We start from the raw sequence: 57671 nt of genomic DNA on the forward strand, positions 1-57671 counted from the left end.
AAAAGTAATAAGTGGAAAAAAGAACTATCAATAGCATTAGCAGAGAATTTTCATCTGTTTGAAAATTGACAAACTATATTTGTTTAGGTATATACTAAATTTAGTAATTTATCATACAGGTAATACTTAATTAGTACTATTTAATACTAATTTTAATACTTGCACTTTTTGCTTTGGGATTCGCCAAAAGTTGAATAAAAAATTGACAAAATTAAAAATTTTAAGCATTATAATAGTATTATTTATTTTCTTTTATAACATTATTATGAACAAAAAACATCATATTAATAAATACATAAAGTATCATCATACTTGCTATTATAAGCTCAAATATAGCTATACCGCTCCATATATAAGAATACCCGCCATTAATACTTTTTGAATAATTGGCATATTTAAGCAAAGCCTGAGCACCAACAGCCAAAGGGAAAGTATAAGCTGCAAATAGAGGTATAAACTTAATTCTAAAAGCCCTTATAAGAGATAAATAAACCTTAAATGTGGTAAATAATCCCAAAGCCAAAAGAAAATTAAGCAAAGCTGTATTGTAAGTTTGAAAAGCTGTTAAATAACCGCATAAACAAAGATTGGCAGGAGCACCCATTACAGCAAAAGCAGGAAATCTGTCATCAGGCAAAGGCTCATGAAAAATAATTCTATAAAATATAAAAGGAAATATTATAATATAAAGAGCAGTTCCTATATAAACTATTATCTGGGATACTTGAGGAACCCCCATATTAGCACCAGAAACTGTGGCAACAACTATACCAATAGGCGGAACAAACCAGCTAGGCAGCATATGCTGTAAATCTTTTAAGTTAATCCTATGTACTATAAATGTAAAAGCAAATATTATATGTACAGCGATTGCAATAACCCACATAGCTATACCAAGAGGTCTTACAAACTGTACGACAGAAGATGATATAACCATAACAGCCATATCAAGAGTAGGAATAGTACTCCCTGCAACTGGGTGTTCTAAATCATTAAGAAAAGCACCAAATGATGAAAATATTTTAGTTATGATTGTAAGTATTAAAATAGATGAGATTACAGCACCAATATAAGCAAAATATTTAATACCAGTAAATATAGTCCAAGCATTAAATATACCGCCTACACCTAGTGCCAAACCAGTAAGAGCCAAAGGCATTTTATTAATTTTGTTTATCATTTTTTATTACACTTTATTATTTGAAAATATTAGAAATTATAAAAAGAGGTTCTCATATTATAATGAAAACCTCTTTAATAAATTATTTATACAGTTATTTGCATAACCTCTTCTTCTTTATCGGTAGTTTCTACATTATCTTTTTTATCTAAATCGCCGCTATGTTTGTTATAAACATGCAATTTATTATATAATTTAACACCAGTACCTGCAGGTATCAAATGCCCTATAATAACATTTTCTTTAAGTCCAAGAAGTTTATCAACTTTTCCTTTAATAGCAGCATTAGTTAAAACTTTAGTAGTTTCTTGGAAAGAAGCAGAAGATATAAAGCTTTCAGTATTTAAAGCAGCCTTAGTTAATCCTAAAAGTACAGGCTTACCGCTTGCAGGAGAACCGCCTGCTTCTTCATAGCGTTTATTTTCTTCTTCAAACTCATATTTATCTACATACTGACCTACAATATATTTAGTGTCACCCGGATCAGTAATTTCAAGTCTTCTTAACATCTGTCTTATTATAAGAGCGAAGTGCTTATCATTAATACCTACACCCTGCTGCTTATATACTCCTTGAATCTCTTCAAGCAAATAAGTCTGTAAAGCCAAATCTCCCTGAGTTTCTAGTATGTCATGAGGATTTATTTTACCAGCACATAACTGAGTACCAGTTTTTACATAGTCTCCGTTTCTTACAAGAAGCATTTTACCATGAGGAACTAAATGCTTAGTTTCATCAAATTCATTTCTGATTTTAACTACTTTTTTACCCTTATGAGAACCGCCTATTTCAACCTCACCGTCAATACCAGCAATAATAGCAGTATCTTTAGGTTTCTGAGCTTCAAGTAATTCCTGTACTCTAGGAAGACCTCCAGTAATATCCCTACTTTTCTGCTGTATACGAGTAGTTTTAGCTATAACCTCACCTATTTCAACTTTTTGGTTATTTTCAACCATAAGCTGAGCACCATTAGGTATATCTGTTTCAAAAGGATCGCCCTCGCCTGTAATCAATATTTTAGGCTGCATACTGGCATCTTTAAACTCCTGAATGATATTAGTTACGTTTCCAGTCTGCTCATCTATAGATTCAACTAAAGTTCTTCCAGGGTTAATATCCTGCCATCTTACAATACCTGATTTTTCAGAGATGATAGGCTCGTTATAAGTATCAAAGCTGGCTATAACAGTATTAGGTTCTATAAATACATGTTCATCAACTTTATATTCACTTCCTACTTTAATAGCAATAGAGTGTTTAACACCTGTAATCATTACATATTTATCATCATCAGTAACTATCAAAGTACCATTATGAGTAGCTTTTATTTCACTTCCATCTTTAGTATTTGCAATAACGTCTCCTATAAGAACCTTAGCATTATTTTCAACCAATAATTCTTTTATAGTATTTTTCTCAAATTTTTCGAGTACACGTCTTATAATCAAATCACCCTTTCTAGCAGTAATTTTCACACCATTAGGCTGAACAACATAGTTTGAGAATTGTTCTATATATATAGGATAATTAACTTTAACTTCATTTTCTTCAACCATCTGAGTAGCAACACCGCCGATGTGGAAAGTTCTCATTGTAAGCTGAGTACCAGGCTGACCAATACTTTGAGCAGCAACAACACCAACAGCCTCCCCAATAGAAGCAAGATTATTAGTAGATAAACTTCTTCCATAACATTTCTGACAAACACCCATTCTGCTTTCACAAGTAAGAGGGTGTCTTATTCTTATTTTTTCTATACCAGCTTTTTCTATAATGTCCCCAATCTCTTCAGTAATTTCAGTATTAGCAGGACAAATAAGTTCTTTAGTAACTGGGTGATAAATATATTCATTACTGAAGAAACCAACTATACGGTTTTTAAGAGGATCAATAATTTCGTCCCCAGATTTTATAGCTTCTATTTCAATACCTTTAACAGTACCGCAGTCATGCTCAGAAACAACAACTCCTATAGCAACGTCTACTAACCTTCTAGTAAGATAACCAGCATTAGAAGTTTTTAATGCAGTATCAGCAAGACCTTTTCTAGCACCGTGAGTAGAAATAAAGTATTCTTGTACAGTAAGACCTTCTTTAAAGTTAGATATAATAGGAAGCTCAATAATTTCACCTGAAGGTTTAGCCATAAGTCCCCTCATACTAGCAAGCTGTCTTATCTGCTGCTTAGAACCTCTAGCTCCAGAGTCTGCCATTATATATACTGGATTAAATCCGTCTTGGTCTTGTCTTAAATTATCCATCATAGCTTCAGTTATTTTACCTTCAACAGTAGTCCAAAGGTCGATAACTTTCTGCTTTTTCTCATCTGTAGTAATAACACCATTCTGATACTGTGTTTCAATATTCTCTACCTGTTTTGTAGCTTCTTCTATTTCATGCTTTTTCATTGGCGGTATAAGTATATCCGCTATAGAAATAGTAGAACCAAATACAGTAGCACTCTTATATCCAAGTTCTTTAATATCATCAAGCATATTAACAGTCACAGCTGTACCATGTTTTAAATATACTTCATGAATAAATTTAGCTAAATCTTTACTGTTAAAATCTCTGTTTTGGAATCTAAAATCTTCTGGAATAACCTCATTAAATTTTAATCTTCCAACAGAAGTTTCAAGGAATTGTTCTTCACCGTCTTTATTTTTCATTAGTACTTTAATTCTAGCTTCAAGCTCAACCAAATTATTATCATAAGCAAGAAGAGCATCTTTAGGAGAAGAGAATATTTTTCCCTCACCTTTAATACCAGTTCTTAGTTTGGTTAAATAACTAATACCAAGTACTATATCCTGAGTAGGGTTAACAATAGGCTCTCCGTTTGCAGGGTTTAATATATTATGAGGGGCAAGCATCAAAGTCCAAGCCTCAATCTGAGCCTCAGCAGAAAGCGGAGTATGAACTGCCATCTGGTCGCCGTCAAAGTCAGCATTGTAAGCGTGACAAACTAATGGGTGAAGCTGAATAGCTTTTCCTTCAACAAGTACTGGTTCAAATGCCTGAATACCAAGTCTGTGAAGTGTAGGAGCTCTGTTTAATAAAACTGGGTGCTCTTTAGCTATTTCTTCTAATACGCCCCAAACTTCTTCTCTGCCCTCTTCTACAAATCTTTTTGCAGATTTTATATTATGAGCTGAATTAATTTCAACTAATTTTTTCATAATAAATGGTTTGAATAATTCAACAGCCATTTTTTTAGGAAGACCGCATTGATGCATTTTAAGTCTAGGACCAGCAACAATAACAGAACGGCCTGAATAGTCAACACGTTTACCCAAAAGGTTTTGTCTGAAACGACCCTGCTTACCTTTAAGCATGTCAGAAAGCGATTTTAAAGGTCTGTTACCCGGACCCTTAACTACTTTTTTACGTCTGCTGTTGTCAAATAAAGCATCAACAGCCTCCTGAAGCATTCTTTTTTCATTTCTTATAATGATGTCAGGAGCTCTTAAAACTAATAATCTTCTTAAACGTATGTTTCTATTAATAACTCTTCTGTAGAGATCATTCAAGTCTGAAGTAGCGAAACGTCCGCCGTCAAGCTGAACCATAGGTCTTAAATCTGGAGGAATTACAGGCACTACATCAAGTATCATCCAAGTAGGATCATTTCCGCTAGCCTTAAAGTCTTCAAAGATTTCAAGACGCTTTCTCAAACGTCTGTCGCTCTTCTCCCCTTTTTTAATCATCTCTTCTCTGAGTTTTCTAATCTCTTCGTCCATATCAAGGTCTTTAAGCATATCACGTATGCCCTCAGCACCTATACCTATCCTTATATTATCGCCATATCTGTCTAAAGCCTCATTATATTCATCTTCAGTTAAAAGATCGCCTTTTGAATAGGCACTGTCGCCTGCATCAATAACAACATATCTTTCAAAATAAAGTACACTTCTTAAATGAGCAATATTCATATTAAGAAGAAGTCCTATTCTTGAAGGAGTGTTTCTATAATACCAAATATGAGCAACAGGAGCAGCCAATTCTATATGCCCCATTCTCTCACGTCTTACCTTAAAATGAGTAACTTCAACACCGCATTTATCGCAAACTACGCCTTTATAACGAATACTTTTAAACTTACCGCAGTAACATTCATATTCTTTAGTAGTTCCGAATATCTTTTCACAAAAAAGTCCGTCTCTTTCAGGTCTTAAAGTTCTATAGTTGATAGTTTCAGGTTTTTTTACCTCACCATAACTCCATTCTCTCATAACCTGAGGACTTGCTATACTAATTTTTATTTGGTCAAAGTTTGAAAATTGCATATACTTAAACTTCTCCTAATTATTTAAAAATCTGTGTTTTCTTTTTAGTTTTTTGTCTAAGCTCTTTTTCAGTAGAAGGAAGCTGATTGCCCTCTTCATCATGAATAGTAATATTAAGACCCAAACCTCTAAGTTCCTGAACTAATACGTTAAAGCTTTCTGGTATACCCGGAGAAGATATAACATCGCCTTTAACAATAGATTCGTATATTCTAGCACGTCCTGTCATATCATCTGATTTAACAGTTAAGAACTCTTGAAGCATATTTGCAGCTCCGTAAGCCTCTAATGCCCAAACTTCCATCTCTCCTAAACGCTGACCTCCGAACTGAGATTTACCTCCCAAAGGCTGCTGAGTAACAAGTGAGTAAGGTCCTGTACTTCTGGCATGTACTTTATCTTCAACTAAGTGATTAAGTTTAAGCATGTACATGTATCCTACAGCTACTTCATTTTTGAAAGGCTCGCCTGTTCTTCCGTCATAAAGTCGAACCTTTCCATTAGGATTCATACCGCTTGTAACAAATGCTTCTCTCAAAGCCTCTTCTTTTGGTCCTTCAAATACAGGACAAGCATATTTAAGTCCCATTTTATGACCAGACCAGCCGAGCAGCATCTCAATTACCTGACCTATATTCATACGTGAAGGTACACCTAATGGGTTAAGACATATATCTACTGGAGTACCATCTTCCAAGAAAGGCATATCTTCTATTGGCATAATTCTAGCAACAACCCCTTTGTTACCGTGACGACCTGCCATTTTATCGCCTTCCTGTATTATACGTTTTTTAGCTAAGAATACTTTTACTACTTCCTCAACTCCCGGCTTCAATTCATCTCCGTTTTCTCTGCTGTATACTCTTACATCTATAACAGTACCCTCTTTACCATGAGGCACTCTTAAAGAAGTATCTTTTACATCTCTTGCCTTTTCACCGAATATTGAGTGAAGAAGTCTGTATTCCGGAGTTATTTCAGTTTCTCCTTTTGGAGTTACTTTACCTACTAATATATCGCCTGCTTTTACTTTAGCACCTATTCTTACAATACCTCTTTCATCTAAGTTTTTGAAAGCAGAATCTGATACATTAGGTATATCTCTAGTAATATTTTCTTTATCTAATTTTGTTTCACGAGCTTCTACAGAAAACTCTTCTATGTGGATAGAAGTAAATACATCTTCCTGAACTAATCTTCTGCTTAAAAGTATAGCGTCCTCAAAGTTGTATCCTTCAAAAATCATGAAAGCAGCTAAAACATTTCTTCCAAGTGCTAACTCACCATGATCAGTTGCAGGTCCGTCGGCTAAAAGACCTCCAGCCTTAACTACATCGCCTACATTTACTACAGGTCTTTGGTGATAATTAGTGTCTTGGTTAGTTCTTTGATATTTTACTAATTCATAAACATCAAAATCATCATCACTGTTTTGTTTTGTAGGTTTAATTATGATTTCATCATGTACAACTTTTATAACCTTTCCAGCTCTTTTTGCATGTACTGCTATTCCAGTACCAGGCTGACAGATTTTTGCCTCTACACCTGTTCCCACTATAGGAGCTTCCGGATAAAGCAAAGGAACACTTTGACGCTGCATGTTTGAACCCATCAAAGCTCTGTTAGCATCGTCATGCTCTAAGAATGGTATTAATGAGCTTGAAAGAGAAACTATCTGCTGAGGTGAAACGTCCATATACTGAACCTGATCTGGTGAAGAATATGGGAATTCACTTCTGTATCTTGTTGATATAAGATTTTCTTTAAATGTTCCGTCTTCATTTAAAGGAGCATTAGCATCAGCAATATGGTATCTCTCCTCATCATGTGCTGTTAAGTATTCTATTTCATCTGTTACTTTTCCGTCAATTACTTTTCTGTATGGAGTTTCTAAGAATCCATGTTTATTAATTTTAGCATAAGTAGCAAGTGAAACTATAAGTCCGATATTTGGTCCTTCAGGAGTTTCAATAGGACATATTTTACCATAGTGAGTATGGTGTACGTCTCTTACTTCAAAACCAGCTCTGTCTCTAGTAAGACCTCCCGGACCTAAAGCATTTAATCTTCTTTTATGTGTAATCTCTGATAATGGATTGTTCTGATCCATAAACTGAGATAATTGGCTTGTGCCGTAAAACTCTTTTATTACAGCCTGTATAAGTTTAATGCTTACAAGTGACTGAGGAGTTACTGCTTCCATATCCTGCATTTGCATTCTTTCTTTGGCTATACGCTCCATTCTAGTAAACCCAGCTTTTATTTGTATAGCAAGCAATTCTCCTACGCTTCTTACACGTCTGTTTCCTAAGTGATCTATATCATCTAACTGTTCTTCATTAATAAATACTTTTATTAAAAAACGAATAGTTTCTATTATATCTTTATGTCTTAAAACTTTATCCTGTTCGCTTTCAGGGAAGTTTAATCTTTTATTGATTTTATAACGTCCTACATCTCCTAAAGCATATAATTTAGGATCAAATACCAAGTCATTACATGTTCTTACAACGTTTTCTATTAAGGCAGGTTCCCCTGGTCTTATAACATTATATATTTTTGTACATGCTTCTTCTTGATTTTTAGTAGTATCTTTATCTAAAGTATTAATTATAGTAACATTATCTTTTATTGCTTCCATATTTAATACTGATATTTCTTTAATTCCGCTCATTAAAAGTCTTTCAGCAAGGTTTGTATTGATAAGCTCACCTGGGTTTAATATAATTTCATCTGGGTTTTCTGTATCAAATACTGTAGAATAAGAACGTCTTCCTATTAGGGCTTCTTTCTTTTCATCATCTGAAAGTTTTTCTAATGATATATTATCTACTTCATAAAATAATTTCAAAATTTCTTCATTAGTTGTGATACCAATAGCTCTTAAAAATACTGTAACAGGAAGTTTTTTCTTTCTGTCTATTCTAACATACATAATGTCTTTTTTGGTATCAAGCTCAAATTCAAGCCAAGTACCTCTGTCTGGAATGATTTTAGCTACAAACATAGCATCTCTGTCACTTCTATTGAAAACAACACCAGGAGATCTGTGAATTTGAGAAACTACAACACGTTCAGCACCATTAATGATAAATGTGCCTCTGTCGGTCATAGCAGGTATATCGCCTACAAAAATTTCTTGTTCTATAATTCTTTCTGGGTCTCTTACAGTTAATTGAACTTTTATTTTAAAAGGATAAGCGTAAGTTTTATCTCTCCTTCTGGCTTCTTTTTCTGTAATTTTAGGCTCACCTATAGAGTATGATATAAACTCTATCTGCATTTTTTCATTGGAAGCCACTATAGGAAATATAGAGGTTAATACTTCCTGCAATCCTTCATTTTTTCTTTTATTTTCAGGTACATCCTTTTGAAGGAAGCTCTCGTATGACTCTTTCTGTATAGCGAGGAGATCAGGAGGTTCTATTACGGAAGCCGAACGTGAAAAGTTTACACGTCCATTTTCTATCCTATATTTCTTTGCGAACTCTACCCCTCGTTCTGGATATACTTTATTATCTATCGGAATGTTATTGGCCATATTAAAAGATCTCCACAATTAAACGCTTTTTATAATTGAATTGACAAAAACAGTAATAAGAAGGGTACAAGCGTATCATACCCTTCTTAATATTTAAATCATTAAATGTTAATGATATATTTACAAAAATAATTATTTAACTTCAACTTTACCGCCTGCAGCTTCTAATTGTTTTTTGATTGCTGCTGCTTCATCTTTAGAAACGCCTGATTTGATAGTTTCTCCGCCTTTTTCTACTGCATCTTTAGCTTCTTTTAAGCCTAAGCCGCTAACTGCTCTAACTTCTTTAATAAGAGCGATTTTTTTATCAGCTTCAAAACCTGTAAGAATGATATCAAATTCATTTTTTTCTTCTTCTGCTGGAGCTGCTGCACCGCCTGCTGGAGCTGCTGCTACTGCTGCAACTGGCATAGCTGCTGTTACATTAAATTTTTCTTTAATAGCTTCTACTAATTCATGAAGCTCGATAACTTTCATTTCTTCTATTGCTTGTAATATTTCTTCTTTACTTAAAGCCATTGTTTATCTCCTTAAAAATTGTTTAATAATTTTCTTTAGTTTTTAATAATTTTTCAGCATATTAAGCTGATTTTTTCTTTTCTTCTTCAACACTGTCAAGCACATAAGCAAGCTCTGATATAATGCTTTGCAAGCTGTTTGCAAAACTTGATATAGGAGACTCGAGTGCTGTAACAAGATGAGAAAGCAAAACTTCTCTTGGCGGAATATTTGCTACAACTTGTACTTGTGCTGGGTCAAGTAAATCTTCACCCATATAGCCGCCTTTGATTTTTATTTTGTCATTTTTCTTAGATGCTTCGCTTATTACTTTAGCTGCACCTGGTACATCTTCCTTAGCAAATACTACTGCTGTAGGATTGACAAACATTTCATCTTTTACTTCTCTGCCTAACTCTTTTAAAGCAATATCAACCAAAGAGTTTTTACATATTTTCATTGAAGAAGAAGTCTTAGCTAATTCACGTCTTAAATCTGTAAGCTGAGATACTGTTACTCCTCTGTAATCGAAGAATACCAATCCTGCACAGCCGCCTATACTTTCTTTAAGAAATGATACTGTTTCAATGTTTTTCTTATTAGGCATACTACCACCTCTATTATATTAAACCATTTCGCCGTAACTATTCATATAATGGGATCACAAAATATGACTTCGCTAAAAACAAAACAGGTTTATCGCTAAATTAATTACATTTTGATTTTTTTATGATCTATTTTTATACCTACACCCATTGTAGATGTTACGCCTACTGCTTTAATGTATTCGCCTTTCAAATCTGTAGGTTTTTTTCTTAAAATTTCATCATAGAATGCTTTGAAATTTTCATTTAATTGAGAAGCATTCATAGAAGCCTTACCGATACCCATTCTTACTATACCATTTTTATCAGCTCTGTATTCCATTCTTCCAGCTTTGAAACTTTTTACAGCCTGAGCTATATCAAGTGTAACTGTTCCTGTTTTTGGGTTAGGCATAAGACCTTTTCTTCCGAGAATTTGTCCTAATTTACCTACTTCTTTCATCAAATCTGGTGTAGAAATAGCAACATCAAAGTCAGTATATCCGCCTTTAACTTTATCTATCAAATCTTCAAAACCAACTTCCATAGCTCCTGCTGCTTTTGCCTCATCAGCTTTCTCACCTTGAGCAAATACTACTACTCTTTTTTCTTTACCAAATGCATTTGGGAATGATAATGTATCTCTTATTGAGTGTTTCGGTAATATATTAAGGTTTATTGTTACCTCAATAGTTTCATCAAATTTACAGGTAGCGTTTTTCTTAGCTAAATCAATAGCCTCTTCTACTGAATAGAGTTTTAATCTCTCTACTTGCTTACGTATAGCGTCGTAACGTTTGCCACCTATTTTCTTTTCTTTTGCTGCCATAATTATTTTCTTCCTTTTCTTTCAAACGTCTACTTCCATTTATTCTAATCAATAAATGGTATGCCTCTTAAAATATTATTCTACTTTTATACCCATAGCACGAGCTGTACCCGCAACTATCTTTTTTGCTGCTTCTATATCATTAGCTGACATATAAGCCATTTTTTCCTGAGCTATTTCTTCAAGCTGCTTTTGATTAATTGTAGCAACTTTAGTTTTATTAGGCTCTCCAGAACCTTTCTCTATGCCCAATTTTTTCTTAATTAAAGTAGAAGTAGATGTACCTTTAGTAACAAAAGTATATGTTTTATCTTCATATACTGTTATATAGGTATTTAATATCTGCCCTTTCATTTTAGAAGTTTTTGCATTAAAATCCTTAACGAAAGCGGCTATTTGTATCTGCTTCTGACCTAATGCTGGTCCTAATGGCGGAGCAGGTGTTGCCTCTCCTCCCGGTATGCGAACCTTTACAATACCAACTACTCTTTTAGCCATTTTTACTACCTCTTGATTTATTTATTTTTATAATTTCTTTACCTTATTAAACTCTAATTCTGTAGGAGTACTTCTGCCGAATATTTCTATTTTTACAGTTACTTTTCCCTTATCAGAATTAATATTTTCTATAACTCCGTTCAAACCATTGAAAGGTCCGTCTATTACCTGAACCTTTTCACCTATATCAAATTCCATTCCTATAATTTCATTTATCTCTGTTTTAGATTTTTCATCTCTATTTTCAAATATACGGGCAACATCTGCTTCACTTAAAGGAGTAGGTATTATATTACCCTCTTCTTTAGTTGTAGCATGACTGCCTATAAATCCTGCAACACCAGGAGTACGTCTAACCATAGACTGTGTTGCATCATTCATTATCATTTTTACTAAAACATATCCTGGATAAAAAAATTCTTCTTTCGATACTTTCTTTCCATTCTTTGTAGAAGTTACAGTTTCAGAAGGTATATATATATCAACTATTAAATCAGTCATACCATTTTCTTTAGCTCTTTTTTCTATACGTTCACGAACTTTATTTTCATAACCATGCTGAGTATGAACTATATACCATTTATAATCTTTTATATCAGCCATTTCTTCAGACATATTTTTCACCTATTATATCTATTTTTTCTCATGTAGCGAATAGCAAAATATATTACAAACAAAACAACTACAGCCAATATCAATACCAATGTAATTTTTGAAGATATCAATCCGCCCAAAACAGAACCGTCTAACAAAGCTCTAACCACAAATGTAAAAACATAGTCAGCAGCACCCAAAAAAACAGAAGCCGCTATAAGTAAAATTATAACAACAACTGTTTGATTTATAACATCCTGACGAGTAGGCCATACACTTCTTTCAAAAAGCTCTTTTTTAATTTCCTGTATAGAATTCAAAAAACTATTTTTCTTTTTATCTGCCATAAAGCTTACCTTAAATTATTTTTTAATAATTAAGAATTATTCAGGTCAGACAGGAGTCGAACCTGCAACACCCGGTTTTGGAGACCGGTGCTCTACCAATTGAACTACTGACCCAAAATTTATAAATATATTCTTAAAAAAGAAGTATTTATCTTGATACTTTTAATTCCTTATGAATTGTATGTTTTTTATCATGAGGACAATATTTTTTTAGTTCCAATTTTTCTGGTACATTTTGTTTATTTTTAGTTGTTATATAATTTTTTCTTTTACATTCTGTACATTGAAGATGTATTTGTTCGGTTTTTACTTTAGCACCTGCCATTGTTAGCTCCTCAAATTTATATCACCTATAATTTACAAGGTATCCTATTATATACCCAAAAATAATTTATGTCAATAACTAAATACAAAAATAATATTTTTATATAAAAACTATAAAAACATTATTTTTAACAGTATTAAACTATTGAAAAACAGATAAGATATATATATAATTTATAGCAAATTTTTTTTAAACGGAAAATTAAATATGAAACTCATTAAACAATTTACAATCATTTTTTCTATATACTCTATTGCTGATATTTTAAGCAAAACATTAAAACTTCCAATACCAGGTAATGTAATAGGAATGATACTTCTCTTTATACTGCTTATGCTTGGAATAATAAAAGAAAATCATATAGACGAAGCAAGCGATATCTTAATAGCAAATATGTCAATGCTTTTTATACCAGGTACTTTGGCTATAATGGACGAATACAAATATGTAAAAGATGAAATTATACCTTTTGTAATCATATGTGTATTTATGGTAGTAGTTATTATGGCTGCTACTGGATTATCTGCACAAATATTTGAAAAATTATTATCAAAATTGAGAAAATAATACTAAATTAGTTAGGAGATTAATTATGAAAGAACTGTTTATACAAAATCCTATAATACCAATAGTAATAACTTTAATAGCATACATAATATCATATACTATATACATAAAAACTAAACTTCCTATACTTACCCCTCTAGTAACCAGCGTAATATTAGTAGGGTTTTCTCTATACTTTATGAAAGTACCATACAGTGTATATAATGAAAGCGGCGGTAAATTTATAAATGCTCTTGTAGGACCTGCAACTGTTGTACTTGCACTTCCTATATACAGAAACCTGCCTATACTTAAAGCAAATCTGGCTGTTATATTAATAAGTATAGCAATAGGAAGTTCTATAGGAATAACTGGCATATTCATATCAGCAAAATTACTTGGTATATCTGAAGAGTTATTCCCTTCTCTATTAACAAAATCAGTTACAACTGCAATTGCCGTAGATATTACTGCTAATATGGGAGGAATGAGATCTATTACTGTTTTATCTGTTATTATTTCTGGAGTGGTTGGTGCTATAATTGCCCCATTTGTATGCAAGTTATTTAGAATAAAATCGCCTCTAGCCATAGGTCTTGCAATAGGAACATCTTCGCATGCCGTGGGAACAAGTAAAGCTATAGAAATGGGAGAGACAGAAGGAGCTATGTCTGGTCTTGCTATAGGAGTTGCAGGAGCTTTAACTGTTGTACTTCTTCCTATTCTTTATAAACTGCTTTTAATGATATGGGCTTAAGTGATATACATGCTGCAATTTTATATTTATGTATAATGATATTATTATATAATAATTTAAATTAATGTTTATATAATTCTATAGTGATTACAAAAAAACTACTATTACTTGAGAGAATAATAAATGCCTATGGCAAAAGAATAAACGAGTACATATATCTATAAACACAGCATCTTTATAGGTTATTTATTAATATTATCCTATATAAAAATATAAAATTAAAGAAGATCTGCTATCTTATATTAGATTCCATAATATTTACTATATCATTATTTCTAAAATACACATTGAATGTGTTTTCATCATCGCCGCATTCTACTCTTGACTCTATGCTGCCGTCTTCATTTATTTTTATCAGTATTTTATATATATCTATGTTATTATACCAATCATCATCTACATCTTTAAACATAAAGTCCCCATAGGCATTTTTAAGTTCCTCTCTTGAGTCTGATAATATATTAATATGAGATTTCAAATTATTAATAATATCCTCAAGTTTCCAAACCTTATGTATACCTATATCAAATAATGTTTCCAAATGCTTGCCGAAAACTTTCATAGGCTTAAATACTTTATACAATTCCCAATCATCTTCTTTTATATTGGCATCTGCTACATCAACTAAATCTTCTATATTTATCATAACTTATCTCCAAAAAATATATTTTATCAGTCAATTTTTTTATTAACTATATAAAGTAAAGGCAAAGCAATGCCTGAAAATATTATTATGCTGTAAAAAATACCTTCTATATCCAAATAATATTTGTACCCAATAGAAGCTGATTCTTTTCTAAAAGGAGTGGGTTTACTGTCTCCGTCTGGTCCTTTGCATTCCTGCTCTGAAAATAACACTATGAACATAAATGATAATATAAATAAATATTTCTTCATAAAATAATCTCTTTTTTTATATATAAAATTTTAGTATATTAAAAAAAATTAATAAGTCAATACTTAATTTTTATCATTGTAAAATTTATTTAAATAAATATTTTTAATTACTATATATGGTGATTTTTTTATTTTTAGATTATAATACTTTCCAAAATAATTCTAAAAATTAAAAAAAGAAGAAATACATATTATGAATGAAAATACTATAGTTTCTAAATTAACAAAAATATATGAAGAGTACGGATATAAAAAAATAAAATTAAGCAAATTTGAAGATTATAACTTATATAATAATTATAAAGATTTTCTTCAAACTGAACATATATTAACATTTATGAATCTCAATGGAAATCTTCAGTCATTAAGACCAGATGTTACATTATCTATAGTGAAAAACGTTCTAAAAGATAATGATAAATACACAAAAAAATTATACTACATAGAAGATATTTATAAAATAGATGAAGTTTCAAATGAGTATGAAGAAATACAGCAGGTAGGAGTTGAAATAATAGGAACTTTAACTAAATATTCAAACTTAGAAATTATAAGTATGGCAATAGATAGTTTAAAGACAATAAATAAAGAATATATACTAGAAATATCAAGTATAGATTTCATGTCCGCTTTAATAGATGAACTTAACCTAGATGAAGATAAAAAATTAGAAACTCTTAAATTAATATACAGCAAAAATAAACATGATTTAGAAAAAACATTAATATCAAATAATATAGATGATAAATTAAAAAACTATATCATATCCTTAATAGACATATCTGGAAACTATAAAGAAGTATTAGAAAAAATAGAAAATATAATAATAAATAATAAAATGCAGCAGGCATATGATGAATTAAAAAGCCTATTAGGAGTATTTGAAAACTATAATAACTTTGAAAATATACTTTTAGATTTCTCCATAGAAAGCAAATTAGGATACTATAACGGAATAATTTTTAAAGGATATATAAAAGGTAATAATGATGCCGTACTTTCAGGCGGAAGATACGATAAATTATTAGAAAAATTCAATGCTCATACACAAAATAAAAAAAATAAAAAGAATGCTATAGGCTTTGCTGTTTATATGGATAAATTATACAAAAAGAATACAGAAAAAAATGAATATGACTTTGATATATTAATACTATACAAAAGCGGTGATGAAAAAGAATTATTAAATAAAGTACATAGTTTTATAAGAGAAGGAAAGAAAGTAAGAACAGACATATATACTGATGAATATAATACAGAATATAATTATAAACAAAAATATATATTTGATAATAACACTCTAGTATAATTGTTAATTAACTTTATTTTTATTATCAAACAATACTATTCTTGTAACTGTAGGATTAAGTTTTACTATTGTTCCATCATCAAGTTTATGTTCGGTTAACATATTATTAGTTTTTTTTAGATTTAATTTTTTTACTTTTTTAGGCATATAATCCCCCCCTTTATTTAAAAGTATATAAATAATAATACGATTGTCAAGAAAATATGAAAAAATATTATTTTATCAAGTTTTTTTAACACATTACCAAATATTATTAGAAAATAAAATCATATAATAGGATATTAATTAAAAATATCAATACTTTTCTTCACATTATATTTAATTATAAGTAAATTTACCTTACTCTTATAAAATTATACTTAATTTTTATATATAAACAACTCTTATATATAAAAAGTGAAATTTATAAACAATTAAAAATCGTACTTTTTGCAGAACTATTTTATTATTATTTATAGTTATTTAAAATATATTATTTCTATAACTGAGCTTTGCCTGCAAATGATAAGGGTTATATTTTAGTATAAATTTGATAATTTATTCTAAAATATGATTTGATACGATTTGATAATAATTTCAATACTTGCAATTTCAAGAAGCGTGCTGAAGAAATCCTCCTACAACCAAAGGAAGTACTGTTAGGTATGGTGTCGGCAGCAACTTTTGCAAAAGTTTAATAAAAAATTTATAAACTTAAAAATTTTTAGTATATACCTAAACAAATATGCTTTGTCAATTTTGAGTTATTAATAAATGTAATTATAAGTTATAAATAATATAAAGTATTATCAGTTATTAATAAAATAAGTTTTATAAGTTTAAAATGTAAAATAAAGAATTTATTTTTTATAATAATAGATAATCAGCCGCACGTATCGTTGACATTTGATAAGAATAAACAATACCGTGCGGTAAGGTGCACGCGAAGCGTCCCGAACGAAGATGAGGGAGAGCTCGCGGTTGATAAACTTAAAAATTTTCATTAGTTACAATATAAAGCTCTCCTTCTGGAGTTACTATATAAGCCTCTTTATATTTAAAAGATTCATTTGTAAAAAAGTTAGTACCCATCAAAAATGCTGTAGTAGATAATGCATCAGCCTCTTCAGCATTGGTATGTACTATTGTAGCAGATATACTGTTGTAGGTAGGATACCCTATTTCAGCATCTATTATATGATGATAATTAGTACCGTCCTGAGTAAAATATCTTTCATAATCGCCGCTTGTAACTATAGTACAATTTGTGGCTTCAAGTAATCCTAAATAACCATCAGCATCATTTCTAGGATTTCTTATCGCTATAACCCAAGGGTTGCCCTTACTATTTACTCCATTAGCATATGTATCTCCGCCATAATCTATTAAATAATTTTTTATATTATTTTTAGCAAATACATCTTTTAATTTTTCTATTATATATCCTTTTCCATATGATCCGAAATCAAATGTTAATGGCTTTGATAATTTTAACATTTTTTTACCATCATCATTTGTTATTATATTCAAAGCTGAATAATCTATATATGACAAAGCATTATCTATATCTTCCTTTAACGGAACAGTTTGATTTTCTTTAACTCCGAATCCCCAAAGCTCTATTAAAGGTCTTATACTTATATCAAATGAAGGACTTAATTTAGAATATCTTAAACCTGTTTCAAATATATGTGCAAGCTCATCAGATAATGCTATATTAGTTTCACCGATTAAACTTTCTTTATTGATTTTAGCTATTTCAGAATTGACATTATATGGATTTAATATATTATCTATTCTGTTAATCTCATTTGTAATATCTTCTGTTAATTTATTCATAGTTTTATCTGAAGTTTGTGCTGTTATATTGAGTATTGTATCGCTTATTATTACAGTTGTCCTTATGTATTTATCTCTGCTTCTGTAAAAAGAAATTGCTATTATTAATGCTAATGCTATTATTGGTATAGCAAAATAAATCTTATTTTTCATAAATAAATCCGTACGTTTTTTATTATTTAATAAAACATTTATTAAAAATGATTGTAAAAATGATATTTTTAACTTACTTTTTATAAAAAACACATAAAAAAGACCATCAAAGTAAAAAATATTTACTAGCATATATAAAAGTTTGATATATATATTTATACGATGTTTTATATGTAGTATAATATTATAAAAAAATAATTATTCTGTAAAAAAATTGTAAAAATAAAGTAAATTCTATTGACATTAATATATTTTCTGCTATACTTATAATTGTAAAGATAATTTACAGGGTATTAATAGAAATTAAGGAGATTAAATATGACTAAAAAATTATTTGCTTTATTAATAACATTAACAATATTTTCAACTTCAAGTCTTTTCGCTGATTGGGTAGTACCTGCTTCTGCTCTTCCTCAAAAAGCAAGAACTTTTATAAAAAGAGTTTATCCTCAGGCACAAATATGGAAAGTAGAGAGAGACGGCGGAAAATTTGAAGTTAAATTATCAAACGGAGCTTCTATAGACTTTTCAGCTAACGGAACTTGGCTTAATATAGACGGAGAATATAATGGAGTACCTATGAGCGTATTGCCTCAGGCAGTTGCTAATACAGTAAGAAGATCTTATCCTCAGGCTAGAATGATAGATGTAGAGAAAGAATGGGGTAATTATAAAATAAAACTTAATAATATGATGGAATTATTTGTATCAGCTAACGGACAATTAATGGGACAAAAATGGGACGATTAAAACAAGGTTTATGAAAGAATAGCGGTTTATGGAAAATACTAAAAAAGAGATGTTTTCTTAAGCATCTCTTTTTTGTATTTAACATTTAAAATTATTATAGTAAACTACTTAAGCAGTTTGTATTAATTTACAATACTAAAAAGTACATAAAAGGCATTTATCTTATCTGCATATATAAATATCGCAGCATTATCAAGTAAATACCTCATTATACCTAAATCTATATAACATATTTTCAAAAGAAATTAGCAAGAAGTTTTTTATAAATACATCAGAATAGTTATTAAAATAGTTTATAAACAACTCTATTACTATTTGAAAAAATATTTCTTATACATTATAATATTTTGTAAATAAATTTAATAATAAAGAATAAAATATGATTAATATAGCATTACCTAAAGGAAGATTAGTAAATAAAGTGTATACTCTGTTTGAAAAAATAGGATATGAAAACAAAGAACTATTGGAAGATAACAGAAAATTAGTATTTGAAAATAAGGATAAAAATGTACGATACCTTATAGTAAAGCCTTCGGATGTAGGAATATATGTTGAGAAAGGAGTTGCTGATATTGGTATTGTAGGAAAAGATATACTTCTTGAAAATAATCATGATGTATATGAGCTTCTTGATTTGAAATTCGGAAAATGTAAGGTTTGTATGGCTTCTGTTAATGGATATAAAGAAGATATTGAGAGAAGATTGAGAGTTGCTACAAAGTATGTCAATATATCAAAAAATTATTTTAATTCTATAAACAGAGATGTTGAGATAATAAAATTAAACGGTTCTATTGAATTAGCTCCTATTCTCAATTTATCTGATGTGATAGTTGATATAGTAGAGACTGGAAGCACTTTAAGAGAAAATAATCTTGTAGTGATAAAAGATATTATTGATTATATAAGTGCAAGATTAATAGTTAATAAAGTAAGTTATAAGTTTAAAAATGATTTAATAAAAAAAATAGTAAAAAATATAGAAGAAGTTTTATAAGGAATTAGTATTATGATAAAAGTAATTAATTATAAAGAATGCAAATCATTAGATGATATATTACTTAGAAGCCAATTCAGTTATGATGATGTTAATGAAAAGGTAAAAGCAATACTTGAAGATGTTAAACAAAACGGAGATAATGCATTAAAAAAATATGCAAAGATGTTTGATAATGCTGAAATAGATAATTTAAGAGTAACAGAAAAAGAAATAGAAGAAGCCTATAACAGAGTTGATGAAAAGTTTAAAGAAACATTAAAACTAGCCTATAACAATATAGAAAAATTCCATAAAAAACAATTAAGAAACAGTTTTATAACCAATGAAGAAGAAGGCATTGTTATGGGGCAGATTGTAAACCCTATAGAAAAAGTAGGAGTTTATATACCTGGCGGCACAGCAGTTTATCCTTCAACAGTGCTTATGAATGTTATACCTGCAAAAGTAGCTGGAGTAAGTGAAATAATACTAGTATCTCCTCCAAACAAAGAAGGAAAAATTAATGATAATATACTAGCAGCTGCAAAAATAGCTGGAGTAAATAAAGTATTTAAAACAGGAGGAGCTCAAGCAATAGCTGCTTTAAGTTACGGCACAGAGTCTATACCAAAAGTATATAAAATAGTAGGACCTGGTAATATATATGTTGCTATGGCTAAAAGACTTGTATATGGAGAGGTATCTATAGATATGGTGGCAGGACCGAGCGAAGTATTAATAATAGCAGATGATACTGCAAATCCAATACATATAGCCTCTGATATGCTTGCACAGGCGGAACATGATAAATTAGCTTCAAGCATATTAATTACAACAAGTAAAAATATAGCAGAAAAAGTAAAAGAGGAATTATATAAACAGTTAGAAAAATTAAGCCGTAAGGATATAGCAATGGAATCCATAGAAAATAACGGCAGAATAATAATAACTGAAACTATATATGAAGCAGTATATATAAGCAATGAAATAGCACCAGAGCATTTAGAGATAAGTATAAAAGAGCCTTTCTCTGTATTAAGCAAAATAAAAAATGCAGGTTCTATATTTTTAGGTGATTATACCCCTGAAGCATTGGGTGATTATTTATCTGGGGCTAATCATGTAATACCTACAAGCGGAACAGCGAAATTTGCTTCTCCTTTATCAGTAGACGACTTTATAAAAAAATCTTATATAACTTACTATACCAAAGATGCATTAGAAAAAGTAAAAGACAATATAATTAACTTTGCAGAGCATGAAAGTTTAGAAGCACATGCCAATTCTGTAAAAGTGAGGTTTTAATTATATGAACTTTAATATAATTAAAGGTGATTGTCTTGAAGTACTCGATACTATAGAAGAAAACTCTATAGATATGATATTTGCTGATCCACCTTATAATCTTTCAAATAATGGAATAACTTGTCATGCTGGAAAAATGGTTAGTGTAAATAAGGGTGAATGGGATAAAAGTTTAGGTTTTGAAGAAGATACAGCTTTTCATGAAGCTTGGATATCAAAATGCAGAAGAATTTTGAAAGATGAAGGCACCATATGGATAAGCGGTACTAATCATAGTATATATAAATGCGGATATATATTAGAAAAATTAGGCTTTTATATATTAAATGATATAGTTTGGTATAAGCCTAATGCCGCACCTAATTTAAGCTGTAAGGTATTTACTCATAGCCATGAAACTATTATTTGGGCTAAAAAAAATAAAAATGCAAAACATTATTATAATTATGATCTTATGAAAAATATGGATTTTGAAGATGATAAATTAAAATCAAAGGGTAAGCAAATGAGAAGCGTATGGTCAATATCTGCCCCGTCAAAAAGTGAAAAAACACATGGTAAACACCCTACTCAAAAACCATTGAAACTTTTAACTAGAATAATATTAGCATCAACAAAAGAAAATGACACTATTTTGGATCCTTTTAATGGATCTGGTACTACGGCAGCAGCATGTAAAATAATAGGAACCCGAAACTATATAGGAATAGAAATAGATGAAAATTATATAGAACTTACAAATAAAAGACTTAATGATATTGATAATAAGGAGAGTTTTTTATGAGCAGTAATTCTTGGAAAGCTATATTTGATAAATATAATATAAATAATCATAATTTTGATAAAGAACCATTTTATATTAATGCTAAAATGATAAAAGATGCTACTAAAGATTTTAAGACAACTTCAGAAAAAGAAGTAAGGATTTTATGCAAGCAAGATCATAGAGACAGCAGACCAGACATATTTATAGAAAAAAAATTATTTATACTTCCTATAAAAAATGGAGAATATGCTATAATAAAAGGAGAAGGATACATTGATATACCAGATATAACTTCTAAAGCTTTAAAATATGATTCAAAATTAGAATTCGATTTAGATACTGCCAAAATAGGAAATTCAGAAATGCAGCATTTAGATTTTGCCTATGCTTCGAGCATAATAAGAACTTTTACAGAAGATAATACTCTTGTACTTACAATAAGAGGAAGAAAATATACTCCTAAATTTTCTTTTTATATAGGAAAAACATTAATAGAAGCTGAGAGTGTTCAGACAGAAGTTGATGCAGGATACGAAGGTAAAAATAATGTTGTATTAATAGAAGCTAAAAACTCAGCAACTAAAGACACTATTATAAGACAATTATACTATCCATACAGACAATGGTCTGAATATACAAATAAAAATGTAAGAACATTATTTTTTGAAAAAAGAAATAAAGAATATTTAATTTGGGAGTTTAGATTTAAAGATATGAATAATTATAATAGTATTTATTTATATAAAGAAGCAAAATATATTATAAGTGATAATAATAAAAATTTTTAAGTTTTATAATTTATTATTGCTCTTTCTAGTTAATGTAAACTTTATCAAATATGCAAGAGTACAAATATATAAATATTAATAACTGGAGATAGTTTTTCCCAGTTATTAAATGATATTAAAAAATTATAGGAAACAGCCGTCTAATTTTGTACACCCTAGAAGATATTTTTCTATTGAAGCGGCTATTGATACAAATGACTCTTTCACTCCTATATTGATATTCTTTCTTAAATTTTTTCCATATGCCAATATAGGAATATACTCTCTTGTATGATCGCTTCCTTTGTATGTAGGATCGCATCCATGGTCTGCTGTTATAATAAATAAATCATCATCATTCAAATTATCAGTTATCTCTGGTATATATTTATCAAACTCTTCCAAAGCATTTTTATATCCTTTAGGATCTCTTCTATGACCATAAAGCATGTCAAAATCAACCAAATTTGTAAATATTAATCCTTCATCAATTTCCTTAATAGCTTTTATAGTTTTTTCTATGCCGTCAAGATTATTTTTATTTGTGAGTCTGTTTTCGGTAATGCCTACTCCTGCAAATATATCGCTTGTTTTTCCTATTCCCACAACTGGAAGATTATGATTTTTTAATCTGTCAAGCATAGTTTCTCCGCTTGGAGGCACTGAATAATCATGTCTTCTTTCTGTTCTTTTATAACTGCCTTTAGTTCCTATATAAGGACGGGCTATAACTCTTGCTACAGGTGAATATTCATTACATATTTCAAGAGCTTTTTTGCATATACTATATAATTCATCTATAGGTATTATATCTTCATGAGCTGCAATTTGAAGTACAGAATCGGCAGAAGTATATACTATCAAATCCCCGTCTTTTAATTGTTCATCTGCATAATCATCTATTACTTCAGTTCCAGAATAAGGTTTATTACATACTACCCTTCTTTTTGAAAACTCTTCTATCTTTTTTATAGTAACTTCTGGAAAACCATTAGGATATGTATTGAAAGGTTTTTCTGAAACAAGCCCTGCTATTTCCCAATGTCCGGTAGTAGTATCTTTTGCCTTAGAAGTTTCCATAGCCTTTCCATAATATCCTAAAGCATTATTATTTTTGGCAACTCCCTTTATATCTATAATATTGCCAAGCCCCATTTTCTCCATATTTGGGAGACTTATTCCGCCTTCAGCTTCGGCTAAATGAGCAAGTGTATTAACACCTTCATCACCAAATAGAGCTGCATCAGGCAATGCACCTACACCGCAGCTATCTACCACTATTAAAACAGCTTTCTTTTTCATATATGAAATCCTATATTTATTAAATTTATATCATTTTTAAATATAACCATTTTCAAAGAATAAAATAAAAAAAGGACAGCATTATAAGCTGCCCTAATTATAAGTATTATTTTTTTAATTATTTTTTATTAGCTTTTTTCTCTTGAAGTTCTGGTATAGCATCAGCCAATTCCTGATCTATAACAACAACTACATCATTATGAAGTTTTAAGAATGTAACGGGACATTTAGTAGTAATTTTATCATTAGTTAAAAGCTCTTTCATAGCGGAAGCCTTTCCTTTACCGATAGCAGCTATAACTATTTTCTTAGCTTTCAATATTCCGCCCATACCCATACTGAATGCTTCTCTAGGAACATCTTTTTCTGAGGCAAAGAATCTTGAATTAGCTTTTATAGTTTTTTCATTGAGTTTGACACACAAAGCATTTGCATGCAAAACTTCATCAGGCTCATTAAATGCTATATGACCATTAGGACCTACTCCTAATAATTGTATATCTCTAGGGAATTTTTCTATTTTTTTATTAAAATCATCTAATATTTTTTCTTTTTCACCTATACCGCTTGGAACAAAAGTATTTTTCTTATCAATATTTACATGGTCAAATAAATTTTTATTCATAAAATATCTGTAGCTTTGTTCATTTTTTGGGTCTAATCCTTTATACTCATCTAAGTTCACAGACTTAACATTTTTAAAATCTATCTCTTTTTTCTCATACGCCTTTATTAAGTACGGATATACGGCCTCAGCAGTACCTCCTGTAGCAAGACCTAAAACTGCATCTTTTTTTACCTTTAATAAGTTAATAATCTCTAAAGCTGTTTTTTTTCCTACTCCTTTAGCATCTTTTGCAATAATTAATTTTAAACCCATAGTAAAATACTCCTTTAAAATTGGATTATCATATTTTTCATAAAATAGCCTGTTAAAAAAATTATAACACATATGTAATTTATTATCAAACAATACAATTTTTTTATTAATTTTTTCTCTTGATTTTGATATAAATAAATATACAATTCTTGATAATAAAAATTCTTAAGGAAATTCTATGGATATTATAAAAATAAAAGGAGCTATATTTGATTTTGACGGCACTTTAGTTGACAGCGAAAGTTTATATACAAAAGCACTAATTCATACTGCATCCGAAATGAATGCTCTTAAAGATTTTGACTTCAAATCATTGGCTGGATATCAAACTAATGATATATATGATTTTCTAAAAAATAACGGATACTATGTACCTGATAATTTTTTCAAAGAAGCAGAAGTTTATTTTCACAAAATAATAGAAACAGATTTAGAAACATTTGACGGTGTTATTGAAACATTGGAAAAATTAAAAAATATTGATATTGTTATAGCTTCAAACAGTAATATAGATTATGTAAAAAGAATGGCTCAAAAAAAATCTATAGCAAAATATATAAAAGACTATTCCTGTCATAATGAAAAACTAAGAGCAAAACCTGAAGCAGATTTATTTCTTAATGCTTTTGAACTTTTAAAAAAATATAACAATAATATAAAAAAAGAAAATGTAATAATATTTGAAGACAGTATTGCAGGAGTAATAGGGGCTAAAAAAACTGGTATAAAAACAGCTGCAATTACAAATACTTACAGCAAAGAAGAGTTATTAAAAAACGGAGCTGATATTGCAGTAGATAGAATAGATAAGGTACTAGAATATATAGAAATTATATAAAAATTATGTAAAAAACATATAAATAAAAAATAAAGGGAGGATTAAAAAAATCACTCCCTTTTATTTACAATAATAAACCTACAATATATAAAAAATTACATCTCAGATATATATTTATACATTGGGAATTTTTTACATAAAGCAGCAACTTTTTTTGCTACAGAGTCTATCACTTTTTCATTATCGCTGCTGCTCAATACCTCATCAATATACTGAGTTAATTCCATAACATCTTTTTCTTTTAAACCTCTTGTAGTTATAGCAGGAGTACCAAGTCTTATACCGCTTGTAACCATTGGAGATTCTGTATCATAAGGTATGCCGTTTTTATTTGTAGTGATATGTGCTTTATCCAAAACTGTTTCAGCAATTTGTCCAGTTATGCCTTTGGATTTTTTTACATCAACTAATATTAAATGAGTATCAGTTCCGCCTGAAACTAATTCATATCCTTTTGATAAAAACATATTAGACATAGCTTCAGCATTTTTTAACACCTGTTCCTGATATTTAACAAATTTAGGGTCTAATGCCTCTTTAAAACATACAGCTTTAGCAGCTATAACATGCATTAAAGGTCCGCCTTGTATACCAGGAAATATTGTTTTATCAACTTTTTTAGCCAATTCTTCTTCAGTAGAAATAATATATCCGCCTCTAGGTCCTCTCAAAGTTTTATGAGTAGTTCCAGTAACAAAATGAGCATATTCAACAGGATTTGAGTGAAGTCCTGCTGCAACTAGTCCAGAAATATGCGCCATATCTACCATTAACATAGCTCCAACCTCATCAGCTATCTCTCTGAACTTTTTGAAATCAATTACTCTAGGATAAGCACTTCCGCCTGCTACTATTAATTTAGGATTAACTCTTTTGGCTATATCTCTTACTTCATCATAGTCAATCTGCATAGTATCTTTTCTAACACTGTAATGTTCAAAATTATATATCTTACCAGAAAAGTTTACATTTTTTCCATGTGTTAAATGTCCGCCTGCATCAAGAGATAAACCTAAACAAGTATCCCCCGGCTGAAGTATAGCCATATAAACTCCCATATTAGCCTGAGAGCCAGAATGAGGCTGCACATTTATAAATGGTGCTTTAAATAGTTTTTTTGCTCTTTCTCTAGCTAAGTTTTCAACAATATCAACTTCACTGCATCCGCCGTAATATCTTTTTGACGGATAGCCTTCAGCATATTTATTTGTAAATATTGACCCCTGAGCTTCCATAACAGCACGTGAAACTATATTCTCACTGGCTATTAATTCAAAACCATTAACTTCCCTTTTATACTCATTCTTCATTGCAGCAAATATCTCTCTATCAGCTGTTTTTAATGGAACTTCTGATACATAATATTTTGGAGCAGATACTTTTTTCTCTGCTGTTTTTACTGCTTTTTTACTAGCTGCAGTTTTTTTAGCTGCTGCAGTTTTCTTACTAGATTTTGACGAAGCTTTTTCTGCTGACTTTTTTTTAGATACAGCCATGTTTCCTCCAATGAATTTTTATTTACAGTAATGATATACTAATATAATTTTTTTTTCAATTATTATACGTATCGTATGTATATTTTTTTTTACTTTTTATTATTTTTCTGACAAACTTAATTTTAATATTTAAATACACTTTATATTAAAAAAATTAATGAAATTACATTTTATGTATTGATTTTTTTATTTTAAATGTTAGAATACACTAACAAATTAGATGATTATACTAACAATTCTAAAATAGGACTTTTTAATGAAAATAAAAGCATTAATATATTTAATCATAATAACTATTATAACAAATAAAGCATATCCTTACAATTCAAAAGAAATTAATAATTTTTATAATGATTATTACTCTTCAAGTTATGATATAAAAGAAATAGAAAATAATAATTCAAAAACATTTAATAATATATACGCTCTTGTAAAATCAAAAACAATAGCAAATGAAAAAGAAAAATATAATTACTTAAAAGAAATAATTGAAACAAATACAGATTATATAAAATCAGATGATATTGATTATTTAATAAGCGTATCAGAACTTATGAATTATATAGTTTATTACTGCAAAGTACCTGAAAAAATTTCTTTTGGCTCAAGCAGTAAAAAAATTTATAAGAAGATTTTAGATAAAGATAATTCAAACTTTTTTGCACTTCTTGGTACTGCTGTAGGATATATGCATGCTCCAGCCATAGCAGGAGGAAGTAATAAAAAGGCTTTTGAATATTTTAATAAGGCATTGGATAATGCGAAAGAAAAATACCAAAAATATTTATCGTATGTATGGCTTTCTCAATACTATTTCAAAGTAAAAGACTATGAAAACTATAATAAGTATATTGAAATGAGTAAAGGCATATATGAAAACGGAGAATTATTGAAGGAGGCAATAGAAAGAAACAATACTAAAAACAAACCATTATAACAGTAAAAAATAAAAACAGATTTAATAGTGATAGGGTTTTATAATAAAAAATATTGTGTTAATAAAATACAGAGTTGTTAAAAATTATAAACAAAATCAAGGATAATATTATGAAACGTTTATGTTTAATTTTAACAGCTTTAATAACAAATGCTTATAGTATATTCGGTTATACTATTTTAGAAGATTTTAATGATTTTTTAATTGATGAGAACCAGCTTACTATAAGACTTGACAGATTAGGAGTATTAGCAGGTACTGAGAATTTAAGATTTATGGTAGGTGTTGAAGGAGAAACAGCAGGAGTATTGCTTGATAATTTGGATAGTGATGAAGAAGGAGGAATAAATACTTTCAGACCTGCGGCTATAGCTGGATTCGGATACAAGACAGAAAGCTTTGGTATAGGGGCTGGATATCAATTTAAATATGTATCAGGATCTTGGCAGGCACATACTCCTATAATCACAGCTACTGCCTTGAATGATAATTTGAGAATCAATGTACCTGTTACAATAGGGGTAGGAAGCGGAAGCGTTAATGATGGTGATATAGCTGTTTCAACAGATATAAGAGTAGAATACTACACTGGAAATGATATTTTCAGCAGAATAAGGGTTAATCTTAAATATGGTATGTACAGATTAAAAGCCAATTCAAGCAGAAGCGGTACTTTAACAGGCGGCGGAAATTTACCTATGAATATGGGAACAGTTGGTGAAAATGGTCAATACGGATTTATAAAAGATACTGTAGGGCAATCCATAGGTATAGATGCCAGAGGATATTTTATAGCAGCAACTGACCCCATATTGATAGAGCCTCAGGTAAGAGTAGTATATCAAGGTTCAATAGCTGATTTTACTGGAACTTCATACAAAGTAACGCCTCCTGGAATGGATGCTAAAGAAGGCGGAGCTCAATTCGGACTTTATAATATAGACGCTTCAAATCCAATAGGTGCTTTTGAATTAGGAAGTTCTGGTACAATATCAGCTGCTCCATACTATGATTTTACAGCCCATAATATAATGCTTACAGGTGAAGGAGCTTCTATAGAAATAGGAGGAACAGAATATTATATTACAAAACCTCAGTTTATAGGTATATCTATGCCGGTGGGTTTTACTGCTGAAAGCGAGTTTATAAGTGTGTATTTAGAACCTGCTGTTTCATTTTCTATGCTTACTGGAGGAGTTAATACTTATGCAAGCAGTTCAAAACCTGTGAGAATACCGCCTTTGTTCTACTCTGTAGGATATTTGGTATACGGAGAATTGTATATACACCCTCATCCTAATTTGGAATGGTATTTTGAAGCTCAGGTTGGAGGAGCTACTACTGTTGATGGTATTGGAAATAGTGCAGACAGTTCTCTTGCATTTAATGGAAGTACGGGAATCACTTGGAAATTTTAATTTGCTAAATTATTGATTTTATAGATCTTTGGGAAAATATATTTGTTGGGTATCTTTATAAAAAAAGATGCCCAATATAAAAAATAAATTAAGGTTATAAAAAATGATTGTGAAAAAAGATTATTGCAGTTTTTTATGTTATAGCGATGAAGAATATAGGATATACAAAAAAAGAGAGAATGAGAAAAAAACTATGCTTTGTATGATAGCAATTTACTGCAGGAATAATCATAAAGAATATCATAAGTTTTATAATAAAACTTTCGGCGGTAAAAATATTTGCAAGGAATGTGAAAATATATATAATTATGCAAGTATAAGAACTGATAAATGCAAGTTTATTGATACAAAAACTTTTTGCAGTGCATGCAGTTCTCAATGCTATAATAAAGATATGAAAGAAAAGATAAAAAACATAATGCATTTTTCAGGCAAAAGAATGCTGTTTCATCACCCTATAATAGCATTGAAACATGTTATTGTTATGATAAAGCATAATTTTAATAAAAATAAAAAGATTAATTTTAAAGGTATAATATGAGAATATTATTTATAATTTTAGGTTTTATTTTTGTAGGTATTGGCGTCATTGGGATAGCTGTTCCAATTTTGCCTACTACTCCTTTTCTTTTGCTTGCTTCTTTCTTTTTTGCAAAAGGTTCTAAAAAGTTTCATGATTGGTTTATGTCAACAAAACTATATAAAAAACATTTAGAGAGTTTTGTTAAATCAAGGGCTATGACATTAAAATCTAAGTTAAGTATACTGCTTCCTGTAAGTGCAATGCTTATAATAACTTTCATTTTTGTTAATAATCTTCATGCAAGAATATTACTTGTGATACTTTTCATTGGAAAATATTTATACTTTTTTACCCGAATAAAAACTATAAAAGAAGATAAAAAAGAAGATAAATTAGATAAAAATACAAATGAAGCAGAATTAGATAATATAAAATAATTTTTAAATCTTAAACAAGATAAATAACATTCTTAAAAACAGTTATATTTTTATTAAAGGAAAGTCAATGAAAATATTAAAATATATTTTTATAATAAATATTATGCTTTTATCTTTATTCAGCATTCTTAATGCAGAAGATACTGATGAAGAAAAAGAAGAAACAAAAGGATTTCAGTCTGTATTGGATAACAGATTTTTTTCTATAGGACTATTCAGCAGTGCTGATTCTATAAAGACAACCGTCAATATAGAGTTTGGATTTAAGATAATGAAATATAATAATTTTCAAATAAAGAGCTACACGGCTGTAACAGGCTCTAAAATATATGATGACAGTCCTCAAATGTACCAATTAGGACTTATGCAGAAATTTACATTTGGTGGAGATGATGAGTACACAGGTAAAATAAGTATAGCAAGATACGGTTTTGCTTTTGCAAGTTTCGGATTTTTATCTTTTGATGCTGACAGAAGCGGGAAGTTTTTATTTGCCAAGCCATACTATTGGGAGGTAGGAGGAGGAGCTGGATTTAATATAAATGTAAGCAAACATGTAGGTATAGTTTTAGAGTTTGGAGGAGGTCTTCATATGGTGCATAATGGAAAGGAATTAGGATATCCAGAAAAAATAAATAAGGCTGGTTTTGGAAGAATAAGTGTAGGCGGAAGGTATTATTTTTAATGAAATATTAATATATACCTAAACAAATATGTTTTGTCAATTTTAAGTTATTGATAAATGTAATTATGATTTATAAATAGTATAAAGTATTATTAGTTGTTAATAACATAAGTTTTAAATATAAAATAAATAATTTATTTTTTATAATAATAGGTAATCAGCTGCACGTATCATTGACATTTGATAAGAATAAACAATACCGTGCGGGAAGGTGCAGCGGCTTGCTGTTGACAAACTTTAAAATTTTTATTATATGCTAGAATTTTTTATTTATAAAAAATTACTAATTAATTTCGTTTTTTATATTGACAAAAAATAATAATTAATTAAAATATATCTAAGTTTAAGATAAATGAAGGTTATAAAAGTCTGATTTTTATTGGACTTTTATTTTTGAATCAAAATGAACAATGTTCATTTTGAACTGTATGTGGGATTAATGAATAATATCGTAACTTCAAAAGAAGATATACTAAAAGCAAGCAGAGAACTAATAAAAAGAAAAGGACTGAATGCTATTAATATGCGTTCTGTTGCTGATGAGGCTAATATTGCTGTTGGATCTATTTATAATTATTTTAAGTCAAAAGAGGAGCTGACTATTGCTGTTATTGTAAGCGTATGGGCTGATATATTTCATTCTTCGAATATTTGTTTGGAATCTGATAGTTTTATTGACAGTATAGATTCTATTTTTAAAATTTTAGAAAAAGGAGAGAAAAAATACCCTAACTTTTTTGCTTTGCATTCTACTATAATGTTTGGAAAAAATAAGGATAAGGGGGTAAATGTTATGATGAATATGATAAAGCATATTAAAGATAATATGTACAAAACTATTATAAAAGATAAAAATATAAGAGAAGATGCATTTAATGATAATCTTAATGCTGAAAAATTTATAGATATAATATTTTCAGTTATAATGGATTCTATGATGAAAGGAAGTTATGATAGTTCTTCTATAAAAGAGATTATTAAAAGAACTATTTATTAATATATAAAAAAATAAAATAAAGGAAAAGTTTATGATTAATAAAAGGCTTATTGCTTTAATGGGAGATTCCAAAAGATATATAGCTTGGCATGTTATAATACAGCTTGTTAATCTTGCACTTAATATAACGGCCGTATTTTTTATGGCTGATATTATACAAAAGTCTTCTGATGGAAATATAACAAAAGAAGATATTATAAAATTATGCATAGCTATTTTTGTAATAATAGTATTAAGATTCAGATTTACTGTTTTAATGTCAAAAATGTCATACTATGCTTCGGGCAGAGTTAAGCAGACTTTAAGAGAGAAAATATATTCAAAACTGCTCACACTTGGAAGCAGATATAAAGAAAAATTTTCTACAAGCGAAATAGTGCAAATATCTATGGAGGGAGTTGATCAGTTAGAAACTTATTTCGGCAGATATTTGCCTCAATTTTTTTACAGTATGATAGCTCCTATAGTGCTTTTTGCAGTGCTTTCTACTATAAGCATAAAGTCAGCTGTTATACTTTTAATATGCGTTCCTCTAATACCTATATCAATAGTCGCCATAGTTAAAATTGCTAAAAGAATATTAAAAAAATATTGGGGAAGCTACAGCGATTTGGGAGAGATATTTTTAGAAGATGTACAGGGTCTTACAACTTTAAAAATATACAAAGCTGATGAAAAAAAGAATGAAGAGATGAATATAGAAGCTGAAAAGTTTAGAGTTGCTACTATGAATCTTTTATTTATGCAGCTTAATTCTACAACTATAATGGATATAATAGCATACGGCGGTGCTGCTTTGGGAGTTATAATTTCTGTGCTTGAATATATGAAAGGAAATATTAATATTGCTGGCACATTTACTATAATAATGCTTTCTGCTGAGTTTTTTATTCCATTAAGACTTTTAGGTTCATTCTTTCACATTGCTATGAATGGAATATCTGCAAGCGATAAGATGTTTGAAATACTTGATATGAAAGATGATGATAAAAGAGTAAATAAAATTAATAAAAATAATGAAGAGATTATTTTTAAAGATGTTAGTTTTTCATACAATGAAGATAAAACTATATTAAAAGATATTAATATGACTATAAAAGAAAAATCATTTGTTTCTATAGTAGGAGTTTCAGGTTCTGGAAAAAGCACTATTGCTGGTCTTATATCATTAAGAAATGAAAATTATAAAGGCTCTGTTAAAATTGGAGATATAGAAATTTCTACAATAGATAAAAACGATTTATATAAAAAAATAGTTGTAGTTGATCATAACAGTTATTTATTTGAAGGTAGTGTGTATGATAATTTAAAAATGGCTGGATATAATATAACAGAAAATCAGATGAATTTGGTATTAAAAAAAGTTGAGCTTTATGATTTTTTACAGTCTGAAAACGGACTTAATACAAAAATAATGGAGAAGGCTGCCAACTTATCGGGAGGACAGAAACAGAGATTAGCATTAGCAAGGGCTATACTTCTTAAAGGAGACATATATATATTTGATGAAGCTACTTCTAATGTTGATATCGAAAGCGAAGAGAGTATTATGAAAGTGATAAGAGATATTGCCAAAGAAAAAACTGTTATATTAATATCTCATAGGCTTTATAACTCTATGCTTTCAGATAAAATATACTTCTTAAAAGACGGTATTATAAAAGAAGAAGGCACACATAATGAGTTAATGAATATAAACGGAGAGTATGCTAAAGTTTTTAATGAGCAGACTAATTTAGAGAGCATAACAAAAGGAGAGAGTCTAAGAATAGCTATATAAAATAAATATATACTAAAAAATTTTTAAATTTGTCAATTTTTTTATTCAACTTTTTCCAGCCTTCGCTCTGGGGGCTTCGCCAAAAGTTGCAAAAAGTGCAAATTTAAAAATAATGCTAAATAGTACTAATTATGTTTTACATGTAGAATAAATTATTAAATTTAGCCTGAAATATAGCCTTTTTGCTTCTTTGTGGCAACAAAAGAAGTGGGGTGCGGCACGACTGTGTGCTTCGCAGCAAAGCCCTTCAATATTTTTAATTGAAAAAAATTAATTTTGATAAATTATCATTTTTAGGTATAAATAAAGGAGTTTATAATGAGAAGAAGCGGTATAAAAATTATGGCGGAATTAATTGGTTTAATAACTCCGCTTATACATGTTATGATACTTGCAATAACTACAGGAGTTTTAGGTTTTCTATGTGCAATATCAATAACTATATTCGGCGGATATGCTATATTAACATATTTAGGATTAAGTAATTTGTTTGCGATAAAAACTATATTTATAATAGTTTTGGTGCTTGCTGTTTTAAGAGGAGTACTTCACTATGTAGAACAGCTTAGCAATCACTTTATAGCTTTTAAACTACTTGCTTTAATAAGAGATAAAGTTTTTAAGGCTTTAAGAAAATTATCTCCTGCCAAACTTGAAGGAAGAGATAAAGGAAATTTAATAGCATTAATTACAAGCGATATTGAACTTCTTGAAGTGTTTTATGCACATACTATTTCACCTATAGCAATAGGTGTATTAACTTCAATTATTATGACGATTTTTATAGGAAGTTTTAATATTGTATTAGGAGTTATAGCATTGTTGGGATATATTACAATAGGCTTTATAATACCTTATTTTTCATCAAAGTTTGGTAAAAATGACGGAATGGTTTATAGAGATAATTTTGGTAAATTAAACAGTTATTTTCTTGACAGTTTATGGGGTATAAAAGAGATTCTTCAATTTGGATACGGAGAGAAAAGAGCCAAAAATATAGAAACAAAAACTGATAATTTAATGCATATCAATGAAAAGCTAAAAAATTATGAAGGCTTTATATCTGCTCTTACAACTTCTGCTGTAACATTATTTACATTTGCTGTACTTGCTGTAAGTATTATACTTTCAAAAGATGTAAAAAATAATTTTGCCAATATTATAATACCTACTATAGCAATGGCCAGTTCATTCGGACCTGTTATAGCACTTAGCAATTTATCAAATAATTTGTTTATGACTTTAGCAAGCGGTGAGAGAGTATTAAACTTGCTTAAAGAAAAACCTATTGTTGAAGAAGTTTATAATGGAGAGAAAGATTTAGAGTTTAAAGGATTAGAATGTAAAGATATATATTTTGACTATGAAGGAGAAGAGATATTAAATGATTATAATTTGCAGATAGAGCCTAATAAAATAATAGGTATAAGCGGAAAAAGCGGAAGCGGAAAATCTACGCTTTTAAAACTGTTTATGCGTTTTTGGGATATAAAAAAAGGAAGCCTTAAAATATCATCTAAAGATATAAAAGATATAAATACAGATTCTCTTCGTGATATGGAAAGCTATGTAACACAGGAGACTTCTATTTTTAAAGACACTATAGAAAATAATATAAAAATAGCAAATCAAAATGCATCAAGAGAAGATGTTATAGAAGCATGCAAAAAAGCCTCACTTCATGATTTTATTATGACTTTGCCTAAAGGATATGATACTAATGTTGGAGAGCTTGGAGATACTTTATCAGGCGGAGAAAAACAGCGTATAGGAATAGCCAGAAGTTTTTTACATAATGCTCCTTTTATACTTCTTGATGAGCCTACAAGTAATTTAGACAGTTTGAATGAGGCTGTTATATTAAAATCAATAAAAGAAAATAGTAATGACAGAACAGTTATTTTAGTTTCTCACAGGCTTTCTACGCTTAATATAGCAGATAAAGTTTATAAGATGAAAGCAGACAGGGTTAGTTAAAAAATTATAGTTAATAATAAAAAATACTAAACTTGTTTCAAAACTAAATTTATTTATAATTGTGGGGACTAGCCCTGCGAAGCACACAGTCGTGCCCGCTCTGCATACCTTCGGCAACCCCCACTTCTTTTGCCGTCCGCTCTGCGTGCCATAGGCAAGGCACCTACTCGGTGGTGACACATACGAAGTACGCCTGCGGCGATAAGCAGGCACAGCCCACAGACGCGAAAGACTGCATATTTATATACTAAAATGATAGTTTATACAACATGTAAAACATAATATTTATAGTTTTAAAATTAAATAATTTTTATAATTAATATTGTCAAGTACTTTTGAAACAAGTCTATTTTTTAATAAATCACATATTTAAATATTTTCTTTCTGTTTCATAAGCAAGTTTATACATTTTCTCTTCATCAATAGAAGTAAGTTTTCCTTTTTCTGAAACGACTTTTCCATTAACTATAGTATAATCAGCAGTATTTTTCCAGCCTATAGTACATAATATAGATTTAGGATCAAAATCAGCACCAACCATTTCCAAACGCCTCATATCTATCATAAATAAATCTCCAGCTTTTCCTACTTCCAAACTTCCTATATCATCGCGTCCTAAAACTTCGGCTCCTCCTTTTGTAGCCATTTTTAATATGTCATAAGCACTAGGAGCATTACTGCTTGAATTAAGCCTGTGAAGAAGATAGCATACTCTCATTTCCTCAAGCATATTTGATCCATCATTGCTTGCACTGCCGTCAACAGCCAAACCTACAGGTACGCCTAATTTCAACATCTCTGGTATATTGCATACTCCGGAACTTAATTTCATGTTGGATATAGGACAATGTGCTACTCCAGTTTTTGTATCTGCCAAAAAATTTAATTCTTTTTCATTAAAATGAATACCATGTGCATACCAAACATCATCACCCACCCAGCCTAAAGATTCCATATATTCTAAAGGACGCATATTAAATTTTTCTTTTACATATACTTCTTCATCTTTTGTTTCACATAAATGAGTATGAAGCCTAACTTTCAAATCTCTTGCTAAAATTGCAGATTGTTTTAATAATTCTTCGCTTACATTAAAAGGGGCACAAGGAGCTAATGCTACCATATTCATAGAGTATCTTGAATTGTCATGATACTTTTCAACTACTCTTTGGCAGTCTTTTAAAATAACATCTAATGGCTGTACTACAGAGTCTGGAGGAAGCCCGCCGTCTTTTTTACTCAAATCCATACTTCCTCTTGAAGCATACATTCTTATACCCAAATCTTTAGCCGCTCTAAACTGAGAATCTATTATTCCTTCAGCATTGTTATTTGGAAATAAGTAATGATGGTCAAAACAAGTTGTGCATCCTGTTTTTAAAAGCTCTCCCATAGCAGTAATAGAACTGTAATATACTACTTCACTATTTAAATTTTTCCAAATTTCATACAGATTGGTAAGCCATTCAAATAATTCCATATTCTGAACCTGAGGCAGATTTCTGCTGAATATTTGAAATAAATGATGATGAGTATTAATAAGCCCTGGATATACAAAATACCCAGAAGCATCAATTACCCTATCTGCATTTTTTTCTTCTATTACAGTTTCTTTTTCTCCTATTTCTCCTATATATGTTATAACTCCGTTTTCTATTAGTATATTAGCTGAGTTATAAACTTTATCATTTTCTGAACAGGTAACTATAGAAGAAGCATTTTTGATAAAAAGACCAGACATATATTAATACCTCCGTTAATTAAAAAATAAGGCAAAAAACTTATAGTCAATTATTGAGGTAATTGGTAGAAACGTTCAGCCTATTATGAACTTATATAAGTAAATAAATCGCCTAAATGGAATTATAAAGTATTTTCATTTTATGTCAATTTATTAGAAGATACCTAAACAATTACAATTTGTCAAAAAATTATTTTTTTAATTTTAAATATTTGCAGGGCTTTGCTGCGAAGCACACAGTCGTGCCGCACCCCACTTCTTTTGTGACGCTGTCCGCCTCGCTCTGCGTGCCTTCGGCAGCGAAAGGCTATATTTCAGTCTAAATTTAATAATTTATTTTACATATAAAACATAATTAGTACTATTTAGTATTATTTTTAGATTTGCACTTTTTGCAACTTTTTGCGAAGCCCGCAGAGCGAAGGCGGGAAAAAGTTGAATAAAAAAATTGACAAACTTAAGAATTTTTAGTAGATATTCTTTTTAGTTTAAAAAAGAATGTATCACTTATAATTTAAATTGGCGCAATAAACACAATTAATTTTATAAATAACAAAATCCAAGCATATATAAAAACATACTTGGATTTTTTATTATTATTTAATTTTCTCTTTTTTTCATTTTACGAAGTATTATTATAACAGCACAAAGCAATACTATAACACCCAAAGCCACAGGTATTACCCAGCCTTTATAAGCATTATCATTAGAAAGTATTTCATTCCATAAATCTTCCATTAATATATTTGTTTCATCAGGCAATGTTATATAAACTTCGCAGTTGTCTAAAGTTTCCTGATTTGGATATATTATTTTATTATTTTTAGTTTCACTGCTCATTATAGCGATAGCTCCGTCATTAGGAGATGCATAATTAATATATTCTATATTTGCCAAAGCTACCTGAGGTTCGCATAGAAAATTAATATACATTTCAGCCAACTCTGGAGAACCTGAATTAGAAGGTATGCATATAGAATCTACGAATAAATTAGCACCTTTTTTAGGTATAATAAAATTTAAATCATGATTGCTTGCCATCATAGAAAGAGAATCGCCTGCATAATAAACACCAAGAGCTGCCTCACCTGCTTCCATTTTATCGTATATTTCGTCCATTACATAAGACTGAACTAAAGGTTTTTGTTCTTTTAATAGTCTTGCACATTCTCTTAATTCTGTTTCATTAGTAGTATTTAATGAATAACCTAAATAAGCCTGAGCTATTGAGAAAGCATCTCTAGGGTTATAATACATAAGTATCTGACCTTTATATTTTTTATCAAAAAGTATATCCCAATCTATATCAGCTTCATTTTCAGTTACCATTTGTCTGTTATAAACTATTCCAGTTACTCCCCAAGTATAAGCTAAAGAATACTCACCTGTAGGATCAAAAGGAAGGTTTTTAAATCTATTAGCTATATTAGTATGAGCTGGTATATTATTATAATTTAATTTCTGAATTAATTTTTCATTAATAAGTCTTTCTATCATATAGTCTGAAGGTATAATAACATCATACTGAATACCTCCTACTTTTAATTTTACATACATCTCTTCATTAGAGGCAAAAGTGGAGTAGTTAACTTTTATTCCAGTAAGCTCTTCAAAAGTTTTATTAACATCAAGAGAGCCGTCAGAACCATCGGATATATACTCTCCCCAGTTATAAACATTAACCGATAGATTTTGTCCTTTATACTTATGATAATAATTAGTATCAAAGACGCTAAGGTCAACACTCTGAGCATTTACTGATAAAGCAATTAACATTAAAACAGCAAAAACTTTTTTTTTCATTTTTATTTTCTCCTTCAAAATATAATTTTTTATTATCTTTTTTATTTATTTCTTCTATTTATTTCTTTTTCTTTTTAACTGAATCAAATATTTTTCTTTTTTTATCTCTTTTAAATTCATTATGACCAAACTTACAAGCACAACTATAAATATAACAGTAGATATAGCATTAATCTCCGGACTTACACGTTTTCTAGTCATAGAATAAATAGTTATAGGCAAAGTCTGCGAAGTGATTCCAGAAGTAAAATAGCTTACAACAAAATCATCTAATGAATAAGTTAAAGCCATTAAAAAACCAGCAAGTATACCCGGAAGTATATCAGGCATCACCACTTTCCAAAATGCCTGAGAAGGAGTACAGCCTAAATCTAAAGCTGCCTCATACAAACTATTATCCTGCTGTCTTAATTTTGGAAGTACATTGAGTATAACGTAAGGAACATTAAAAGTTATATGAGCAAGTATCAAAGTTGTAAAACCAAATTTTAATTTCATTATAACAAATAAAAGCATTAAAGATATACCAGTTACTATTTCCGGATTTATTATGGATATATAAGTAATACCCATAACAGCACTTTTCATTTTTTTATTAAAACTGTTTATTCCAATAGCCGCCATAGTACCAAGTATAGTAGCTATAATAGAAGATACAGAAGCTACTATTAAAGTATTAACAAATGAACTTAATATCAAATTATTAGAAAAAAGTTCTTTATACCAATTCAAAGTAAATCCAGTAAATACCCCTCTTCCTCTAGCTTTATTAAATGAAAAGAAAATGAGTATAGCTATAGGAGCATATAAAAATAGAAATATAAAAGCGATATAGCATCTTGAGATAATTTTCTTTATCATAAAAGCATATCCTTATAAAAACATACCGTCATCATCTTCATCTATCTGCTGCATAAGAGCAATAGCACATAAAGATATTACTATTAATACCAAACTTATAGCCGAACCTAAATTAGGGTTATAAGACATACCCAAAAACTGCATCTCTATCAAATCGCCTATAAGTATATTAGAGCCTCCTCCAAGCATACGAGAAATTACAAATGTACTAACAGCTGCTACAAATACCATTGTAACGCCTGCTGCCATACCAGGAATACTTAAAGGAAAAATTATTTTAGTAAACACATTAAAAGAATTAGCTCCCAAATCCTGCGAAGCCTCTATCAAACTGCTATGTATCTTTGTCATAACAGAATAAAGAGGAAGTATCATAAAAGGAAGATAGTTATAAACCATACCTATTAAAACTGCTGCCTGAGTATTGATAAGTTTCACTGGAGAAAGCCCCATAAAAAGCAAAGCCCTATTTATAAGTCCGTTATTTTCAAGTATAGTCATCCAAGCATAAGTTCTAAGAAGAAAGTTCATCCACATAGGAAGCATTACAAGCATTATAAGTGCATGCTGAATAGTTTTCTCCTGCCTTGATATATAATATGATAAAGGATAGGCAAGTATTAAGCATATTAAAGTGGAAACAGCTGCAAGTATAACAGAACGCACTATAACTGGAGTAAAAGAAGCGGCACTAGCAAAATTATCTAATGTAAAATCGCCTTTCTGATTTGTAAAAGCAAAATATATAACTAGAAAAAGAGGAACTAATACAAAAACTAATGTCCAAATCAAATAAGGTACTGCAGGTATTTTTGTTTTCATATCATAACCTCTTCAACCGTTTTTTTCATTATATGTATATTTTCTTTTGCAACATCAATTCCTATTTCAGTACCAGCCTCCCATTTTTCTGTAGAATGTATTATCCATTTATAGCCATGTGCATCGAGTATCATTTCAAAATGCACACCCTTAAATATAGCAGATTCCACTAAACCAGATATATTAGCACTTTCAGGAGGTACTACTATTATATCTTCAGGGCGTATAACAACATCAACTTTTTCTAACTTTTCAAACCCCTTATCTACACAGTCAAATACATATCCTGCAAACTCTACAATATAGTCATCATGCATAATACCGTCTATAATATTACTCTCTCCTATAAAGTCCGCTATAAATGCATTTTTAGGCTCATTATATATATCTTCAGGAGTACCAATCTGAAGTATCTCTCCGTCTTTCATAACAGCCACTGTATCGCTCATAGTGAGAGCCTCTTCTTGATCATGAGTAACATATACAAAAGTAATCTCTAATGACTGCTGAATCTTTTTTAACTCTATCTGCATTTCTTTTCTGAGTTTCAAATCCAATGCCCCTAAAGGCTCATCAAGAAGTAAAACTCTAGGCTTATTAATTAATGCCCTTGCAATAGCCACTCTCTGCTGCTGACCGCCTGAAAGTCTATTTATATTTCTGTTCCCGTAATTTTCTAAGTTTACCATTTTAAGCATTTGATAAACTCTCTCTTTAATTTCTGATTTAGGTACTTTTTTAAGATTAAGTCCGAATGCTATATTTTCAAATACATTAAGATGCGGAAATAATGCATAACGCTGAAAAACAGTATTAACTTCTCTTTTATAAGGAGGCATATCATTAATAATTTTTCCGTCAAAAAGAACTTCTCCAGAATCGGGCTTTATAAAACCTGCTATAGTTCTTAATATGGTAGTTTTTCCGCAGCCTGAGGGACCTAAAAGAGTTAAAAATTCTTTGTCTTTTATATCAAGACTAAGATTTTCTAAAATGGAGTTTTCATCGTATGAAACATTGATATTTTTTAAAGACACGATAACATTATCGCTCATAAAATGACCCCCTATGCGTATATTTGCAACAGCCTCCGTAAAATTTACATGTATATAACATATCGCTTACCCGCATAGGGTTTTTTTCGTTCTAGCTATTTATTGTATAAACAGCCTTTCTTAGTCAACAGATACACTTACTTAAGAATATCCATTACTCGAGCCATTGCACAAATCATTTATTATTAAAAATCAATATAATACAAATATAAATAATGTCAATAGTATAAAAAATATTTTTAGTAATTTTTTAGATTTTTATATAATCATCATTTTAATGCAAACAAAAAGGTCAGACTTTTGAAATCTGACCCTTTATTAAAAATAAATTTATATTTATACAAATTCAGCACTCTCACCTCTGTTATCATCAGTAAGTAAGATCTTAGTAATAGCAGTACCACTATCAGTATATATCATAGTATATTGTAAAATAGTAGGATTAGCACCAATAAAACCTAAATCTTCTATATAAGATATTTTATATTGGTTATTACTTAATTGCTCCCTTTTAGAAAACTTATATACATCAGCTCCATGATAGCTAAAGTTTCCAGCCCTATTATTAATTAAATTTCTAATATCACCAATAGGAGTATTAATATCAAAATCATCACCCCGATATACGAATATCATTTCAGTAATATTATTACCTACAATTATTCCAATTGGAATATTTGAATTAGGGTCAGGGTTAGGACTAGTATTTACAAGAATAGCCATATTTTTCTCCTTTTTTTTATATTAATTTAATAATCATATTGTATTGAATTTTATAGATTAGTAAACAATATATAAATTACTTTCTTACACATTAGAAAAAAAATTGGATATAATGAATAAAATTTTTATAACTAATAATGTAAATAAAAAAGGAGCCCAAAAAAGCCCCTTTTATGCATAATTTTTATTTTATTGTGTTACTTTTTTGTAAGAACAATAGGCTTATCAGAAATACTAGGAGAAGTAATAGTTAATGAAAACCATAAGCAATAAATTCAAAAGTTTCACATTCACCGAATGAGAATTTATATTTTGTATCTGAATATCTATCGATCTCTTTTGACAAAATCTCACCCGTATAAGTTTGACCATTAGAATAATAATTAATAGTAGTGTTCGCCATCAGCTGTAACTTCATAAATGACCTGCATAGTACCATTTTTACCTTCAGCAGAATTATTTTCATAAGTACCTACATATTTGGTATCTATACCTGTTCCTATAGGTTTTTCTGTTTCAGGATTTGTACTGTCATTTACCAAACTTATAACTAAAAAACTTAAAATAATTTTTTGTCATCATTAAGCCTCTTTTAAAAATATATAAAATTATTTAACTTTAGTAAGTGCAGTAAATTGAATATCTGAACTTCTATGTGAAGCATCTTTATAACCTACAACTTTACCGTCTGTTATACTAGGATTAATTTTTGTTTGACTTCTATTAATAATAAAATTTAAACTTACGTCATCATTTAAAGACATTTTAGTACCTGAATAATGAAATCCCAATACTTGACAATTTTTACTTGCATCTACATAAAGAAAAAATGAACTTGGTATACTATGTATATTTGAAGTATTTCCTGAAGATGATGTTTTAACGAATGTATCATCAATAGTTACTGTTTCTTTTATACCTGCTGAAGTAGTACCTTCCCAAGTACCTTTATATCCATCAGGTATTTTTAATCCTGCTGGTAAATCTGCATACATTATACCTTCTATTTTACTGCCGTCACTTTTTACAATATTAACGCTTCCATAATAAGTTGTATCAGTAGGAAATATAATAGAGCCTTCATACTCACTATTATATATTAAATAAACTCTATATTTATCAGTAATAATATCTGTAACTGTATCGCCTTCTGCATTTATGCTGTATATATCTGATTTTGTAATATCAGCTTTTAATGTGTCCTGCTGTAATCCTGTTATTCCTCCGTTTTGAATGGATATTGTATAAGTATTTCCATCCATACTAAAGAATTTAAAACCATATGCAGCATATTTATCAGCTATTCCATTAGCTTTATATTCTGAGGCTGTAGGAGTAGTACCTGAACCATCATTAGTAAGATTTGTACTGTCATTTCCGCAGCTTATCATTAAAAAACTTGAAACCAAAAAAGTGAATAAAAATATTTTTTTGTCATAATCGCCTTTCTTAATTATTATATTTTTATATTGTCAGTTATTTTTGAAACCAAAACTACAATAAAAAAACATTATTTTTTAATATAATTTTATATTCTAAACTATAATATTTTTTAGTATGCAGGTACTACACATTAAATAGAAAATACTCCAACATACCTCTTCCCATCTTTTGAAAAATCAATATCAAGAGACTGTTCAGAAAATATAAAATTAAAAGATGCTCCTTCATAGCTTCCAGAATATACTCCATTTCCTTTGTCAAAAATATAGCCTTCTGGAATAATAAATGGAGAATTGCTTCCTATTTCAATTTCAACTGAACCCTTATCTGTCGTTCTTATAGTTGTATTATAATTAACACTGCCGTCACTGAGAACTCCTGTATATACTTTAAATCTGTACTACTGAGGAAGTCCTGTGCCAGTTGCTCCTGTTACATCATTATTGCTACAGCTTATAACTAAAAAACTTGAAACTAATAAACTAAGAAAAATTGTTAATGTCTTTTTTAACATAATAAACTTTTTCTATTTTTATAAATATAAAACAAATAAATCAAAAAACAATAAAACTTTTTTGATTTTTTTGAAAATTTTTTATAATTATTTTAGACTTATAGTGTAATTTCATAATTATATATTTGTTTTTTATAAAATTACATCAAATAATTACAGAGTAAATAAAAATATTTTTTTAATCGTAGTATTAATGCTCCTTTTTATATGACAATAAAAATAGTTAATAATAAATAAGAGGCTTTTTATAGCCCCTTATTTTTATAAAACTTTTATTATTGTTTTGTAATATTAAGCGAACTCATTGTATTTATATAAATATATTTTTCACTATGTCAATATAAAGTTTTCACATTTATTAAACTTTAAAAATTAGACTTTTATATTATCATTATTTTTATCAAACTTTCATTTATTATACAGATTATTGTTTTTCTAAAATAAATGAATTTATCAATTCTCCTTCTGTATAATTATTCATTGTAACTGCTGTATCTGTAAATATAAATTCAATATATACCGCTTGACCATTTTTAATAACTGTTTTATTTTTATAAATATTATCAGATACTTTTATCATCACATCATTTGTCATAGTTGCACTATATATTTGCTTTCCATTTACAATGCTACTCAGAGTTATACTTTGTTCATCTACTATTATTTTTATATCAGATTTTATTCCTTGATCATCTAATGACATAATATAAGTACCATACCATTTAAAATCTACAGGCGTACCATATGTGTATTCATTGCCGTAGCTTATAGATAATAAATTTAGTGCAATTAAAATAAATAAAATTTTAAAAAACTATTATTCATATATACCCCTATAGTATATGATTATATATATTTTTTTTACTATGTCAATATAATTTTTTTATAATTAAAATATTATGCTTAAAATTAATAAGAATATAGCTTTAATAGTTATATTCCAATGCTATTTCAAATGCATGCTCTAAAACTTCATCTTTATTAAAAGGTGTATAATAATTAAAAGTAAAACCAAAATTATTATAATTGATGAGCAGTTTTGCATTTAAATCCATTTTATAATTAGGAGAATGAGAAAAATAAGTTATTATATTAAATAAATTGTTAAGAAAAGATAAATAAAGTCCTATAGAATAAAATGAATGACTATCCTCATAAAAATATTCTACATAAGGACTAAGTATAAAATCATAATTATAAATAAAAGTATAATTAATACCTAAAAGGCTTTTTATATCATCAAGACTTTTTCCTATATTATCACTGCTTAAAATATTATAAGTAACATTTCCATAAAGTTTAAGACCTATATCAAATATATATGAAGCCTCAAAACCAAGCATTAAACTATTTTTAAGTGTTAAGTCATAAGTATATTTTGTAATAGCCATTAAACCCAAATGAGAAGAGGAATATTTTAAATAATACCAAGAAGTATAATACTGAGGCTCTTTTAATAAATCTATTGATTTAGTATCTGTAATAAAACCTATTGAATGAGTTATATTGTTCTGATAAAAATTAAGCTCGCTGTTATATAAAGCATCAAAATCATTATATAATACACTGTCTCCTACAAACATATACTGCCTATTAAAACCTTCTCCGAAATGGAATTTCCTTTTACCTATATAAAAACCTAAAATATCATTTATATATGTAAACTGAAGCTCATCAAAATTAAAAGAAGCATATGCTTTATTATCAGTTTGTTTTATAAAATTGCCGTTATCATAAATAATATCTCTATTATCTTTGGTGCATATTCTTAATGCAGGCTTAAATGAAAAATAAAAATTATTATTAAGATATTCAAAACCAAGATAAAAATAAGTATCATTGCTTAAAATAGAATTTGGTATAAATGCCGTTTCTTTCATATCTATATAACTAAAATTATTTTTTATTCCAAACTTAGGAGTTATATCAGCGAATGCTATAGATGATACAATAAAAAAAATAAGATATATTTTTATATTTTTCATTTCTTTAATTAATCTTTAAATAAACTAAAAAGCATTTTCATGTTTTCACTTCTAAAATATGAGCTTGAATAATTTGAAGGTACTGCACTTTCTATAGTGCATACTGTGCTTAAATTCGTATTAATAATCAAATTATAAAACTCCATATCATTAAAAGCATTATTACTAATTTTATATATTCCTCTTTTTAATGCCTTGCCGCTGTTATCAAAAAAATCTATACTATAGCCATTAGAAGTTTTTTTTAATATCGCCTTAGCATAAGGTACGCTTCTATTTTTCTTTACTAAATTCATCTCTTCTAAGCTTATCTCTTTTTCAATTTTATAATCATCAGTAAAGTTGATAGACATCAAATCATTCATATTGGCAGCTCCTGTTACAACATAGCTTCCAGATATTTTTAAAGGCGAAACCTGCTTCTCTCCCTGAACAAAAAAGCCTTGATTATTAGCTAAAAATAAAGTTTTATTATCTTTCAAATACATTAATTTATAATCTTTTCCAACTATCATATCAAAATTATTAATAGTTTTTTTTCCGTCTTTTATATCAGTAAATGTGCCTGATAATTTATAGCTTTTGCCGCCTCTATTATAAATATTAACAAAATCATCAAATATATTCTGACTGTACAAATTAAAAGATAAAATACTTATTATAAATAAAAATTTTAAAAATCTTCTAAACATATTTTATAACCTCTATTATAGGCATCTTTATAACCTTTATTATTGGATAAATACCTGCCAAAATTGATACAGATAATACCCATGCAAATATTAAAACAGTATCTTTAAATGTTAGTAATAAACTTAAAGAATATCCGTCAGTAGCCCCCGGAAATTTCATTATAAAGTTTGAAGCATTAAGTATTCCAGAAGCACTGTAAGAAATAATTATTGAAATAACTGAACTTAATACCGCCATTATGATAATTTCCAAAAATAAAAGCAAAGTTACATTTTTTATATTTATTCCTAATGCACGCATAGTACCAAACTCATTTAAACGCTCTAAAAAATTTGTAGTAAGCATCTGCATAACTGAAACAAATACTAATATGCTCAATACCCCCAAAGCTATTAAATAATTATTAGTATTCATGTCAATAACAGAAAGTAAAAATGCATTCAAATCCTTCCAATCTTTAGCCTCATAATTTAAATTGTTTTCATTAAAATATTTGTTAAGGTTATTTTTTATTTCTTCAGCCTTTTTATAATCTTTTAAATATATAAGTAAATTATGAGCATCACCATATTCAAGACCAAATATTTCATATACAGCATTAAGAGGACAGTAAATAGTAATAGCATCTGAAGCACTATTATTTAATGATATCAAACCAACAGCCATTAAAGAACCTAAACTTATACCCTCTCCAAAATCAGTCATCAAATTTAAATAATGCTCTTCATCATAATTGAGATTAAAAAACTCTCCCAAATCTTTACCTAGCACCATAGTATTAATATCATCATCAAATATAGGTGTACCAGACTTTAAAGAAACTGATGACATGATCTTTGAAGGTTTTTCATAAGCATATCCTGAAAAGAATTTACTTTTACTTTCATTGCCTATAAGTCCGCTTATATCTAGTTTTTTCTGATAATCATTAACTTCATTTATAGTTTCAAGTTTTTTATAAATTACTTCAAAATCATTATCTTTAAGCATATTTATTTTTTCGCTTTTTTTATCCCAATATGATTTATCAGCTATTACAATAGATCCTCCGCTTGTATTTATACTTGTAATAATGCCTTCTTTTGTGAAGTTATTATATCCGCTTATCATCATAAGAGATACAAAAGACACTATAATAAGTATCATATTTAAAATTGTTCTGGTTTTATTATACCAAAGATTATCAAACGCTAATTTTATTATATTCATTTATCTGTCCATTATAGTTATTAATAAAATTTTATTATTGTTCTTTTTCCCGCCGCAAAAAGAACCAAAAAGTGCAAGTGAAAAATACTTTTAAACAATATTCATTATATTTTAAAAGGTAAGATAAATTATGCATTTTATAATTAAAAACATAACCTTTTTGCTTCTCCCCGCATGCGGGCTGTGCCTGTGGCACACCGAAGTCGGGCATGCGTCACAAAAGAAGTGGGGATATAGCACGACTGTGTGCTTCGCATCAAAGCCGCCACAAAAAACTAAAAATTATTACTATATATTAAGTATTAGTCCTCCATCTCTCATAATGTATTTTGTATCAGCATAATTCTCTATCAATTCATCATGCGAAATAAAAAAGCCTATGCCGTTTCTTCTCTTTATAGTGTTTCTTATATATTCATAAATAAATTTGCTCGTATCAGTGTCCAAATTCGCACTTATCTCATCTCCAAATATATAAGGAGCTTCGCTTACCAATGCCCTTGCAATTGCCACTCTCTGTTTCTGTCCTCCTGAAAGCTGTTCTGGTTTTTTCTTTTTCAAATTATCTATTTTTAAGTTTTCTAATATTTCATTAACTTTTTTATTTATATTAGAAGAACTTTCGTTTAAAAATTTAAGAGGAAGTGCCACATTATCAAATACACTCTGAGTTTTTAATAGTTCAAGAGACTGTAAAATAAGCCCGATGTTTAAAAGTCTGAAACTGCTTCTTTCTCTATCACTCAATCTTGAAACCTCTTTATCATTCCAATAAACTGATCCCTCTGTAGGAATATCTATACTTGAGAGTATGTGAAGAAGCGTACTTTTACCAGCTCCGGAAACTCCAGCTACCCAAACAATTTCTCCGTCTTTTATATCCAAACTAATATTTTTATTTGCAGCTATATTATAATCTTTAGTCTTATATATTTTTGATATATTTTTGCATTTTATCATAATTAAAAGTCAGAACCCTCCGCACTTAAAAATCCGTCATTACCTTTATCGTAAGAGTTTTTTAATAAATACCCGTAAAAACCTTTAGGATACATTTTCAAAGCATTATCCAATTCTTCAAATGCCTTATCTGTTTCATTTACTTTCATATATGCCATAGACCTATAAATATAAGCTCTGTAAATCATATAGTCTGGTAAATTACTTGTATCATTTAATGATGTCATCACAGAATAGTATGCCGCATTATTATAAAAACTCAAAGTAGCTATCTGCCACATTCCATAAACCTGCTTTGCTCTTATATTATTTTTATTCTTTAATAGAGCCAAACGGGAATAAGTATACATATCAACAATCGCACTGTAAGGATATTTTTTATTAAAAAAAGCAAGAGAAGTAAAAGAATTAGCAAAATTAGCATAAGCTCCGTAAATATCAGAAGAGCCTTTTTTAAAAACTTTATCTTTTTTAAGATTTTTATATATATCCCCTAATATTTTATAATCCTCTTCAAAAGTTCCGCTTGCAATAGATACATTAGCCCATAGAGTATAGCATTCTATACTTAAATACATTTTCTCTTCTTCGCTTAAATTACTGTTTTTTATTCTATTTAAAATATCTTTAGCTTCGCTCGTTCTAACAAGTCTCCCCCCTGAATGATATTCATTATTTTTATTATCTATCTCTTTTAATATATTATTAGCTTCGCTTGAAACTTCAGCGTATAGTCCGCAGAAAAAACTAATAAAAATCAAAATAATCACTCTAAACATTTTAATATCCTTATTTATTACAGTAATTTTATATATACCTAAACAATTATAGTTTATCAAAATTAGTTTTTATGTTTTTATTATTTTCGGGGACTAGCCCCCGAACCCCCACTTCTTTTGTTGCCACAAAGAAGCAAAAAGGCTACATTTCAGTCTAAATTTAGTAATTTATTCTACATGTAAAGCATAAATTAGTACTATTTAGTATTATTTTCATACTTGCACTTTTTGATTCTTTGACGAAGTCCGCCTGTGGCGTGCGGCTGGAAAAAGAACAACAAAAAAATTGATAAACTTAAAAATTTTTAATATATTTAACCATATCTTAATTAAACATTCCTTTTCCTTTATTATTCATATCAATAACATTTTTTATAAAAGCCCCCTCTGGAAATATATCTTTTGCCATTTTCATGTACTTATCATAATTGGCTTTATCATTATTTTTAAAATATGCCTGAGAAGTCCATAAATAAACTATATGTTTTTCCCATTTCTCTTTAGCATTGCTTTCAGCCTTTTTAAATATTGGCAGTGCTTTATCTATTCCGCCTCCTACAAACTCTGGGCTGTATGCTGTAAGCATTGCTTTGCCCAAAAGTGAAGGAAAATGATTCGCGTTAATTTTTAAAGCATTATCATATATCTCTCCGGCTTTTGCTGAAAGTTTTATAACATCATTAAATGAAGAATAATTAATAGCACCGCTCATCACATCAGCAACAGAGGCCATATAATCAGCATCTTTTTCTGAAAGTAAAGGAGTATTTTTACTTATATTATCATTTAATAATTTATAAGCCTCTCTTTTACTTTTAGGATTCATGTATATGTCCATAAGTAAAATAAGATTTTCATAGGTTTGTTTTTCTATATTTCCATAATTAGCATTTTTTATTTTTTCTATAACAGCATTTAAATCCCCTTCTTTATTTGTATTAATCATATAGTAAATATTATAAAGCTCATTAAATTCTTTGCTGTATGAAAAAGCTGAAATAGTCAAAACAAAAGATAAAAATAAAACTGTTAAAATTTTTTTTATCATATTAAATCCTCCTTAAAACAATATACAATAAAAACTACTCATTATTAACATCATTATTCAAATTATTCGTATTAGCAAAAAATGGTTTGTCTTTTATCTTAATATAAATAAAATAAGAAATCATCACAGCCATAAAAGTACATACAACAGAAACAACATAAGTAACAATCTGCTGAATTATTATATCATTATTAATAGTTATATTATTTTTAATAAAGCTAAAAAAGAATGATGAAAAAGTTAATCCGTTTATAACAAATCTTATAAATGCAATTATCAAAGCAGTTATTAAAGCCATACTAATATTAAAATCAATACCTTTCTTTTTAATATACATCTTCATAAAATAAATAGTTAAGCAAGTTAATATAATACCAGCTATATTAACAATAATACCCAAAGCACTTTGAATCATCATATACATCAAAGTTACAGGAGTAGAATCCAAAATAGTAAACATTCTTATAATTTCAAATAATCTAAAAAATATATAATATAAAATACCAATCACTATTGAATAAATAGGAGAATATAAAAATGCTGGAAGTATAAAAAATACACTAAATATAGCAGTACAAAATATAGCAATTATACCCAATACTTCTGAATTAAAAGGTATTAAATAAAATGATAAACTCAATGCTGTATAAAAGATTAAGCATAAAAAAGAAAATATAATTCTATTTTTAGCATTTATCATAAGAAATAAACTCCAAAACATTAAAACACTATAGTGCTTATTATCAAGTTCATAACCAAACTTTTATTATTATCAACACCAAAAGTCAATTGTAAAGGTGTTGTACCGTAAAGGTTATACCCTATTCCTCCTCCTACTACATACAATAAATTTCCTTTATCAATACTAGTTTCAAAATATTTTCCATATCCCACATTTCCAAAAGCAACTAAGTATATATCATTAAAACCAGATGGAAGAAATCTCATAAAAAATTTATATTCAAGATGAACAAATGTAAGAAAATCCATATTTTTAAGATGAGCTTCTAAATTGGTTAAAGGCATCATCATAAGAGAGTATAAATATTTAAACCCTATAGAATATTTTTTACTGCTTTTATCAAAATAAGCACTGTATCCTATATAAGGCATAATTCCAAGCTCGCCCCAATAATGAAAAAATGAATAAGGCATACTAGCTGAAACATTATATGAATACTGATTTTCATTAGGTATAATGCTCGCACCTATGCCAGCATTAAATTTAAGTTTATTAACTCCGTCATCAACAAATGTAGAACTTAAACCAACACTTTGATTAATCTTAAAAATAGAGCTTAATCTATAAACTTCCCTCTCGGAAGAAAATATCTTTCCTATATTCATTCCATAATAAATCATTACATTATCAAAAGAATATCCTAATTTTAATTGTCCGTAATATTCTAAATCTTTATAATTAAATGTAGAAAAAGGAGGTGTTATCCCCTGCTTATAATTCAAATCTATAAAAAATCTTCTATATCTGTACTCCATTCCAATATTAGCAAATATTCCGAATGACGACTCAGAGCCGTAATCAAAACTTATCCCTACGCGAGGTACATATACAAAATGTGAATTCTTTTTATATGCATATCCTAAATCAACAGAAAAAGGAAATCCAAAATAATTATAACTATAATGAAAACCAGATTTTACAAAATCATTCTGAGCAAAGAGGAAACTTGATAATATGCTGAACAAAATTAATATTCTAAATATTTTCATAAAATATAAATCACCTACTATTTATCTTATATTACTATTATAACATAAGTATTATGTCTGTCAATATACTTTGTATAAAATATTACAAATTTATTTTTTATATTCAAATATCTTACTCCTAAATAAATAATAATCTGCAATTATAGAAATAGTCCAATTCAATATTCCAATAAAAGCCCAAGTAAACCATAAATAATGATTATATTTAATAGTAACAATATTTGTAATAAGCATTACTGCTGAATAAATTATAACCGCAATAATAGAGTTTTTTAAATTAATTTTATAAATATCATAACTATATTTTCTTATTTTAGGTTTGATATTATCAGAAAAATTCCAAAGAGAATAAATAACTATATAAATAAATAACATCAAATAAAAATAAGGCATAGTAAGTTTATACCCGATTTTAGTAGTTTCATTAAAAATACTTACATTCTCTATAATCAAACCCAAAATAAAAACCAAAAAAGCTGTAGAAAAAGAAGATATTAAAGCTGTTAATATTTTTATATAAACATTATAAACAATTTTAGCATCTTTACTTATATCTTCAAAAACTTCATCAATATTTCCGAGACTCTCTATAGCTTTACTGCATGCTTCTTCATATTTCATTCCATTTTTTACATAATCTTTAACTTCAGAATTAAGCATATCTTTTATTTCATCTAACTGTTCAAGCACTTCTTTAGTATTTGGATATTTCTTTTTTATATTTTTATAAAAATCATTAATATTCATAATTATTTCCCCTTTAAATTTTTAAAAAAACTATAAAAGAAAAATACAGTCAAAGGCCAAGATGAAGCATATATAATAACAAATAAAAACCAAATATGATGCGGGCTAAAAATAATATTAAATATAAATACAGATATTGCTATAATAAAAAAACCTATTATAGAATATTTTAAGTTTATCTTATAATCATTACAAGTATATTCAACCACTTCATATCTATTACGCATATTAATAAAAGGTATAACTGTAGCTAAAAAAATAGCAATTATTCCAGAAACAATAAAAAACATACTTGCAATTAAAGAATTATTTATATAAGAAAAAAACAATATATTATTATTTTTCAAAGAAATGAAGCATAATAATAAACTTAAAAAAACTACAATAAAAATATCAATAATACCAGAAAATAAATATAGTCTATGTTTATTAACTATTTTTGCATCCTTTGATAATTCTTCAAGCATAGAATCTATATCACCTAAAGATTTAATAGCATTGTTAAAAGCTTCTTTTTCATCTTTTCCATTATTAATATATTCTTCAGTTTTCATATATAAATAATTTCTAAGCTCTTCAATCTGATCCATAACTTTTTGAGTATTAGGATATTTATTTTTTAATTCATTACAAAAATCATCTATCATAATATTTTCTCTTTTATACAAGATATACAATATCTATTCAATATCAAGGAGTTTATCTATTATTTTTTTGGTAAAAAGCCATATATCTCTCTCTTCTTTTAAAAACTTTTTGCCTTCTTCTGTAATCTTATAATATTTTCTTCTTCCGCCCTGACTTTCATCACCCCAGTAGCCTTCTATCAGCTTTTTACTTTCAAGCCTTCTTATAGCACTGTATAAAGTCTGACCATTAATCTCATATTCTCCATTAGTTTTATCAGTTATCAATTTAGAAAGCTCATAACCGTAAGAATCATTATCTTTTAAAAAATGCAAAACTACAGCATCTATATGACCTCGTATAATATCGCTTTCTATATACATTATATTCTAAATCCTCATTCAATTAATAATTATAAATAAAAGTAAAGTAAATGTATAAATTTGTCAATAGCTGTATTTTATAAGCTATATAACAATTTTTATTAATACAAAAAATAGGCCTGAAATTTATAATAACTTCAAGCCTATTTAGTACACAATTATAATATAATGATAATTACCACCATTTTTTATTTAAATCTGGTTTTCTTATATATTCTGGAAGAACTAATTCTTTTTTATCATCATTAGTAGCAGTATTGTTATTATTTTCAGGTATATACCTAGAATCACCTCTCAAATAAGAAGCTATATTTTCATATCCATTATCATAAGCCAAATCAGCAGCTGTATAACCGTCTCCATCTTTTATATTTTTATCAGCATTACATTTTTCTACCAATGCCATAACACTGTCCATATTACCATAAGCAGCTGAATAATGCAAAGCAGTATCTCCAGTAGAATCTTTTATATTAACATCAGCTCCTCCGTCCTGAACTAAAGAAACTAAAGCATCAGAATTATCTTCCAAAGCAGCATAATGTATAGGGTACATACTTTCATTGTTGGCTATATTAACGCTTGATTTATCAGAAGAAACTATATTTTTTATAACATCAGAAGAAGCATACATTGCAGCATAATGAAGTGCAGTATTTCCGTCAGAGTTTTGTATTTTTGTATCAGCACCATATTTTAAAAGTACAAGAACTGTAGAAGGATTATCTTTCATAGAAGCCCAATGCAAAGGTGTGTCATTTCCATTATTATCTGTTTCATTAACTAATGTTTTATCTTTTTCTAATAATAATATAACAGCATCATCATTTCCATTAGCTGAAGCTACATGTATAGGCATAGCTCCGTCTACATCATCTCTTGCTCTTATATTACATCCAGCCTCTATAAGAGTATATATTATATCAGCATTTCCTATATATGAAGCAGTTATTAAAGGGGTAGCTCCTCCCAAATACCAATTATCCAAAGTAGCCTCATAAGGAAGTTTTACTTCTTTATTAATATCTTTATAAGAAAGCAAAGCCTCTACAGAATCTAGGCTATTATTAATAACAGCTAAATGCAAAGGAGAATATCCGTTTTCATCTACGAAATTAGGATTAACTCCTTCTTTTATTAAAGTATTTATAGCTATTATATCATTATTTTTTACAGCAACTAAAAGTTCAAGCTGTTTAACATCAAGAGGCTTTTGTGTATCATCTGATGAAGTTGCAGGCTGTTCTGGAACAGATTCTTCAGCTATTTCACCTTGCATATTTTCATCTATAGCTTCTCTCTCCTCTGCCTGAGCAATTGCATCTCCTTCTAAAGTTTCTTCTTCTGTATTATTATCAGCAACAGCAGTTTCATCATCAGTTACTTCTTCAGCGTCCTCTCTTGCTATATTTCCAGTTAAATAATTTCTAACATCATCGCGTCTTGCATAATATACAGGATTATTGCCGTCTTTAGTTAAACTCTCTTTATCAGCACCCAAATCAACAAGAGCCTGAACAGTCTGAAGTGAAGAGAAAGCAGCCGCATAATGAAGAGCAGTCCAGCCGTCTGCATCTTTTGCTTCTATATCTGCACCATTTTCCATTAATAATTTAACTGTATCTGGCTTATCTTTCATAGCAGCCCAATGCAAAGGAGTGTTTCCTCTATTATCTGTATCATTGATTGTAGTAGGGTCTTTCTCTAAAAGTATTGATACTACTTCATTATTTCCGTTAGCTGATGCCATATGTATAGCCATACTTCCGTCAACATCATCTTTGGCTTTAATATCGGCGTTATTATCAAGCAAAGCTTTAACTATATTTGCATCGCCTATATATGAAGCTAAAATCAAAGGACTTGCTCCGCCTAAATACCAGCCGTCTATACTTACCTTCATATCTAGTTTGGAATTAATATTTATATTTTCATCTTTAAGCAAAGTATTTACAGTATTTAAGTCTCTATTATAAATTGCTCTATGTAAAGGAGTATACCCTTCTCCGTCCAATACATTTATATCTATATCAACAGAATTAGATAATATATTTGATACATTATCTGCGTTTTTTTCATTGATAGCATTAAACAAGCTAGTTTCATTTGTTGTTAATGCGAATATAGAATAACTAAAAGTTAAGAATATAGCTAAGAATTTAATACGTTTCACTTCTGATACTCCAATTTTATAAATTATCAATAATAAGTATATTAGATAATAAATAAATATCAAGTATAATAAAAAATTTATACATAAAATTTTACTTTAATTAATTTTATATAATTAGACTTGTTTAAAAACTCTATTTTTTAATACTTATAGTTTTTTAATTTAATATTTTTTTAATTATAGTTGAGGCTTTGCTGCGAAGCACACAGTCGTGCCAAACCCCACTTCTTTTGGTGACCCAAAGAAGCAGGCACAGCCCGCAGTCGCGAAAGACTGCATGTCTATATACTGAAACGATAGTTTATACAACATATAAAACATTATTTTTATAATTGATAAATTATGAAATTTTATACATAATCTTGTCAA

At 28.8% G+C, this 57671-nt stretch carries 56 protein-coding genes, 1 tRNA gene and 1 riboswitch; of the genes, 17 read left to right on the top strand and 40 right to left on the bottom strand.

Annotated elements, in window-relative coordinates; translation table 11 throughout:
• Nucleotides 1-238: 238 nt before the first annotated feature.
• The 11 genes from Q1X91_RS01620 to rpmG form a co-directional block, all read right to left on the bottom strand.
• Nucleotides 239-1180 carry a TDT family transporter gene (locus tag Q1X91_RS01620; RefSeq protein ID WP_300752697.1) on the bottom strand — a complete coding sequence of 314 codons (942 nt, stop codon included), beginning with the start codon at nt 1178-1180 and terminating at the stop codon, nt 239-241.
• Nucleotides 1181-1266: 86 nt separating this feature from the next.
• Nucleotides 1267-5469, bottom strand: a complete 4203-nt coding sequence (rpoC, locus tag Q1X91_RS01625) for a DNA-directed RNA polymerase subunit beta' (protein ID WP_300752699.1) — start codon at nt 5467-5469, stop codon at nt 1267-1269.
• Nucleotides 5470-5488: 19 nt separating this feature from the next.
• Nucleotides 5489-9010, bottom strand: a complete 3522-nt coding sequence (gene rpoB, locus Q1X91_RS01630) for a DNA-directed RNA polymerase subunit beta (protein WP_300752700.1) — start codon at nt 9008-9010, stop codon at nt 5489-5491.
• 132 nt (nt 9011-9142) lie between these two features.
• Nucleotides 9143-9529: a 50S ribosomal protein L7/L12 gene (gene rplL / locus Q1X91_RS01635; protein WP_013114408.1), complete on the bottom strand. Its 387-nt coding sequence runs from the start codon at nt 9527-9529 to the stop codon at nt 9143-9145.
• 61 nt (nt 9530-9590) lie between these two features.
• A complete protein-coding gene (gene rplJ / locus Q1X91_RS01640) occupies nt 9591-10115 on the bottom strand; it encodes a 50S ribosomal protein L10 (protein ID WP_020004950.1) in 525 nt (174 codons plus the stop codon).
• A gap of 104 nt (nt 10116-10219) precedes the next feature.
• Complete coding sequence (rplA, locus tag Q1X91_RS01645) at nt 10220-10921, bottom strand: 50S ribosomal protein L1 (protein WP_300752705.1); 702 nt, start codon at nt 10919-10921, stop codon at nt 10220-10222.
• A 75-nt stretch (nt 10922-10996) separates the two neighbouring features.
• Nucleotides 10997-11419 (bottom strand): 50S ribosomal protein L11, encoded by a 423-nt coding sequence (gene rplK, locus Q1X91_RS01650; RefSeq protein ID WP_020004949.1) that lies wholly within the window; start codon nt 11417-11419, stop codon nt 10997-10999.
• A gap of 27 nt (nt 11420-11446) precedes the next feature.
• Complete coding sequence (nusG, locus tag Q1X91_RS01655; protein ID WP_300752707.1) at nt 11447-12034, bottom strand: transcription termination/antitermination protein NusG; 588 nt, start codon at nt 12032-12034, stop codon at nt 11447-11449.
• Between the two features lie 5 nt (nt 12035-12039).
• Nucleotides 12040-12360, bottom strand: coding sequence for a preprotein translocase subunit SecE (secE, locus tag Q1X91_RS01660; RefSeq protein WP_300752709.1), 321 nt, complete (start codon nt 12358-12360; stop codon nt 12040-12042).
• A gap of 41 nt (nt 12361-12401) precedes the next feature.
• Nucleotides 12402-12474 (bottom strand) — tRNA-Trp (locus Q1X91_RS01665).
• 34 nt (nt 12475-12508) lie between these two features.
• Nucleotides 12509-12685, bottom strand: a complete 177-nt coding sequence (gene rpmG / locus Q1X91_RS01670) for a 50S ribosomal protein L33 (RefSeq protein ID WP_008723772.1) — start codon at nt 12683-12685, stop codon at nt 12509-12511.
• 207 nt (nt 12686-12892) lie between these two features.
• Here rpmG and Q1X91_RS01675 point away from each other — a divergent pair, with 207 nt between their 5' ends.
• Complete coding sequence (locus Q1X91_RS01675) at nt 12893-13252, top strand: CidA/LrgA family protein (protein WP_300752711.1); 360 nt, start codon at nt 12893-12895, stop codon at nt 13250-13252.
• A gap of 25 nt (nt 13253-13277) precedes the next feature.
• A complete protein-coding gene (locus Q1X91_RS01680) occupies nt 13278-13988 on the top strand; it encodes an LrgB family protein (RefSeq protein ID WP_300752713.1) in 711 nt (236 codons plus the stop codon).
• Between the two features lie 232 nt (nt 13989-14220).
• On the opposite strand, the gene Q1X91_RS01685 is transcribed toward Q1X91_RS01680, so the two are convergent.
• Together Q1X91_RS01685 and Q1X91_RS01690 are read right to left on the bottom strand one after the other, a co-directional pair.
• Entirely contained in the window at nt 14221-14634 is a 414-nt protein-coding gene (locus Q1X91_RS01685) for a hypothetical protein (RefSeq protein ID WP_300752714.1), read from the bottom strand.
• A gap of 26 nt (nt 14635-14660) precedes the next feature.
• Nucleotides 14661-14885, bottom strand: coding sequence for a hypothetical protein (locus Q1X91_RS01690; protein ID WP_300752716.1), 225 nt, complete (start codon nt 14883-14885; stop codon nt 14661-14663).
• Nucleotides 14886-15078: 193 nt separating this feature from the next.
• On the opposite strand from Q1X91_RS01690, the gene Q1X91_RS01695 reads away from it, so the two are divergent.
• Nucleotides 15079-16194, top strand: coding sequence for an ATP phosphoribosyltransferase regulatory subunit (locus tag Q1X91_RS01695; RefSeq protein WP_300752718.1), 1116 nt, complete (start codon nt 15079-15081; stop codon nt 16192-16194).
• 3 nt (nt 16195-16197) lie between these two features.
• On the opposite strand, the gene Q1X91_RS01700 is transcribed toward Q1X91_RS01695, so the two are convergent.
• A complete protein-coding gene (locus tag Q1X91_RS01700; RefSeq protein ID WP_020004940.1) occupies nt 16198-16341 on the bottom strand; it encodes a hypothetical protein in 144 nt (47 codons plus the stop codon).
• A gap of 822 nt (nt 16342-17163) precedes the next feature.
• Complete coding sequence (locus Q1X91_RS01705; RefSeq protein WP_300752720.1) at nt 17164-18165, bottom strand: FAD:protein FMN transferase; 1002 nt, start codon at nt 18163-18165, stop codon at nt 17164-17166.
• Between the two features lie 318 nt (nt 18166-18483).
• Between Q1X91_RS01705 and Q1X91_RS01710 the strand changes: the two genes are divergently transcribed.
• The 5 genes from Q1X91_RS01710 to Q1X91_RS01730 all read left to right on the top strand — a co-directional run bounded on the left by Q1X91_RS01710 (nt 18484) and on the right by Q1X91_RS01730 (nt 22756).
• The gene (locus Q1X91_RS01710) at nt 18484-18915 is read left to right on the top strand and encodes a PepSY-like domain-containing protein (RefSeq protein WP_300752722.1); all 432 of its coding nucleotides are present in this window, start codon (nt 18484-18486) and stop codon (nt 18913-18915) included.
• A gap of 379 nt (nt 18916-19294) precedes the next feature.
• Nucleotides 19295-19915: an ATP phosphoribosyltransferase gene (gene hisG, locus Q1X91_RS01715; RefSeq protein WP_096735847.1), complete on the top strand. Its 621-nt coding sequence runs from the start codon at nt 19295-19297 to the stop codon at nt 19913-19915.
• A 12-nt stretch (nt 19916-19927) separates the two neighbouring features.
• Complete coding sequence (gene hisD, locus Q1X91_RS01720) at nt 19928-21202, top strand: histidinol dehydrogenase (RefSeq protein WP_300752767.1); 1275 nt, start codon at nt 19928-19930, stop codon at nt 21200-21202.
• Between the two features lie 4 nt (nt 21203-21206).
• The gene (locus Q1X91_RS01725) at nt 21207-21986 is read left to right on the top strand and encodes a site-specific DNA-methyltransferase (RefSeq protein WP_300752770.1); all 780 of its coding nucleotides are present in this window, start codon (nt 21207-21209) and stop codon (nt 21984-21986) included.
• Entirely contained in the window at nt 21983-22756 is a 774-nt protein-coding gene (locus Q1X91_RS01730) for a hypothetical protein (protein WP_300752772.1), read from the top strand. The genes Q1X91_RS01725 and Q1X91_RS01730 overlap by 4 nt, the downstream gene beginning before the upstream one ends.
• Before the next feature lie 123 nt (nt 22757-22879).
• Here the strand turns inward: Q1X91_RS01730 and Q1X91_RS01735 are convergent, their stop codons facing one another.
• Both Q1X91_RS01735 and Q1X91_RS01740 read right to left on the bottom strand, forming a co-directional pair.
• Complete coding sequence (locus Q1X91_RS01735) at nt 22880-24037, bottom strand: phosphopentomutase (protein WP_300752774.1); 1158 nt, start codon at nt 24035-24037, stop codon at nt 22880-22882.
• Between the two features lie 118 nt (nt 24038-24155).
• On the bottom strand, nt 24156-24917 hold the full coding sequence (locus tag Q1X91_RS01740) for a glucosamine-6-phosphate deaminase (protein WP_300752776.1): 762 nt from the start codon (nt 24915-24917) through the stop codon (nt 24156-24158).
• Nucleotides 24918-25095: 178 nt separating this feature from the next.
• Here Q1X91_RS01740 and Q1X91_RS01745 point away from each other — a divergent pair, with 178 nt between their 5' ends.
• The gene (locus tag Q1X91_RS01745) at nt 25096-25755 is read left to right on the top strand and encodes an HAD family phosphatase (RefSeq protein WP_300752777.1); all 660 of its coding nucleotides are present in this window, start codon (nt 25096-25098) and stop codon (nt 25753-25755) included.
• A gap of 95 nt (nt 25756-25850) precedes the next feature.
• On the opposite strand, the gene glyA is transcribed toward Q1X91_RS01745, so the two are convergent.
• The gene (gene glyA, locus Q1X91_RS01750) at nt 25851-27251 is read right to left on the bottom strand and encodes a serine hydroxymethyltransferase (RefSeq protein ID WP_300752778.1); all 1401 of its coding nucleotides are present in this window, start codon (nt 27249-27251) and stop codon (nt 25851-25853) included.
• A gap of 256 nt (nt 27252-27507) precedes the next feature.
• Here glyA and Q1X91_RS01755 point away from each other — a divergent pair, with 256 nt between their 5' ends.
• The 8 genes from Q1X91_RS01755 to Q1X91_RS01790 all read left to right on the top strand — a co-directional run bounded on the left by Q1X91_RS01755 (nt 27508) and on the right by Q1X91_RS01790 (nt 36005).
• Nucleotides 27508-28188 carry a hypothetical protein gene (locus Q1X91_RS01755; protein WP_300752780.1) on the top strand — a complete coding sequence of 227 codons (681 nt, stop codon included), beginning with the start codon at nt 27508-27510 and terminating at the stop codon, nt 28186-28188.
• Between the two features lie 110 nt (nt 28189-28298).
• Nucleotides 28299-29606: a variable surface protein VspJ gene (locus Q1X91_RS01760; RefSeq protein WP_300752782.1), complete on the top strand. Its 1308-nt coding sequence runs from the start codon at nt 28299-28301 to the stop codon at nt 29604-29606.
• A 103-nt stretch (nt 29607-29709) separates the two neighbouring features.
• Complete coding sequence (locus Q1X91_RS01765) at nt 29710-30147, top strand: nitrous oxide-stimulated promoter family protein (RefSeq protein WP_300752784.1); 438 nt, start codon at nt 29710-29712, stop codon at nt 30145-30147.
• A complete protein-coding gene (locus Q1X91_RS01770) occupies nt 30144-30566 on the top strand; it encodes a YbaN family protein (RefSeq protein WP_300752786.1) in 423 nt (140 codons plus the stop codon). Before Q1X91_RS01765 ends, Q1X91_RS01770 begins: the two co-directional genes overlap by 4 nt.
• A 67-nt stretch (nt 30567-30633) precedes the next feature.
• Nucleotides 30634-31251, top strand: coding sequence for a hypothetical protein (locus tag Q1X91_RS01775; RefSeq protein WP_300752788.1), 618 nt, complete (start codon nt 30634-30636; stop codon nt 31249-31251).
• A gap of 439 nt (nt 31252-31690) precedes the next feature.
• Nucleotides 31691-32248 (top strand): TetR/AcrR family transcriptional regulator, encoded by a 558-nt coding sequence (locus Q1X91_RS01780; RefSeq protein WP_366945481.1) that lies wholly within the window; start codon nt 31691-31693, stop codon nt 32246-32248.
• Between the two features lie 31 nt (nt 32249-32279).
• A complete protein-coding gene (locus Q1X91_RS01785) occupies nt 32280-34028 on the top strand; it encodes an ABC transporter ATP-binding protein/permease (protein ID WP_300752792.1) in 1749 nt (582 codons plus the stop codon).
• Between the two features lie 318 nt (nt 34029-34346).
• Nucleotides 34347-36005: an amino acid ABC transporter ATP-binding/permease protein gene (locus Q1X91_RS01790; RefSeq protein ID WP_300752794.1), complete on the top strand. Its 1659-nt coding sequence runs from the start codon at nt 34347-34349 to the stop codon at nt 36003-36005.
• Between the two features lie 361 nt (nt 36006-36366).
• Here the strand turns inward: Q1X91_RS01790 and Q1X91_RS01795 are convergent, their stop codons facing one another.
• The 22 genes from Q1X91_RS01795 to Q1X91_RS01900 all read right to left on the bottom strand — a co-directional run bounded on the left by Q1X91_RS01795 (nt 36367) and on the right by Q1X91_RS01900 (nt 57302).
• Nucleotides 36367-37746 (bottom strand): 8-oxoguanine deaminase, encoded by a 1380-nt coding sequence (locus Q1X91_RS01795; RefSeq protein WP_300752796.1) that lies wholly within the window; start codon nt 37744-37746, stop codon nt 36367-36369.
• A 23-nt stretch (nt 37747-37769) separates the two neighbouring features.
• Nucleotides 37770-37865: riboswitch (purine riboswitch) on the bottom strand.
• Between the two features lie 481 nt (nt 37866-38346).
• Nucleotides 38347-39549, bottom strand: coding sequence for an ABC transporter substrate-binding protein (locus Q1X91_RS01800; protein WP_300752798.1), 1203 nt, complete (start codon nt 39547-39549; stop codon nt 38347-38349).
• Between the two features lie 54 nt (nt 39550-39603).
• Nucleotides 39604-40410, bottom strand: a complete 807-nt coding sequence (locus tag Q1X91_RS01805) for an ABC transporter permease (protein ID WP_300752800.1) — start codon at nt 40408-40410, stop codon at nt 39604-39606.
• Nucleotides 40411-40422: 12 nt separating this feature from the next.
• Nucleotides 40423-41232 carry an ABC transporter permease gene (locus Q1X91_RS01810; protein WP_300752802.1) on the bottom strand — a complete coding sequence of 270 codons (810 nt, stop codon included), beginning with the start codon at nt 41230-41232 and terminating at the stop codon, nt 40423-40425.
• On the bottom strand, nt 41229-42287 hold the full coding sequence (locus Q1X91_RS01815) for an ABC transporter ATP-binding protein (RefSeq protein ID WP_300752804.1): 1059 nt from the start codon (nt 42285-42287) through the stop codon (nt 41229-41231). Before Q1X91_RS01815 ends, Q1X91_RS01810 begins: the two co-directional genes overlap by 4 nt.
• Before the next feature lie 336 nt (nt 42288-42623).
• A complete protein-coding gene (locus tag Q1X91_RS01820; protein ID WP_300752806.1) occupies nt 42624-43010 on the bottom strand; it encodes a hypothetical protein in 387 nt (128 codons plus the stop codon).
• 250 nt (nt 43011-43260) lie between these two features.
• Nucleotides 43261-43428 carry a hypothetical protein gene (locus Q1X91_RS01825; protein ID WP_300752807.1) on the bottom strand — a complete coding sequence of 56 codons (168 nt, stop codon included), beginning with the start codon at nt 43426-43428 and terminating at the stop codon, nt 43261-43263.
• Complete coding sequence (locus Q1X91_RS01830) at nt 43394-43552, bottom strand: hypothetical protein (RefSeq protein WP_300752808.1); 159 nt, start codon at nt 43550-43552, stop codon at nt 43394-43396. The genes Q1X91_RS01825 and Q1X91_RS01830 overlap by 35 nt, the downstream gene beginning before the upstream one ends.
• Before the next feature lie 66 nt (nt 43553-43618).
• Complete coding sequence (locus tag Q1X91_RS01835; RefSeq protein WP_300752810.1) at nt 43619-44401, bottom strand: hypothetical protein; 783 nt, start codon at nt 44399-44401, stop codon at nt 43619-43621.
• A gap of 990 nt (nt 44402-45391) precedes the next feature.
• Complete coding sequence (locus tag Q1X91_RS01840; RefSeq protein WP_300752812.1) at nt 45392-45670, bottom strand: hypothetical protein; 279 nt, start codon at nt 45668-45670, stop codon at nt 45392-45394.
• Between the two features lie 223 nt (nt 45671-45893).
• A complete protein-coding gene (locus Q1X91_RS01845) occupies nt 45894-46952 on the bottom strand; it encodes a hypothetical protein (protein WP_300752814.1) in 1059 nt (352 codons plus the stop codon).
• 8 nt (nt 46953-46960) lie between these two features.
• Entirely contained in the window at nt 46961-47644 is a 684-nt protein-coding gene (locus tag Q1X91_RS01850; RefSeq protein ID WP_300752816.1) for a hypothetical protein, read from the bottom strand.
• On the bottom strand, nt 47637-48854 hold the full coding sequence (locus Q1X91_RS01855; RefSeq protein WP_300752818.1) for an FtsX-like permease family protein: 1218 nt from the start codon (nt 48852-48854) through the stop codon (nt 47637-47639). Before Q1X91_RS01855 ends, Q1X91_RS01850 begins: the two co-directional genes overlap by 8 nt.
• Nucleotides 48855-49142: 288 nt before the next feature.
• Nucleotides 49143-49814 (bottom strand): ABC transporter ATP-binding protein, encoded by a 672-nt coding sequence (locus tag Q1X91_RS01860; protein ID WP_300752819.1) that lies wholly within the window; start codon nt 49812-49814, stop codon nt 49143-49145.
• Nucleotides 49815-49816: 2 nt separating this feature from the next.
• Complete coding sequence (locus tag Q1X91_RS01865; RefSeq protein ID WP_300752820.1) at nt 49817-50593, bottom strand: hypothetical protein; 777 nt, start codon at nt 50591-50593, stop codon at nt 49817-49819.
• A gap of 325 nt (nt 50594-50918) precedes the next feature.
• A complete protein-coding gene (locus tag Q1X91_RS01870) occupies nt 50919-51641 on the bottom strand; it encodes a hypothetical protein (protein ID WP_300752823.1) in 723 nt (240 codons plus the stop codon).
• Nucleotides 51642-51675: 34 nt separating this feature from the next.
• Nucleotides 51676-52341, bottom strand: coding sequence for an NADH:ubiquinone oxidoreductase (locus Q1X91_RS01875; protein WP_300752825.1), 666 nt, complete (start codon nt 52339-52341; stop codon nt 51676-51678).
• Between the two features lie 20 nt (nt 52342-52361).
• A complete protein-coding gene (locus tag Q1X91_RS01880; RefSeq protein ID WP_366945482.1) occupies nt 52362-53366 on the bottom strand; it encodes a hypothetical protein in 1005 nt (334 codons plus the stop codon).
• 96 nt (nt 53367-53462) lie between these two features.
• Entirely contained in the window at nt 53463-54119 is a 657-nt protein-coding gene (locus Q1X91_RS01885) for a permease prefix domain 1-containing protein (RefSeq protein ID WP_300752830.1), read from the bottom strand.
• 2 nt (nt 54120-54121) lie between these two features.
• The gene (locus Q1X91_RS01890; protein ID WP_300752831.1) at nt 54122-54766 is read right to left on the bottom strand and encodes a permease prefix domain 1-containing protein; all 645 of its coding nucleotides are present in this window, start codon (nt 54764-54766) and stop codon (nt 54122-54124) included.
• Nucleotides 54767-54799: 33 nt separating this feature from the next.
• Nucleotides 54800-55129: a PadR family transcriptional regulator gene (locus Q1X91_RS01895; protein ID WP_157153697.1), complete on the bottom strand. Its 330-nt coding sequence runs from the start codon at nt 55127-55129 to the stop codon at nt 54800-54802.
• Between the two features lie 175 nt (nt 55130-55304).
• Complete coding sequence (locus Q1X91_RS01900) at nt 55305-57302, bottom strand: ankyrin repeat domain-containing protein (RefSeq protein ID WP_300752839.1); 1998 nt, start codon at nt 57300-57302, stop codon at nt 55305-55307.
• Nucleotides 57303-57671: the final 369 nt, after the last annotated feature.

The organism is uncultured Brachyspira sp. (genome assembly GCF_949287625.1).
GTDB lineage: Bacteria > Spirochaetota > Brachyspiria > Brachyspirales > Brachyspiraceae > Brachyspira.

What these genes read in the sequence shown, in the direction of transcription:
- Q1X91_RS01700 (WP_020004940.1), bottom strand. Translation starts at nt 16,341, where the DNA reads ATGCCTAAAAAAGTAAAAAAATTAAATCTAAAAAAAACTAATAATATG.
- Q1X91_RS01735 (WP_300752774.1), bottom strand. Translation starts at nt 24,037, where the DNA reads ATGAAAAAGAAAGCTGTTTTAATAGTGGTAGATAGCTGCGGTGTAGGT.
- Q1X91_RS01705 (WP_300752720.1), bottom strand. Translation starts at nt 18,165, where the DNA reads ATGAAAAATAAGATTTATTTTGCTATACCAATAATAGCATTAGCATTA.
- Q1X91_RS01890 (WP_300752831.1), bottom strand. Translation starts at nt 54,766, where the DNA reads ATGATAGATGATTTTTGTAATGAATTAAAAAATAAATATCCTAATACT.
- Q1X91_RS01685 (WP_300752714.1), bottom strand. Translation starts at nt 14,634, where the DNA reads ATGATAAATATAGAAGATTTAGTTGATGTAGCAGATGCCAATATAAAA.
- Q1X91_RS01780 (WP_366945481.1), top strand. Translation starts at nt 31,691, where the DNA reads ATGAATAATATCGTAACTTCAAAAGAAGATATACTAAAAGCAAGCAGA.
- Q1X91_RS01800 (WP_300752798.1), bottom strand. Translation starts at nt 39,549, where the DNA reads ATGAAAAAAAAAGTTTTTGCTGTTTTAATGTTAATTGCTTTATCAGTA.
- Q1X91_RS01680 (WP_300752713.1), top strand. Translation starts at nt 13,278, where the DNA reads ATGAAAGAACTGTTTATACAAAATCCTATAATACCAATAGTAATAACT.
- rpoB (WP_300752700.1), bottom strand. Translation starts at nt 9,010, where the DNA reads ATGGCCAATAACATTCCGATAGATAATAAAGTATATCCAGAACGAGGG.
- Q1X91_RS01760 (WP_300752782.1), top strand. Translation starts at nt 28,299, where the DNA reads ATGAAACGTTTATGTTTAATTTTAACAGCTTTAATAACAAATGCTTAT.
- Q1X91_RS01675 (WP_300752711.1), top strand. Translation starts at nt 12,893, where the DNA reads ATGAAACTCATTAAACAATTTACAATCATTTTTTCTATATACTCTATT.
- Q1X91_RS01805 (WP_300752800.1), bottom strand. Translation starts at nt 40,410, where the DNA reads ATGATAAAGAAAATTATCTCAAGATGCTATATCGCTTTTATATTTCTA.
- Q1X91_RS01875 (WP_300752825.1), bottom strand. Translation starts at nt 52,341, where the DNA reads ATGATAAATGCTAAAAATAGAATTATATTTTCTTTTTTATGCTTAATC.
- Q1X91_RS01690 (WP_300752716.1), bottom strand. Translation starts at nt 14,885, where the DNA reads ATGAAGAAATATTTATTTATATTATCATTTATGTTCATAGTGTTATTT.
- Q1X91_RS01790 (WP_300752794.1), top strand. Translation starts at nt 34,347, where the DNA reads ATGAGAAGAAGCGGTATAAAAATTATGGCGGAATTAATTGGTTTAATA.
- Q1X91_RS01695 (WP_300752718.1), top strand. Translation starts at nt 15,079, where the DNA reads ATGAATGAAAATACTATAGTTTCTAAATTAACAAAAATATATGAAGAG.
- Q1X91_RS01810 (WP_300752802.1), bottom strand. Translation starts at nt 41,232, where the DNA reads ATGAAAACAAAAATACCTGCAGTACCTTATTTGATTTGGACATTAGTT.
- Q1X91_RS01855 (WP_300752818.1), bottom strand. Translation starts at nt 48,854, where the DNA reads ATGAATATAATAAAATTAGCGTTTGATAATCTTTGGTATAATAAAACC.
- Q1X91_RS01865 (WP_300752820.1), bottom strand. Translation starts at nt 50,593, where the DNA reads ATGTTTAGAGTGATTATTTTGATTTTTATTAGTTTTTTCTGCGGACTA.
- Q1X91_RS01840 (WP_300752812.1), bottom strand. Translation starts at nt 45,670, where the DNA reads ATGTCATTAGATGATCAAGGAATAAAATCTGATATAAAAATAATAGTA.
- Q1X91_RS01895 (WP_157153697.1), bottom strand. Translation starts at nt 55,129, where the DNA reads ATGTATATAGAAAGCGATATTATACGAGGTCATATAGATGCTGTAGTT.
- Q1X91_RS01885 (WP_300752830.1), bottom strand. Translation starts at nt 54,119, where the DNA reads ATGAATATTAATGATTTTTATAAAAATATAAAAAAGAAATATCCAAAT.
- Q1X91_RS01820 (WP_300752806.1), bottom strand. Translation starts at nt 43,010, where the DNA reads ATGGCTATTCTTGTAAATACTAGTCCTAACCCTGACCCTAATTCAAAT.
- rplK (WP_020004949.1), bottom strand. Translation starts at nt 11,419, where the DNA reads ATGGCTAAAAGAGTAGTTGGTATTGTAAAGGTTCGCATACCGGGAGGA.
- Q1X91_RS01755 (WP_300752780.1), top strand. Translation starts at nt 27,508, where the DNA reads ATGAAAATAAAAGCATTAATATATTTAATCATAATAACTATTATAACA.
- secE (WP_300752709.1), bottom strand. Translation starts at nt 12,360, where the DNA reads ATGGCAGATAAAAAGAAAAATAGTTTTTTGAATTCTATACAGGAAATT.
- rplA (WP_300752705.1), bottom strand. Translation starts at nt 10,921, where the DNA reads ATGGCAGCAAAAGAAAAGAAAATAGGTGGCAAACGTTACGACGCTATA.
- Q1X91_RS01870 (WP_300752823.1), bottom strand. Translation starts at nt 51,641, where the DNA reads ATGATAAAAAAAATTTTAACAGTTTTATTTTTATCTTTTGTTTTGACT.
- Q1X91_RS01725 (WP_300752770.1), top strand. Translation starts at nt 21,207, where the DNA reads ATGAACTTTAATATAATTAAAGGTGATTGTCTTGAAGTACTCGATACT.
- rplL (WP_013114408.1), bottom strand. Translation starts at nt 9,529, where the DNA reads ATGGCTTTAAGTAAAGAAGAAATATTACAAGCAATAGAAGAAATGAAA.
- hisG (WP_096735847.1), top strand. Translation starts at nt 19,295, where the DNA reads ATGATTAATATAGCATTACCTAAAGGAAGATTAGTAAATAAAGTGTAT.
- Q1X91_RS01825 (WP_300752807.1), bottom strand. Translation starts at nt 43,428, where the DNA reads ATGAAGTTACAGCTGATGGCGAACACTACTATTAATTATTATTCTAAT.
- Q1X91_RS01850 (WP_300752816.1), bottom strand. Translation starts at nt 47,644, where the DNA reads ATGTTTAGAAGATTTTTAAAATTTTTATTTATAATAAGTATTTTATCT.
- nusG (WP_300752707.1), bottom strand. Translation starts at nt 12,034, where the DNA reads ATGTCTGAAGAAATGGCTGATATAAAAGATTATAAATGGTATATAGTT.
- Q1X91_RS01765 (WP_300752784.1), top strand. Translation starts at nt 29,710, where the DNA reads ATGATTGTGAAAAAAGATTATTGCAGTTTTTTATGTTATAGCGATGAA.
- rpoC (WP_300752699.1), bottom strand. Translation starts at nt 5,469, where the DNA reads ATGCAATTTTCAAACTTTGACCAAATAAAAATTAGTATAGCAAGTCCT.
- Q1X91_RS01835 (WP_300752810.1), bottom strand. Translation starts at nt 44,401, where the DNA reads ATGATAAGCTGCGGAAATGACAGTACAAATCTTACTAATGATGGTTCA.
- glyA (WP_300752778.1), bottom strand. Translation starts at nt 27,251, where the DNA reads ATGGCTGTATCTAAAAAAAAGTCAGCAGAAAAAGCTTCGTCAAAATCT.
- Q1X91_RS01785 (WP_300752792.1), top strand. Translation starts at nt 32,280, where the DNA reads ATGATTAATAAAAGGCTTATTGCTTTAATGGGAGATTCCAAAAGATAT.
- rplJ (WP_020004950.1), bottom strand. Translation starts at nt 10,115, where the DNA reads ATGCCTAATAAGAAAAACATTGAAACAGTATCATTTCTTAAAGAAAGT.
- Q1X91_RS01710 (WP_300752722.1), top strand. Translation starts at nt 18,484, where the DNA reads ATGACTAAAAAATTATTTGCTTTATTAATAACATTAACAATATTTTCA.
- Q1X91_RS01860 (WP_300752819.1), bottom strand. Translation starts at nt 49,814, where the DNA reads ATGATAAAATGCAAAAATATATCAAAAATATATAAGACTAAAGATTAT.
- hisD (WP_300752767.1), top strand. Translation starts at nt 19,928, where the DNA reads ATGATAAAAGTAATTAATTATAAAGAATGCAAATCATTAGATGATATA.
- Q1X91_RS01815 (WP_300752804.1), bottom strand. Translation starts at nt 42,287, where the DNA reads ATGAGCGATAATGTTATCGTGTCTTTAAAAAATATCAATGTTTCATAC.
- Q1X91_RS01730 (WP_300752772.1), top strand. Translation starts at nt 21,983, where the DNA reads ATGAGCAGTAATTCTTGGAAAGCTATATTTGATAAATATAATATAAAT.
- Q1X91_RS01740 (WP_300752776.1), bottom strand. Translation starts at nt 24,917, where the DNA reads ATGGGTTTAAAATTAATTATTGCAAAAGATGCTAAAGGAGTAGGAAAA.
- Q1X91_RS01845 (WP_300752814.1), bottom strand. Translation starts at nt 46,952, where the DNA reads ATGAAAAATATAAAAATATATCTTATTTTTTTTATTGTATCATCTATA.
- Q1X91_RS01620 (WP_300752697.1), bottom strand. Translation starts at nt 1,180, where the DNA reads ATGATAAACAAAATTAATAAAATGCCTTTGGCTCTTACTGGTTTGGCA.
- Q1X91_RS01770 (WP_300752786.1), top strand. Translation starts at nt 30,144, where the DNA reads ATGAGAATATTATTTATAATTTTAGGTTTTATTTTTGTAGGTATTGGC.
- Q1X91_RS01745 (WP_300752777.1), top strand. Translation starts at nt 25,096, where the DNA reads ATGGATATTATAAAAATAAAAGGAGCTATATTTGATTTTGACGGCACT.
- Q1X91_RS01775 (WP_300752788.1), top strand. Translation starts at nt 30,634, where the DNA reads ATGAAAATATTAAAATATATTTTTATAATAAATATTATGCTTTTATCT.
- Q1X91_RS01795 (WP_300752796.1), bottom strand. Translation starts at nt 37,746, where the DNA reads ATGTCTGGTCTTTTTATCAAAAATGCTTCTTCTATAGTTACCTGTTCA.
- rpmG (WP_008723772.1), bottom strand. Translation starts at nt 12,685, where the DNA reads ATGGCAGGTGCTAAAGTAAAAACCGAACAAATACATCTTCAATGTACA.